42 protein-coding genes, 4 tRNA genes, 1 other RNA gene and 1 pseudogene are annotated in these 41,668 nt (G+C 68.3%); 18 read left to right on the top strand and 30 right to left on the bottom strand.

From position 1 onward, the window contains the following. Positions 1-173: 173 nt before the first annotated feature. Positions 174-977, bottom strand: a complete 804-nt coding sequence (locus ABE488_RS15630; RefSeq protein ID WP_346445717.1) for an amidohydrolase — start codon at positions 975-977, stop codon at positions 174-176. Between the two features lie 94 nt (positions 978-1,071). Then, positions 1,072-2,922, bottom strand: coding sequence for a glycosyltransferase family 39 protein (locus ABE488_RS15625; RefSeq protein ID WP_346449325.1), 1,851 nt, complete (start codon positions 2,920-2,922; stop codon positions 1,072-1,074). Positions 2,923-3,000: 78 nt separating this feature from the next. Here ABE488_RS15625 and ABE488_RS15620 point away from each other — a divergent pair, with 78 nt between their 5' ends. Genes ABE488_RS15620 through ABE488_RS15605 form a run of 4 tightly spaced genes read left to right on the top strand, consistent with a single transcriptional unit; the run spans position 3,001 to position 7,322 of the window. Continuing rightward, entirely contained in the window at positions 3,001-3,924 is a 924-nt protein-coding gene (locus tag ABE488_RS15620) for an AAA family ATPase (RefSeq protein WP_346449324.1), read from the top strand. A 4-nt stretch (positions 3,925-3,928) separates the two neighbouring features. Next, on the top strand, positions 3,929-4,882 hold the full coding sequence (locus tag ABE488_RS15615; RefSeq protein WP_346445723.1) for a DUF58 domain-containing protein: 954 nt from the start codon (positions 3,929-3,931) through the stop codon (positions 4,880-4,882). Further along, a complete protein-coding gene (locus ABE488_RS15610; RefSeq protein ID WP_346449322.1) occupies positions 4,879-6,834 on the top strand; it encodes a DUF3488 and transglutaminase-like domain-containing protein in 1,956 nt (651 codons plus the stop codon). Before ABE488_RS15615 ends, ABE488_RS15610 begins: the two co-directional genes overlap by 4 nt. Beyond that, positions 6,831-7,322, top strand: coding sequence for a Slp family lipoprotein (locus ABE488_RS15605; RefSeq protein WP_346449320.1), 492 nt, complete (start codon positions 6,831-6,833; stop codon positions 7,320-7,322). The genes ABE488_RS15610 and ABE488_RS15605 overlap by 4 nt, the downstream gene beginning before the upstream one ends. A 16-nt stretch (positions 7,323-7,338) precedes the next feature. Here ABE488_RS15605 and ABE488_RS15600 read toward each other — a convergent pair whose 3' ends face one another. The 4 genes from ABE488_RS15600 to dnaX form a co-directional block, all read right to left on the bottom strand. Continuing rightward, positions 7,339-7,683, bottom strand: coding sequence for a histidine triad nucleotide-binding protein (locus ABE488_RS15600; RefSeq protein WP_346449318.1), 345 nt, complete (start codon positions 7,681-7,683; stop codon positions 7,339-7,341). Between the two features lie 85 nt (positions 7,684-7,768). Beyond that, positions 7,769-8,368 (bottom strand): recombination mediator RecR, encoded by a 600-nt coding sequence (recR, locus tag ABE488_RS15595; RefSeq protein WP_346445727.1) that lies wholly within the window; start codon positions 8,366-8,368, stop codon positions 7,769-7,771. A 109-nt stretch (positions 8,369-8,477) separates the two neighbouring features. Next, a complete protein-coding gene (locus tag ABE488_RS15590; RefSeq protein ID WP_047136330.1) occupies positions 8,478-8,798 on the bottom strand; it encodes a YbaB/EbfC family nucleoid-associated protein in 321 nt (106 codons plus the stop codon). 2 nt (positions 8,799-8,800) lie between these two features. Continuing rightward, complete coding sequence (dnaX, locus tag ABE488_RS15585) at positions 8,801-10,636, bottom strand: DNA polymerase III subunit gamma/tau (RefSeq protein WP_346449317.1); 1,836 nt, start codon at positions 10,634-10,636, stop codon at positions 8,801-8,803. 123 nt (positions 10,637-10,759) lie between these two features. On the opposite strand from dnaX, the gene ABE488_RS15580 reads away from it, so the two are divergent. Then, positions 10,760-10,852: transfer RNA gene (locus ABE488_RS15580), tRNA-Ser, on the top strand. A gap of 271 nt (positions 10,853-11,123) precedes the next feature. On the opposite strand, the gene ABE488_RS15575 is transcribed toward ABE488_RS15580, so the two are convergent. After that, positions 11,124-11,786, bottom strand: a complete 663-nt coding sequence (locus ABE488_RS15575) for a hypothetical protein (RefSeq protein WP_346449316.1) — start codon at positions 11,784-11,786, stop codon at positions 11,124-11,126. Between the two features lie 625 nt (positions 11,787-12,411). Between ABE488_RS15575 and ABE488_RS15570 the strand changes: the two genes are divergently transcribed. Both ABE488_RS15570 and ABE488_RS15565 read left to right on the top strand, forming a co-directional pair. After that, complete coding sequence (locus ABE488_RS15570) at positions 12,412-14,121, top strand: hypothetical protein (RefSeq protein ID WP_346449314.1); 1,710 nt, start codon at positions 12,412-12,414, stop codon at positions 14,119-14,121. Positions 14,122-14,708: 587 nt separating this feature from the next. After that, the gene (locus tag ABE488_RS15565) at positions 14,709-15,383 is read left to right on the top strand and encodes a hypothetical protein (RefSeq protein WP_346449313.1); all 675 of its coding nucleotides are present in this window, start codon (positions 14,709-14,711) and stop codon (positions 15,381-15,383) included. A gap of 758 nt (positions 15,384-16,141) precedes the next feature. Here the strand turns inward: ABE488_RS15565 and ABE488_RS15560 are convergent. Together ABE488_RS15560 and ABE488_RS15555 are read right to left on the bottom strand one after the other, a co-directional pair. After that, positions 16,142-16,759 carry a hypothetical protein gene (locus ABE488_RS15560; RefSeq protein WP_346449311.1) on the bottom strand — a complete coding sequence of 206 codons (618 nt, stop codon included), beginning with the start codon at positions 16,757-16,759 and terminating at the stop codon, positions 16,142-16,144. Between the two features lie 242 nt (positions 16,760-17,001). Continuing rightward, entirely contained in the window at positions 17,002-17,691 is a 690-nt protein-coding gene (locus tag ABE488_RS15555) for a hypothetical protein (RefSeq protein WP_346442387.1), read from the bottom strand. Between the two features lie 610 nt (positions 17,692-18,301). On the opposite strand from ABE488_RS15555, the pseudogene ABE488_RS15550 reads away from it, so the two are divergent. After that, positions 18,302-18,525: pseudogene (locus ABE488_RS15550) on the top strand (integrase core domain-containing protein); the annotation flags it as partial. Positions 18,526-18,573: 48 nt separating this feature from the next. On the opposite strand, the gene ABE488_RS15545 reads toward ABE488_RS15550, so the two are convergent. From ABE488_RS15545 to ABE488_RS15535, 3 genes are all read right to left on the bottom strand, one after another. Beyond that, on the bottom strand, positions 18,574-19,476 hold the full coding sequence (locus ABE488_RS15545; RefSeq protein WP_346449309.1) for a hypothetical protein: 903 nt from the start codon (positions 19,474-19,476) through the stop codon (positions 18,574-18,576). A 462-nt stretch (positions 19,477-19,938) separates the two neighbouring features. Continuing rightward, positions 19,939-20,172 (bottom strand): hypothetical protein, encoded by a 234-nt coding sequence (locus tag ABE488_RS15540; protein ID WP_346449307.1) that lies wholly within the window; start codon positions 20,170-20,172, stop codon positions 19,939-19,941. 318 nt (positions 20,173-20,490) lie between these two features. Next, positions 20,491-20,706 (bottom strand): hypothetical protein, encoded by a 216-nt coding sequence (locus ABE488_RS15535; RefSeq protein ID WP_346449305.1) that lies wholly within the window; start codon positions 20,704-20,706, stop codon positions 20,491-20,493. A gap of 178 nt (positions 20,707-20,884) precedes the next feature. On the opposite strand from ABE488_RS15535, the gene ABE488_RS15530 reads away from it, so the two are divergent. Next, positions 20,885-22,054, top strand: a complete 1,170-nt coding sequence (locus tag ABE488_RS15530; RefSeq protein ID WP_346449303.1) for a zinc-dependent alcohol dehydrogenase — start codon at positions 20,885-20,887, stop codon at positions 22,052-22,054. Between the two features lie 57 nt (positions 22,055-22,111). Here ABE488_RS15530 and ffs read toward each other — a convergent pair. The 9 genes from ffs to ABE488_RS15485 form a co-directional block, all read right to left on the bottom strand. Next, positions 22,112-22,208, bottom strand: an RNA gene (gene ffs / locus ABE488_RS15525) — signal recognition particle sRNA small type. A gap of 95 nt (positions 22,209-22,303) precedes the next feature. Further along, positions 22,304-22,861, bottom strand: a complete 558-nt coding sequence (locus ABE488_RS15520) for a hypothetical protein (RefSeq protein WP_346449301.1) — start codon at positions 22,859-22,861, stop codon at positions 22,304-22,306. After that, entirely contained in the window at positions 22,858-23,304 is a 447-nt protein-coding gene (locus tag ABE488_RS15515; protein ID WP_346449299.1) for a molybdenum cofactor biosynthesis protein MoaE, read from the bottom strand. Before ABE488_RS15515 ends, ABE488_RS15520 begins: the two co-directional genes overlap by 4 nt. Before the next feature lie 2 nt (positions 23,305-23,306). Then, on the bottom strand, positions 23,307-23,549 hold the full coding sequence (locus tag ABE488_RS15510) for a MoaD/ThiS family protein (protein ID WP_346449297.1): 243 nt from the start codon (positions 23,547-23,549) through the stop codon (positions 23,307-23,309). Beyond that, entirely contained in the window at positions 23,546-24,064 is a 519-nt protein-coding gene (gene moaC / locus ABE488_RS15505; protein ID WP_346449296.1) for a cyclic pyranopterin monophosphate synthase MoaC, read from the bottom strand. Before moaC ends, ABE488_RS15510 begins: the two co-directional genes overlap by 4 nt. A 25-nt stretch (positions 24,065-24,089) precedes the next feature. Continuing rightward, a complete protein-coding gene (locus tag ABE488_RS15500; protein WP_346449295.1) occupies positions 24,090-24,467 on the bottom strand; it encodes a DUF4440 domain-containing protein in 378 nt (125 codons plus the stop codon). 2 nt (positions 24,468-24,469) lie between these two features. Next, complete coding sequence (gene moaA, locus ABE488_RS15495) at positions 24,470-25,492, bottom strand: GTP 3',8-cyclase MoaA (RefSeq protein WP_346449293.1); 1,023 nt, start codon at positions 25,490-25,492, stop codon at positions 24,470-24,472. Next, a complete protein-coding gene (locus ABE488_RS15490; protein WP_346442376.1) occupies positions 25,489-26,247 on the bottom strand; it encodes an MBL fold metallo-hydrolase in 759 nt (252 codons plus the stop codon). The genes moaA and ABE488_RS15490 overlap by 4 nt, the downstream gene beginning before the upstream one ends. Next, entirely contained in the window at positions 26,247-27,005 is a 759-nt protein-coding gene (locus ABE488_RS15485; RefSeq protein ID WP_346442375.1) for a 3-deoxy-D-manno-octulosonic acid kinase, read from the bottom strand. Before ABE488_RS15485 ends, ABE488_RS15490 begins: the two co-directional genes overlap by 1 nt. Positions 27,006-27,054: 49 nt before the next feature. Between ABE488_RS15485 and ABE488_RS15480 the strand changes: the two genes are divergently transcribed. Then, positions 27,055-28,137 carry a glycosyltransferase family 9 protein gene (locus ABE488_RS15480; protein WP_346449291.1) on the top strand — a complete coding sequence of 361 codons (1,083 nt, stop codon included), beginning with the start codon at positions 27,055-27,057 and terminating at the stop codon, positions 28,135-28,137. A gap of 12 nt (positions 28,138-28,149) precedes the next feature. Here the strand turns inward: ABE488_RS15480 and ABE488_RS15475 are convergent, their stop codons facing one another. After that, a complete protein-coding gene (locus ABE488_RS15475) occupies positions 28,150-28,560 on the bottom strand; it encodes a DUF6165 family protein (RefSeq protein WP_346449289.1) in 411 nt (136 codons plus the stop codon). Between the two features lie 441 nt (positions 28,561-29,001). Further along, positions 29,002-29,092: transfer RNA gene (locus tag ABE488_RS15470), tRNA-Ser, on the bottom strand. A gap of 314 nt (positions 29,093-29,406) precedes the next feature. Between ABE488_RS15470 and ABE488_RS15465 the strand changes: the two genes are divergently transcribed. After that, positions 29,407-30,705 carry a sigma 54-interacting transcriptional regulator gene (locus tag ABE488_RS15465; RefSeq protein WP_346449287.1) on the top strand — a complete coding sequence of 433 codons (1,299 nt, stop codon included), beginning with the start codon at positions 29,407-29,409 and terminating at the stop codon, positions 30,703-30,705. Beyond that, complete coding sequence (locus tag ABE488_RS15460) at positions 30,702-30,914, top strand: hypothetical protein (protein ID WP_346449286.1); 213 nt, start codon at positions 30,702-30,704, stop codon at positions 30,912-30,914. The genes ABE488_RS15465 and ABE488_RS15460 overlap by 4 nt, the downstream gene beginning before the upstream one ends. 27 nt (positions 30,915-30,941) lie before the next feature. Here ABE488_RS15460 and ABE488_RS15455 read toward each other — a convergent pair whose 3' ends face one another. Both ABE488_RS15455 and ABE488_RS15450 read right to left on the bottom strand, forming a co-directional pair. Then, positions 30,942-31,289, bottom strand: a complete 348-nt coding sequence (locus tag ABE488_RS15455; protein WP_346449284.1) for a response regulator — start codon at positions 31,287-31,289, stop codon at positions 30,942-30,944. After that, positions 31,286-33,652: a PAS domain S-box protein gene (locus ABE488_RS15450; protein ID WP_346449282.1), complete on the bottom strand. Its 2,367-nt coding sequence runs from the start codon at positions 33,650-33,652 to the stop codon at positions 31,286-31,288. Before ABE488_RS15450 ends, ABE488_RS15455 begins: the two co-directional genes overlap by 4 nt. 213 nt (positions 33,653-33,865) lie before the next feature. Between ABE488_RS15450 and ABE488_RS15445 the strand changes: the two genes are divergently transcribed. Continuing rightward, positions 33,866-34,570 carry a protein phosphatase 2C domain-containing protein gene (locus ABE488_RS15445; RefSeq protein WP_346449280.1) on the top strand — a complete coding sequence of 235 codons (705 nt, stop codon included), beginning with the start codon at positions 33,866-33,868 and terminating at the stop codon, positions 34,568-34,570. A gap of 21 nt (positions 34,571-34,591) precedes the next feature. Here ABE488_RS15445 and dnaQ read toward each other — a convergent pair whose 3' ends face one another. From dnaQ to ABE488_RS15430, 3 genes are read right to left on the bottom strand one after another with little or no spacing between them, the layout of a single operon-like run. Next, entirely contained in the window at positions 34,592-35,305 is a 714-nt protein-coding gene (gene dnaQ / locus ABE488_RS15440) for a DNA polymerase III subunit epsilon (RefSeq protein WP_346449279.1), read from the bottom strand. A 28-nt stretch (positions 35,306-35,333) separates the two neighbouring features. Continuing rightward, positions 35,334-35,780: a ribonuclease HI gene (rnhA, locus tag ABE488_RS15435; RefSeq protein WP_346449277.1), complete on the bottom strand. Its 447-nt coding sequence runs from the start codon at positions 35,778-35,780 to the stop codon at positions 35,334-35,336. A 21-nt stretch (positions 35,781-35,801) separates the two neighbouring features. Continuing rightward, positions 35,802-36,464, bottom strand: a complete 663-nt coding sequence (locus ABE488_RS15430; protein ID WP_346449275.1) for a methyltransferase domain-containing protein — start codon at positions 36,462-36,464, stop codon at positions 35,802-35,804. A gap of 36 nt (positions 36,465-36,500) precedes the next feature. Between ABE488_RS15430 and gloB the strand changes: the two genes are divergently transcribed. Then, positions 36,501-37,268, top strand: a complete 768-nt coding sequence (gene gloB, locus ABE488_RS15425) for a hydroxyacylglutathione hydrolase (protein WP_346449273.1) — start codon at positions 36,501-36,503, stop codon at positions 37,266-37,268. Further along, entirely contained in the window at positions 37,265-38,488 is a 1,224-nt protein-coding gene (locus ABE488_RS15420; protein WP_346449271.1) for a transglycosylase SLT domain-containing protein, read from the top strand. The genes gloB and ABE488_RS15420 overlap by 4 nt, the downstream gene beginning before the upstream one ends. A gap of 340 nt (positions 38,489-38,828) precedes the next feature. Here ABE488_RS15420 and ABE488_RS15415 read toward each other — a convergent pair whose 3' ends face one another. Then, on the bottom strand, positions 38,829-40,808 hold the full coding sequence (locus ABE488_RS15415; RefSeq protein WP_346442400.1) for a SurA N-terminal domain-containing protein: 1,980 nt from the start codon (positions 40,806-40,808) through the stop codon (positions 38,829-38,831). Between the two features lie 247 nt (positions 40,809-41,055). Here ABE488_RS15415 and ABE488_RS15410 point away from each other — a divergent pair, with 247 nt between their 5' ends. The 3 genes from ABE488_RS15410 to ABE488_RS15400 all read left to right on the top strand — a co-directional run bounded on the left by ABE488_RS15410 (position 41,056) and on the right by ABE488_RS15400 (position 41,525). Beyond that, entirely contained in the window at positions 41,056-41,334 is a 279-nt protein-coding gene (locus tag ABE488_RS15410; RefSeq protein ID WP_047136197.1) for an HU family DNA-binding protein, read from the top strand. A gap of 20 nt (positions 41,335-41,354) precedes the next feature. Beyond that, positions 41,355-41,429, top strand: a tRNA-Val gene (locus ABE488_RS15405). 19 nt (positions 41,430-41,448) lie between these two features. Then, positions 41,449-41,525: transfer RNA gene (locus ABE488_RS15400), tRNA-Asp, on the top strand. Positions 41,526-41,567: 42 nt separating this feature from the next. Here the strand turns inward: ABE488_RS15400 and ABE488_RS15395 are convergent. After that, the coding region (locus tag ABE488_RS15395; protein WP_346449327.1) for a transposase at positions 41,568-41,668 on the bottom strand (101 nt) is incomplete at its 5' end.

The following is a 41,668-nucleotide window of genomic DNA, read 5'->3' as shown; positions in this document are numbered from 1 at the left end:
GTTGGGGTGGGGGCAGCTTTCCAGGCAAAGCCCCCGCCCCCTCCCGACGCGCGTTGCGCGTCGGCCTCCCCCGCGTACGGGGGAGGCGAAGAGCGCCGGGCATTCACGCTAGAAGCCTCCTGCCATCTCCTCAACTTGCGTGGCATCGCCTTCTTAACGGGCGCTCGCGAAGGTCAGGCGTCGAGAATCTCGAAGCGGTCGGCGTCGAGCATCGCCGGGAAGCGTTCGCGATGCGCGGCCAGTTCCGAGGCCAGCAGCGTCGTGGTCGAAACGACTTCGGCGTCCGTGCATTCGCTCAGCGGGGTGCCAAGGAAATCGAGCACGGCGCTGTTGCCGCTGTAGTCCAGACCGTTGCCGTCGCGGCCGACGCGGTTGACGCCCACCACGTAGCACAGGTTCTCGATCGCACGTGCACGCAGCAGCGTCTTCCACGCATAAGCACGCGCCGCCGGCCAGTTCGCCACGAACAACTGCAGGTCGAAGTCCAGTTGTCCCGGGCGCTCGACATCGAAGCGGTTACGGCAGAACACCGGAAAGCGCAGGTCGTAGCAAACCTGCGGATTGATCCGCCAACCTTTGAGTTCGACCGTCAGCCGCGCCCGGCCCGGCGCGTAGCGCTTGTGCTCGTTGGCGTAGCGGAACAGGTGCCGCTTGTCGTACCACTGCAGTTCGCCATCGGGCGTGGCCCAGAGCATGCGGTTGTAGACGCCATCGCCGTCGCGCAGCTGCACGCTGCCAGTCACGGCCGCATCGAGCGCGACCGCCTGCGCGCGCATCCAGGCCACGGTGGGCCCGTCCATGTCCTCGGCCCGTTCGATCGCGTCGTTGCTGAAGCCGCTGGTGAAGGTCTCGGGCAGCACCACCAGATCGCTGATACCGCGCAATGGCGCGATCAGGCCGCCGTAGTAATCGCGATTGGCCTCCGGATCGTGCCAGATCGTGGCGCCCTGGACGATGGAAACGCGGAGGTTGTGCATGATGCGGCCTTGTCGACGACCGCGACGCGGCCGGACTCCCGATTCTCGTCCGCGACGCCCGCCGACTCAAGCCAGGCGCTGCCGGCGCCTGCGATCACTCAGGCGCGGCGACGCGCAGTGGCTGCTCGGCCCAGCGCTCGACCGAGCCGTCGCGACCGACGATCTCCAGCCCCAGCCAGTACAGGCCCGGCGGCCGGTCGCGCAGATCGAGCGTCGCGGTGAAGGCGATGTCCGGCTGCCCGGGATCGCGCGACCGGCCCCGCAGGAAGCCGCCGACGAACGCGTTGCGCAGCCCATAGCGGGCGGTGGCGACGGGCGCCCCATCCAGGGTCACGACGACCGATTCGACACCGGTCACGTCCTTGATCGCCCAGCCGGATACCTCGACCTGCCCCGCCACGCGCGCGCCCGGTGTCGGTGCATCGACATGCGCCACGACCGGCGACACGCACGCGGCATCCGGCACGGCGTCGCGATCGAGACGCAGCAGCAGGAACCGCTGCCCACCGCGATCGACGTTGACCACGCGCGATACCGGCAGGCTGCCCAGCCGCGCGCACAGCTGCTGGTAGCGCTCGAGCAGCGCGCTGAACTTCACGTCGGTCGCGCCGACCACCACCAGCGCCGGCCGCCCCCCCAAATCGGCGCGATCGTCGAGCTGCAGCCCCCACAGCTGCAGCTGCGGCGCGCGGCCGTGATGGCGGTTGAGCGGATGATCGAGCACGCGGATGTCCGGATCGCCCAGCGCGAAGCCGAGTTCGGCACCAATCTTGAAGTTATCGGCGATCAGCACCGTGTCGTCGGGCATGTCGGCGCGCATCTCGCGCACCGCATCGGCCAGCTGGTCCCAGCCGGCGAAGTTCGACGGATACCACTTCAGCGCGGTGGCGCGCTCGCGCACCTGTGGCGACGACACCGCGACGTAGTAGCCATTGACCAGCAAGAAGCCGGCGACCAGCGTGACCCAGGTCAGCGTCCGCAACCAGCGCGGCCAGCCGACCAGCACGAAGCCGGCCAGCGGCAGCAATGCCAGATAGCCCGGCAGCGGCCAGTGGAAGCTGACGCGCTCGGTATCGGCGACGAAGCCCAGCGCGAAGAACCCCACGACGATCAACACGCCGCACAGCGCAAGAAACCGCGCGGCGTCGTCTGGCATGCGGCGCATGCGCCAGGCCGCGAGTGCGAGCACCGCGAACACCAGCGGCGTCACCAACCCCGCCTGGATCACCAGAAACTGCCAGCCGTCGAGGTGGAACGCCCACGGGTGACGGTCGACCATCTGGAAGCGCAGCCCGGCCTCGGCGTTGGCCAGATTCCAGGCCAGCAACGGCCCCCAGGCCGCGGCGCCGAACGCGATCGCGATCCACACCCGCGGGTCGCGCAGGGCCAGACGGCCGGACGGGAGCGATGCCAGCGCGACGATGCCCACGGCGATCACCGCGATGAAGCGGTAATGGCTCAACGCGCCCAGCGCCAGGCCGAGTGCAAGCAACAGCGACGCGCCGTAGGTCACCCCCCGCAGCAGCCGCGTGCCGGCGTCCAGACACAACACCGTCGCCAGCGCCAGCACCGCATCGGGCAACGCCATCACGCCCAGCGAGCCCAGCAGCGGCAGCAGCAATGCCAGACAGCCAGTGGTCCAGGCCACATCGGCGTCGAACTCACGCGCGGTCAGGCGCACCAGCAGCCACGGCACCAACGCCGAGATCGCGACAAACGGCAGGCGCACCGCCAGCAGTCCATCACCGAAGAGCTCGGTGCCCAGCCGGATCAGCCAGGCGGTCAGCCCCGGCAGATCCGAGTACGCCCAGGCCAGCCGCTGCCCCTCGAGCCAGTAGAAGGCCTCATCGACGAACAGCGGCAAGCGCATCGCGATCGCCAGCTTCAGCGCGACGACCAGCACCCACAGCGCAATGAACACCGTGCGCATTTCGATCCGCCGCATTGAACCCGACCTCGCTACACTCGGAGAAGAACGTCGCAGGGAAGACCGCGCATGCCCGATCCGTCCACGACCCGCGCCATGCTAACCGACGCACAGCGCAACGCCCTGTCGTCGGCACGCGCCCAGGTCAATCGTCTGGTGCTCGGCAAAGAGACCGCGGTCACCATGACCTTCGTCGCATTGCTCGCCGATGGCCACCTGCTGATCGAGGACCTGCCCGGCCTGGGCAAGACCACGCTCGCGCACGCGATCGCCGCGACCGTCGGGCTGGGATTCCAGCGCGTGCAGTTCACCTCCGACCTGTTGCCATCCGATGTCGTCGGCGTCTCGGTCTACGACGGCGCCGCGCGGCGCTTCGAGTTCCACGGCGGCCCGGTGTTCACGAACGTGCTGCTGGCCGATGAGATCAACCGCGCGCCACCGCGCACACAGAGCGCGCTGCTCGAGGCGATGGCCGAGCACCAGGTCACCGTCGACGGCACCACGCACGCCCTGCCCGACCCGTTCTTCGTCATCGCCACGCAGAATCCAGTGGACCTGTCGGGCACCTATCCCTTGCCCGACTCGCAGCTCGACCGGTTCTTGATGCGGCTCAACCTCGGCTATCCCGACCGCGACGCCGAGCGCGCGCTACTCGCCGGCGAGGACCGGCGCGTCCTGATCGCCGGCACGCTGCCGCAACTGGGGGAAGCCGACCTGCATCAGATGCGTGCCGCCGCCACCGCCGTCCACGCCAGCCCTGCGCTGATCGACTACGTGCAGGCGCTGCTCGCGCGCAGCCGCCACCACCCCGGCGTCCGTGTCGGCCTGTCGCCGCGCGCCGGGCTGGCCCTGCTGCGCGCGGCACGCGCACTGGCCTTGCTGGAAGACCGCACGCACGCCTTGCCCGACGATGTGCAGCGGCTGTTTCCGTTGATCGCCGCGCACCGGCTGGTCGCCGACGACGCCGGCGACGGCGATGCGCTGGCGACCGGCATCCTGCAGGCCGTGCCGGTCGACTGACGCGATGGCCGCCACCGGTCTGCGCCGCCGCCTCGAACGCTGGATGCGCCCGCGCCACGCCGAAGCGCTACCGGTCCGCATCGACCGCAGGCGCATCTACGTGCTGCCCACCCCATTCGGCGGCTTCGTCATCGCGCTGCTGGCGACGATGGCGGCCGGCGCGCTGAACTACAACAACAACCCGGCGCTGCTGCTGTGCCTGCTGCTCGGCGGCGCGACGCTGTCCAGCCTGTTGTGGACGCAACTGCAACTCAGCGGCCTGGAGGTGCGCGCCGTGCGCGGCGAGCCGGTCCCGGCCGGTCGGCCGATGTCGCTGCACGTGCACGTGGGCGCAGCGCCAGGGCGCGAGCGCCGCGGCCTGCGGGTCGATTGCGAGGACGCCGTCGCCGCGCCGCTGTCGCTGGACGAGACCGGCGGCGAGGCCACGCTGACACTGCCGACACAGCGCCGCGGCTGGATGGCCTCGCCGCGCATCCGCATCTCCAGCACCCGGCCGCTGGGTCTGGCCCGCGCCTGGGCCTGGGTGCGCCCCGATGTGCGGCTGCTGGTGCATCCCACACCCGAGCCGCACGGCCCGCCGCTGCCGCGGGGCGCCGGCGAGGATGCACAGGCGCGCCTGCACCCGGCCGGCGACGACCTGCATCACCTGCGCGACTGGCGCCAGGGCGATGCGCGGCGCGCGATCGCCTGGAAATCCTCGGCCCGGCGCGATGCCCTGGTTGTGCGCGAGTTCGAGCGGCCGCAGGGGACCGACGTCGTGCTCGACTGGGCGACGCTGGGCGGCCTCGCTCACGAGGCACGCATCGGCCGGCTCGCGCGCTGGGTCGACGCCGCCGAGCGCGACGGCGTGCGCTCGCTGCTGCGCGTGCCCGGCCATCCGCCGCTCGGCCCCGACCGCGGTGCGCACCACCGCCAGGCCTGCCTGCGCGCGCTCGCATTGATGCCCGAGCGCCCATGACCCGCGCCACGGGCCAACTGTTGGACGACCGCGGACGCCGCCGCACCCTGCTCGCCGCGGCGGTCTGCCTGCTGCCGCTGCTGTTGCAGCTTGCGCTGCCGGTGGCGATCGTCGTCGCCGCGGTGGGCGTGCTGGTCACGTCGGTCTCCGGCCGCCGCCAACTGCCGGCCTGGCTGCGCGGCGCCGCCGCCCTCGCTCTGTTGGGCTGGGTGCTCGCCCAGGCCGGCGGCACGGTGGGACGCGAGACCGGATGCGCGTTGCTCGCGGCGATGCTGGCGGTCAAGCCGTCCGAGCTGCGCACGCTGCGCGATGCCCGCAGCCTGCTCGGCTTCGCGCTGTTCGCGCCGTTCGCCACCTTCTTGCTGGATCAGGGCCCGCTGTCGCTGCTGCTGGGCCTGGCCGGCACGCTGCTGGTGGTGGTCGCCCTGCTCGCGCTGTCGGATGCGGAGTCGGGCCTGGCGCCGGACAGCGACCGCCGCCGATGGACGACCGCGCTGCGGCTGATCGCGCTCGGCCTGCCGCTGGCGCTCGCGGTGTTCTGGTTGTTCCCGCGCCTGTCCACGCCCCTGTGGGGCGTGCCGGACCGCGCCTCGGCCACACCGGGGCTGTCGGACGAGATGGGCGCAGGCCAATGGCTCGACCTGCTGGCCGACGACTCACCGGCCCTGCGCGCGGCCTTCACCGGCCCGGAGCCTGCGGTCTCGCAGATGTACTGGCGCGGGCCGACGCTGACCGACTACGACGGCCGGACCTGGACGCGCTCACGCCGGCAGCCGCCGCCCACGCCGGACCTGGTCGCCCACGGCACGCCGACCTGGGACTACGAGGTCGTGATCGAACCGACCGGCCGCGACCTGCTGGTCGCGCTGGATCTGCCCACGGCATTGCCCGACGGCGTGCGCGGGACGCGCGACTACACCCTGCGCAGCCCGCGCCGGCTCGACAGCGTCAGCCGCTGGCGCCTGCGCTCGGCGCCGCCGCTGCAGTTTGAGGCCGAGCTATCCGCACTCGCACGCACCGAGGCGCTGCGCGTGCCGGCCGGCCTGAACCCGCGCACCCGCGCGCTCGCCCGGCAATGGCGCGCCGACACCCCCGACGACGCGGCGCTGGTCGCGCGCGCGCTGGCCTGGATCGAGCGCGATTTCGCCTACACCCTGGACACCCCGCTGCCCGGCCGGCACGCGATCGACGACTTCCTGTTCGACCAGCAGGCCGGCTTCTGCGAGCACTTCAGCTCGGCCCTCACCGTGCTGATGCGCGAGGCCGGCATCCCCGCGCGCGTGGTCACCGGCTACGTCGGCGGCCGCCGCAACGCCTACGGCCACTACTGGCTGGTACGGCGCATGGACGCCCACGCCTGGAGCGAAGTCTGGCTCGCCGGCCGCGGCTGGGTGCGCGTCGACCCGACCGCCGCGGTCGCGCCCGAACGCATCTACGACACGCTCGAGGACCGCCTCGCGGCCGGACGCATCGGCGGCGCACGCTTCGCGCCGATCTTCGACCTCGGCGACTGGGCCCGACGCGGCTGGAACGACTTCGTGCTCGGTTTCGATGCCGACCGCCAGCAGACGATGCTGCAACGGCTCGGCCTCGGCGCCCTGGGCGCGAGCGGCCTGGTCGTGCTGCTCACCGTCGTCGCGCTGCTGGCGCTGGGCGCAATGGGGTGGCTGATCGCCCGCAGCGAACGCGAGCGCGACCCCGTGCTCCGCGCCTGGCACCGGCTGGGCCGGCGCTATGCCCGCCGGGGCCTGGGCCGCCTGCCGCACGAGCCCGCCTCGGCCTGGGCGGCGCGCATTGCGCCGGCCACCGGCGACGCCGTCGCATTGGCTGCACTCACCCGCCGTTTCGTCGCCGCACGCTACGCTGTGGGCCCGGCCGACACCACGCTGGCGCGCGACCTGCGCGAGCATCGCCCCACCGCAACGCCCGCTGCGAAGGAGACCTCCCGATGAGCCCCGCCCGTCTGTTGCCCATCAGCGCCGTGGCGCTGCTTCTGGGCGCCTGCGCCTCGCAGCCCAAGCCGCTGCAGGGCGGCTTCGCCGAATCGCCCACGCCGCATGCCGCCGTGCAGGGCGACTACACCGGCACCGCGGTGCGCTGGGGCGGACGCATCGTCCAGGTCGAACCGCGGCCCGACGCCACGTGTTTCGAGATGATCGCCACCCGGCTCACCGCGACTGGCCGCCCGTACTGGGCCAGCGACGACACCAACGGCCGCTTCATCGCCTGCCGCGCCGGCTTCTACGACCCGGCGGTGTTCGAGAAAAACCGCGAAGTCACCTTCACCGGCCGCATCGCCGGCTACGACACCCGCCGGATCGGCGAGTACGACTACCGGTTCCCGCGCCTCGATGCCGACGTGGTCTACCTGTGGCCGGTACGCGAGACGGTCGACGTGCTGACCCGCCCCGCGCCCTGGCCGTGGTGGGGCTACTGGTAAGCCCGCGCCCGCGCGCTTACGCGGGCGTGCCGAAGCGCCCGAGCGGCGCGCCGGCGAGCAGGTGCAGATGGATCTGGTACACCGTCTGCCCGCCGTGCTCATTGCAATTCATGACGATGCGATAGCCGTCCTTGTCGAAGCCCTGCGCCTTGGCATAGCGCGCGGCGGCGAGCGCGAGCCGGCCGATGATCTCCGGCGCGTCCTCGGGCACATCGTTGAGCGTCGCGTAATCCTGCTTGGGCACGAACAGCACATGCACCGGCGCCTGCGGGCCGATGTCGCGGAACGCGATCAGGTGCTCGTCCTCATAGACGATGTCGGCCGGGATCTCGCGGCGGATGATCTTGTGGAAGATGGTCATGGAGCCGTCACTCGTGATTCGCGATGGCGCAGAGCATACCGCTGTCGCGCCTTCGGCTCAGACCGAACGCATCCCCGCGCGTGGATCACGAATCGCCGATTTCGCTGCGGCTGCCGAACGCATGCGACAACGTGCCGCGATCGACGAACTCCAGTTCGCCGCCCAGCGGCAGGCCATGCGCGGGGCGGCTGGGCCGCACGCCGTGCTGGCGCGCGATCTGCGCCAGGTAATGCGCGGTGGCCTCGCCCTCGACCGTGGGATTGGTGGCGATGATCAACTCGCGCACCTCGCCCTCGGCCAACCGCGCGGCCAGCAGATCCAGGCCCAGCTCGCGCGGACCGATGCCATCGAGCGGACTCAGCCGGCCCTGCAGCACGAAGTAGAACCCGCGGTAGCCGGTGGCCTGTTCGATCGCCAGCCGGTCGGCCGGCGTCTCGACCGCGCACAGCGTCTGCGCATCGCGCGACGCGCTGGCGCAAGTCGCACACACCGGCGTCTCGCTGAAGTCGCGGCACCGCGCGCAGTGGCCGATCTTCTCGACCGCCTCGGCCAACGCCGCGGCCAGCCGCGCGCCGCCCTCGCGCCCACGCTCGAGCACGTGATAGGCCATGCGCTGCGCCGACTTCTGCCCGACCCCGGGCAGCACGCGCAACGCATCGATCAGTTGTTCCAGCAATGCGGACATGCGCGATGAACGCTAGAAGGAAGGGCCACGATGCGCGTGCCGCAGTGAACCGCGGTGCGCCTCGGCGAACGGGGCGCACCCAGGCGCCCCGCCCTGGAGACCGCGGGTCTTAGAACGGCAGCTTCATGCCCGGCGGCAGCGGCATGCCGGCGGTGGCGCCGGCCATGCGCGCCTTCGATTCCTCATCGACCTTGTTCGACGCGTCGTTGAACGCCGCCGCGATCAGGTCTTCGGCCATCTCCGGGTCCGACAGCACCGACGGATCGATGCGCACCTTGCGGCAGGCCTTGGCGCCGGTCAGCGTGACACTGACCATGCCGCCGCCGGCACTGCCCTCGACCTCGAGGTTGGCCAGCTCTTCCTGCACGCGCTGCATGTTTTCCTGCATCTTCTGGGCCTGCTGCATCAGCTGGCCGATATTTCCACGCATCATCAAAGTCCTTGTTCGTCGTAGGGGCGAATGGAATCCGGCACCACGCGCGCGCCCTGTTGCGACATCAGGCGCTGCACGTCCGGATCGGAGAGGAAATTCTGCTCGGCCGCCGCCTGCAGCGCATCGCGCTGCTGCGCATTGCGCTCATGCAGCGTCGGCGCGGTGCGCGCGGCCGCCGTCTCGAAGCGGATCTGCGGCGTCGCGCCCAGCGGCCCGGCCAGCGCAGACGCCAACTGGTGGACCATGATCGGCGCCTTCAGGTGCTCGTCGGATTCGGGCAACGCCAGCTTGAGCACATCACCGTCGAGCGCCACGAAGGCCGCACTGGCCGCCAACTCACGCACCGGGCCGCGCAACGGCAGATCGGCCACGAGGTCCAGCCAGCCGTCGGCATCGAGCGTCATCGACGGCTTGGCCACCTGCGGCGCCGGTTCGGCGCGCGGCGCGGGCGCCGCAGGCGGCTCGGCACGCGGCCCAGGGCTAGGTTCGGGGGCAGGTGCAGCCGGAGCGGCCGGCGGCGCCTTGCGCGGCACGTCGATGCCCTGGCCGGCGGCTGCCATCGGCACCGCATCGACCGGCGCACGCGGCGTTGGACGCGCCAGCATTGCGGCCTCCGGCGCCGGTGCGGCCGCCCGCGGCGCCGCCGCGGACGCATCGCCCAGCGCGGCCCGCGCCGCAGCCGGCCCGGATACCCGGCCCTGCCCGGCCCCGCCGCCCGCCGGGGCACCGGCGTTGCCGCCTTCGGCCGGGCGAAACGCGAACATCCGCAGCACCGTCATCTCAAAGCCCGCACGCGGACTCGGCGCCAGGCCCAGGTCGCGGCGGCCATTGAGCGCCATCTGGTACCACAGCTGCACGACCTCCGGCCGCACCGACGCCGCCAGCGCATCGAGATCGAGACCATCGGTCTCAATGCCGACCTCCGGCACCAACTGCCGGACCTGGATGCGGTGCAACGCTTCGGACAGCGCATCGAGCACGCCCGACCAGTCCGGCGAGAACTCGGCCAGCGCCGCAACCTCGGCCATCAACCGCGCGCCATCGGCCTGCGCCAGCGCCGACAACAGGTTGCCCACGCGCGTGCGGTCGACACTGCCGAGCATCGTCGCCACAGCCGTATCGGCGAGCGTACCGCCCTCGCCGCCCGCACCGGTGTAGGCGATCGCCTGGTCGAGCAGCGACAGCCCGTCGCGCAGGCTGCCATCGGCCGCCTTGGAGAGCTGCCGAATCGCCGCCGCATCCGCCGCGATGCCCTCGGCCTCGAGGATCCGCGTCATCTGGCCCTGGATCTGGTCCTCGTCCAGCCGCTTGAGGTTGAACTGCAGGCAGCGCGAGAGCACGGTGACCGGCAGCTTCTGCGGGTCGGTCGTCGCCAGCAGGAACTTCACATGCCCCGGCGGCTCCTCGAGCGTCTTGAGCAGCGCGTTGAACGCCGACTTCGACAGCATGTGCACTTCGTCGATCAGGTAGACCTTCACCCGGCCGCGCGAGGGCATGTACTGCGCGTTGTCGATGAGCTCGCGGACATCGTCGACGCCGGTGTTGCTGGCCGCGTCGATCTCCAGCAAGTCGATGTAGCGCCCCGCGTCGATCGCCAGGCAGGTCTCGCACTCCCCGCAGGGGTCCGACGAGGTGCCCCGCTCGCAGTTCAGGCTCTTGGCAAAGATGCGCGCGATCGTCGTCTTGCCGACGCCGCGGGTGCCGGTGAACAGGAAGGCGTGATGGACGCGGCCGGTCTCCAGCGCGTTGGTCAGCGCACGCACGACGTGCTCCTGCCCGACCAGCTCGGCAAACCGCTTCGGACGCCACTTCCGGGCGAGGACGAGATAGGACATGCCGCTATTCTGCCACGGCCGTCCCCCTTCCTTGTGACCGGGCCCCGGCCCAGCTAGAATGGCCGGCCCGCGGCGGTCCAGCCGTCGCAGCGTGCCGCCCCGCGGCCCGCGCGGGACAGATCCGGAGAGGTGTCCGAGTGGTTGAAGGAGCACGCCTGGAAAGTGTGTAAGCGTCTAAACCGCGCTTCGGGGGTTCGAATCCCCCTCTCTCCGCCAGATAATTCTGTAACCGATTGAAAAATAAGCCGCCCTTCGGGGCGGCTTATTTCGTCCCGTACTTCGTACCCTCCGCGTGCGGCGAAGAAGTGCGAAGTGTTCCAGCGGCTGGGCGCGACGGTCGATGATCATCGGTACTACTCCAGTTCGAGACGCGCGCTGCACGTGCAGCGCGCGGTAGGCCTGACCACATGGGTAGTGCATGGTTCAAAAAGAGCTACTGCAGCCTGCCTGCCTGCCGCCCGAGCCTGTGCATGCAGCGACGTGCTAATCAACCCAAGGCGTTGAGGGCGATCCTCACAAGGCCCACCAGCACGGTCGCAATCGCGAAAATATGTGGAAGCGTGTAGTCGGTGAACGTTCGCTCATAGGCAGCCGCTCGCCACGGACCGGAGGCGAGAGCTTTCCAGAGAACCCAGCGATCTCTTCCGGAAATCTCAATGTCATCTGGTCCATAATGGGCCGACGTACCTGCGCCGCCGCCATTGGTCATCGAGAAAAGGCTCAGGCGAGGCACCATGCCAGCGAACTTGATCCGTGGTATCGGCCCGCGCGGCCGTTCAATACGAGCCCTTCGTTCTTCAGCGGTATGCCCCACGGTCTCCCAAGCGAAACGACCCGCAAGCCGCCTCACATCCCTGCGATCACCGACTTGCCAGAGAATGTCCTCGATGAAGGCACCGAGCGGCCGAACCTGCGAAACCAGCCAGAAGCGGAACCAGAAGTAGTAGAAACCAACCCAAGCCGCCGCGATGAGCACCCAAGGGTGACGCAGCTTAACCGGCAACATTCCGGAGAAGGACGTCTCTGTTCCTACCGTGCCACCGGCCAGGTTGAAAACCAGCAACCCGATCGCGAGCACATACATATCGCGCCTCTGCCTGAGCGCATCCGGTTCGATGTCACCGCGTCCGGCGATGTTACGGCGCGCCATCAGCGCCTCTCCTCTGAGCACATTCGGTTCATCACCACTCCCATGGTTCGGTGCCGAATATACTATCTTCGCGCGGGCAGATTTCTGACCCTCGCCCCCCCCCCAATAACGGCCGACTCTGCCGGCGACTGCCTGAGGTGAACAATGGGATTACAGCACGTGCGCGCGCCGCGGCCCTAGGCCGCCCCAGGATGCTCAGCCGCGCCGCCGGTCTACGTCCAGCGTACGGTGCTGTCCCGCTTGAGCCTTCTGTCTGCCCTACCGGCCGGCTAGCTCGCGTCTCGCCGTTCCAGCACTTCGCCGGCTACCTAGGCCGCCGGCTTCATCGACACGCGGACGGGGAAGTCAGGGCCGAGAAGCGAACACATGCCAAAGCCACCGCGAAGTATTGCGATTCCGCTAACTGCAGGAATACTTGGATGGGCTTTAGGCGGCCAGCCGCTGGCTTCATGAGAAGCTTCTCCGTTACCTCTCCAGCCGATTTTCTGATCGACGATCTCGGGAGGCTCACGGCAAATACGGAGTTGGTCAGTAAGCGCACAATCTTCAAGCAGAGTTGAGATAATCGCGACCCTGCGCCCCGTGCGCCTTAACAAAAGCGCCCTCTAAGCTAGGTACCGCCCCCATGAATGCAGTCGATTCGAACGCGCAGCGCCTTTTGATCGCTTGGTACGCGGCGCAAGACGGCAAGCTTCATGTGCCACCGCACATGGCCGAACACCTTGAAGAGCTCCGAGCTGCCGAGTTGACCGCCAGTGGCCTAGTGAATGAGGGCAGCTTGTCCGAGACGACCAGGCTACTTGCCCTCAGCGCTGGCGGAGCGATGATTTTGGGAAATCAGCAACGTCGCGAGGCCGAAGATGCTGCTCGCGGTGGTCAGATCAGCATACCGGAAGTCCAGGCACAGCTGTTTGCACATTTCGCCGCGCTCTTCGAGGCACTCACCGGTACCCAGGTGCAAGCGGTACGTGATGAGGATGAGATCAGAGCGCGCATGTTACGTCGTGCACAGCAGGACTACGACGCCCTTATGCGCACAGCGAATAGCGCGATCGATGCAATCGTAAATTTCTATAACAATTACGCGACGCTCATGTTCGGCTACGCCAAGAGCCTTGGCGGCATGCGGCTGGTGCTGGGCGGACAGCGCCAGTTCGGCCCCTCCGCTCTAGGCGGCGTTCGGCTCAGTGCGCTGTACGCCGACACCCAGCTTATTCCTGACCCGATCTACCCGTTCTTCTCGGGCGATTTGCGACTGAGCGCCCTGCATCTGCAGCTCGCAATCTCACTTTACCACCTCCTGCAAATCCGTCCGCTTATAGATGCGAGGCTGCCCGTGGCGCCAGTGTTCGTATTTCCCAGCTTCGAACAGGAGCTCTCCGAGCGCGACGCCCACACCGCACAAGGCCAAGCGGACCTGGCACTCAGACTTCTTGCGCCGATATGCGACGGCAGCATCGCATCTTTGGAGGAGTTGTTTGACTATGCGCAGAGGCAGGAAGATGCGTTTGGCCTTGCGCTGATGCGCTCAGGCCTCTTCGTCCCGCCAGGAGGTGATCCGGCAGAGAAAATCTTGCCGAACGAGGCCGCAGCGCGCTACCTCGGAGAACTGCGCGGAAGAAGAGAAGCGGCAATGATCGAACGCATGGAGCAGCTCCCACTAGGGGTGCTCCTCCTACAAGGGACGCTTGAGCGCATCACGCCCTACTACCATCTCCTCGACAACGCGGGCGAGCTCGGCGCCCAGCCGCTGCTAACACAGGCAGTCCACTGGCACTACTTTGAGAAAATCTCCGAGGCGAATGCCAAGGTTCTCCGCGCGCGTAGCGTCATTTCGGATCGAGCAGCTCAAACCCTCAGGTCAATCCAGGATACGAGCTTAACCTGGCTGACCGAAATACCGGTATCCACCTTAGTGTCGCTGATTGCCGATGACCAGCACCGCTGGCTGCGCCATGAGCTTGACGGGTTCACGGCGAGACTCGCCACCCTCGACAGCTCTAACGCGAGCGAGATGGTCAAAGAGATCAATTTCGGCCTCTCGTCTCTGGTACAGCGCCAGCAGAAACTCATGCGCGACATCGAGAAGAAGTACGCGCCTCAGCGTGCTACGCTTCTTTTGAAAGGGGCGGCAGGTGCTGGGCTCGCCGCCACCGCTGCGTTTCTTCCAAGTCTGTCACCGTTCCTCGGTCTCGCGGTGCCGGCCTCAGCCGCTGCTGGCGCTGTGGGTGGCATCATGCTCGGATACGGACAGGCCAAGCTCGGCGCCGCCGTTGAAAAAAGGCAGGCGGCACGCTCCATACTAGGAGTGCTTGCCGCGGTGCGCCCCAAGTAGGTGCGAGCCATGACCAGCGCGGCCGCTCCGCGCTCAGCGAAGGCGCGCTGCAATAACTAGCTCAAGCTCAGAAGTCCTTCCTGTGGCCGGCCCCAAGATGTCATTGAGCGCAGCAATGATCTCCCGAAGGCTGCGTGACGCCTGCTTCGATCACACCTCTTAGCGCCTGCTCGTACTGCGCACGACGTTCCCCGCAATTGAGTAGCATGCCGCTTTGGCGTCCAATCCCAACGAGCTTGTGCGGCTCCGCTACTTCAGCACCTCGGCTCAAGCGTGGGAACTTCGGCTCATAGACAAGACCTCTCCGCAGTGCCCATACCGCTTGACAACCGCATAATTCACGAGCAAGCTCGACCACGGAGCGTAGAAACTCCTCTCATAGCGGTACCCACCTCCGAAAAACTGGTGGGTTTTTTGTGCCCGGATCTTTTCTGGCACAACCGACGCGATACCTGCGTCGGGAGGGCGGCTAATACAACACCCTTCGGGGAAATACGCCCGCCGGCTATGAGCGGTTTCTAACCTCCCGACTTCCCGTCCGCCATCCGGTGGGCGGGTCACTTCGATGGAATGAAGGAGGCAACATCATGTCGAACCGCGAATCGAACGACGACAACGACACCCAACGGGCTGGCTACTTCCTGCCGGAAGACGACCGGACGCGGCTGACGAAGCTGCGCGACCACATGGAATTCCTGTCGCGCCTGGCGGAGCCGCGCACGTACGATGAGGAGCAGGACGATCCGCCCGAAGTCAGCCACGGCGAACTGGCCACATGCCTCGCCATGCTGGCCGAGCAGGCGGAACTGGTGCTGGAGGCGATGGCATGGCGGCCGTCGCCGAGCGCGCGACCTGAGACGCGGGCAGCCGCCGAAGCAGACGACCCGGCCATTGACCCCGACGAGACGCAACACGCGGGGCAGAAGGCAGCGGCCGCACAGCCGACGCCGGCAGCCAGCGTGCCGGAGGGCTACGTCTTCGGCGTCACGATAGACCAGGCCGACGCGCTTGACCGGCTGGTGCAGATGCTGATGGCGCACGGCGACGTCATTGCATCCGGCCATGAGGACGACCTTGCGGATGAGACCGTGCCGGCCCTGGGGCTGGCGATCTCGGAAGGTGCGGATGCGGTGCGGGAGATCCTGGATCAAGTGCAGGAACAGTTGATCCAGCCTGCAACGACATCGCGTTGCAGTGTGCGTGAGGAACGCTCGGCCTATGGCCCGGTGCCGAAGCAGGCACCGCGTCTTTCGCTGCACTGAGTCATGGGGTTGGGCTCGCCGTCTCGGCCTTTGCCGAGCGGCGAGCTCGGCTTTGCGAGAAAAGCGGCAGCCAATTGCGTCGTTCGCGATCCCTTGACAGCAATCTCTAATAGCCCCGCGATTCCCCGCGCAGGCGCAGCCTTTCCCGCTTGCCCGTGAGCGTGATAAGCCCCCGCTCAATAGCGCATCAGGTTTCGAGGCAGATTGCCAGCCCGCATCCGCGGCGAAACAAGGCAGCCCGCTCAGAAATCCCCTGACCGAGCGGCCAGCCCGATCCAGCCTTGCAGGCACAACTGGTCCTCAATCGAACGATCGCGCCGAATACCGACCAGAGCCAACACGAAGGTTGGCTTGTTAGAACGAGCCGGGAGAGGTAAATAATGACGCAGCCCGTTCGAGTCACACAGTGCGCGTGACTGCCTTCGCCCGGATGATCCTTCGCAATGCGAAGCTCATGGCCTCAAACGCCGTGTAGACAACGCCCAGCATCGCTAGATAAGCCCAGCCACTTGCAATGCCAGGACCGCAGTAGGTCTCGGTTAGGCACCTAAAAACACGTATCGTTATGTTTGCTTCGCACCAAAGTGCAACTGCGACCAACAGCACTGTGACAGCAGCCAATGCCTTTCTCGGCGCCTGCGATGAACTTCGAGCAAACACAATGCTTAGCATCTGCCAGGCTCGAAGCGGTAGCACACCAATCGACGCAAGGCCAACCAAGCCAAACAGATAAATCATTGCGCTAAACAGTGATGCGCTCACGACAGGCCCCACCGCCGTTCACGCGGACAGGGTGATTGATTCGCAAAGCCTCCCATCGCGCACCCAACCTCCCTACGACGCTCGCCCTTCAAGCGCAAGATCCTCGAGGAAAAGGAACAACCGCGCTTCTGATCCAGATCAAGGCGCCGCGCGCGCGGACGCGCGAGGATGCCTCGCAGACGAGGAGGCTTCCCATGCACGGTGATCAGGATCCCGCCGGCGACGACGTCATCACTCCAACTCGATAGTCGAAAGCGCAGGAGGCACTGCTCAATGCCTGCGTGCTTCGGTCGGGTCGGCTCAAAGAGCCAGCCAATCTCGACAGCGATATTGACGCCTGACGCTGAGTGTACGGCCGCTAGGAAGTCGGTGATGTTGCCGAAGGACATCAGCAGATCATCGTCGTCAGGCTGCACCCGGAACAGATCGACACCTGGCAGGTGCCCTCTAAGCATGGACTCGAATTCAGCGAATAAGTCGCTATCGCCCACGGTTGTTTCCCCACCGCTCTTCACTGACTGGGCCTTCACCCCTGTTCGTACGATTTTTCTGCTCGCCGATTTTTCCAGAGCATTTACGTCTTCCTGGCGCTCGATCCTCACGATCGACGTCAAGTTACGCACAAAGATGCAACAGAATAAACGAACCGCCCGCAAGGCGTGCAGCGGGCGGCCCGCAAAGCAAAGAGCGCGCGAATCGATACGCAATGAATGCCGCGTCCGGTACCGAATCGTGCACCGATACGACAGGCGCGACTTACTTTCCCGATACAGCACGCGTACGACCCTCTTATGCCGTCGGCGCATCCGCATCACTCTCAGATCCCTGCGTCGACGCGATTCAAGCGAATCTGTACCTACTCTTCAACGCTGAACTGCGTGCCCGGGGCAACCCGGTCCAGCTTCTCATTCTGACTCGCCTCCACCGGATTTTCCGGCGGAGGCGCATGCATCGTGAAGTGCTCCGCCACCACGAAAGCCGGCGGCTGTACCGGTGGCGGCTTCAGGGCGGCCGATGTTGCCACCACCATGGTCAACATCTCCTTGAGCGTGGCGTCGTCGATCGATTCATTCATCGCCATTTGGCACATGTAGAACAGTCCAAACGACAGGAAGGTCGTCCGTTCGGTCGCAACGAGTGCTGATGTTGCATCCGATCTGAAGTCGCCTGCGCCACCGCCGCCTGCGTTGACCTCACCCGGCACATTGATAGTCCCCGCGCCGCCCCCAGACGTGCCAAGGTTGACCAGTCGCGTCGGCAACTGCATGCACGCCTTGTCGCCCAGTACGACTGCGGCGGCTTTATCAGGACTCCAAGTCGTGACTGTGCCGATCGTCCGCTTACTCTTTCCTTCCCCCTGAACGATCGGCTCTCTTTTGAGGGTCGAGCATCCCGCACTCGCTATCGCAACAACAACCACAGCCGTGATCGCTTTCATGTTGCCCCTGACCGGCAGCGTCATGCCACCGCTGAAGCGTTTTACCACAGCCAAATACTGGTGTATGAGGAGCCCAAGTTCAGGCGGTGCGGGAGTCGGCAGACGCATCGCCTGCCATTCCGGAACACGTGCTTGTGGCCACCGCGTTGGCACAGGCGCGCAGCACGCGCATCAGGCGCGACCGCCCATAGGCACCGCGGCTGTGCCGGTGAGGAATGTGCACAGGCCAGCTCGCATCGCCGCATCGGGTCTAGGCGATCCCAATGGTGCCACCAGTCGTGGAAGCCGGACACCGATACCGCCAGCAGGCGGCACAGCATCTGCAGTGGATAGCGAGTCCATTCAGCAGCGACGAAGGCACACCTCACTTCGACCCTCTGGCGAAGAACGCACCGCCGCTACTTTTAGGATCTCGCGCTCCATCGTGAAAGTGGCGCTCGCGACCCACAGCCGGGCCAGTTCGCTCTCCATCTCACTGACCGGCGTGCGGCCGGGCGAGCTCAGCGGCTGGCTGGCCGGAGGCACCCAGCCAGTTGACCAGCGCCTTGGCCGACATGCCCCGTTGCCGGGCAGCCTTGGACGGCCTGACCAACTCAACTACGCCACACCCTGGGCCTTGAAGCCATCCGGGTAGCGACGACGGGTAATGCGCTGCATGGGAACCGCCAGTTGCGATCAAAGTATCGCTAGCTGGCGTCCGCTCCTGGGGGGATTCAGTCTGACATGCTTGATGACCGATGGTTGCGGCTGCTACCAGAACGCGTTGGCCGAACGCATCACCGGAATCCTCAGATGCGAACTCTTGTTCCATCGCCCGCAGGATCTGAGGCAGGCCCGTCAGATGGTGCCTGAGACGGCGGCGATCCATAATGCGGAGCGCCCTCCCCTGTTTCTAGAATGCAAACGCCCGATGCGATGCATCGGGCTTCCTTGGCCGCCTGACGGCGGCCGAACCATTCTCCCAAAGGTGTCAACCTATGGCAGGAAGGGTCACCAGATAACCCGGACCACCCTGCAAGTCCTGTTCTGTCCAGCGCCGGTGCAAGAAATCGTGTTAGCACTCCCTGTCTGAGGACCTAGGTTGACGATTTGCGCTCCCAAGTCGCGAAAGTGCTGGGCCATCCGATCAAGGTTGCCCCCCCCATGACTGGACCAAGTTCCTTCGACTTCTGCAATATCGCTTGGAACATACTGATCCCCAGCCGTGCGCGGACTGTCGGCTTGGTACTCCCCATTCGGATTGTTAACAGTCGCCTTGAAGTACGCGTAGCTACCATCCTTAAACACGACCTTGATGATTGCAGCAGTCTGCTCCTTTAGCTTGAGATAGGAGACAGCCACCTGCCCCATTTCTACCAAGCGCTCCAGGAAGTTCGGATCAACAGCAGCGGCCAGGGTTGCGGTATCCCCGGTCGCTGTCTCCAACATCCTCTGCATGTTCTTGTCGCGTACCAAGTCATGCACCGTGCTATCCCGAACATGCGGATACTGAGTCAGCCGCTCGACCGGCACCACATAGATGGGTCGTAGGGTGTTCTTCCCGTATGAGTAAGCCTGTGTCGCTATGCGAAGCTCTTGAGTCGCCTCTGCGGGTGGTATGCGTTTCGTACCACTTTGGCCGCTCAGTACGCCGATAGACATCGGACGATCAGGCCTCCCAGGATTGCCTGGGGTGGGATCAGAGGGAATATGCCAGTACTGCATCGTTCCGGCGGGCAAGTTGTACACCAAAAAATGGCCATTGCCTGCGTTGATGGCCTGGGCGTAGAAGTCATTTTCCGTGACGCATGTGTCGCATCGAATTGGCTTGTAGAAGCCATTTGATGCGTCAACATTCCCGGCCGAGAAAAAGGCCAAGACGCCTGCCAGCGCTCCGACTGCTGAATATTTCAAGATCAACTTTCCATGTAATAATCATTGATTAATTTTCAATATTAACATAATCTACGATATGGCGTCAAGATCGCGCTTGAATTCTGAAGTTGTAAATAATAGCTGCGGAAATAATTATAATTTCTCACTTAATATCGTTTGACATTCCAATGCGCGACTCTTTGCCTCACGCGCCTAGCGCCTCTGACCGCACCCGGGAAGATATCCGCCTAGATAAGGAAGTGGTGCTAGCTACCGCCTGTCAACAACCACAGCCGTGATCGCTTTCATGTTGCCCCCTGACCGGCAACGTCATGCCACCGCTGAGGCGTTTTACCACAGCCGGATACCGAGGTATGAGAGGCCGAATTCAGGGGAAGTGAGGCTCAACAGACGCGCCACCGGCTATTCCCCCTAATGAACAACGAACCGCCCGCGACCTTCGCGAGCGGTCCGCGGATTGCCGAATGGCGAATTGATGACTCAGTGGATGATGCAGTTCCCGCTGGGATCGAACGTGCACTCATACAAGAAGCGCCATTCGCCGTCCTGACACATGAAGACGCGCTGTCCGTTCAGCAGGTCAACAGATCCGATCACGCCATTGGCGGTGCATTCGCTCGCGGGCGGCGTCTCGAATGACTGGGCCGATGCGGCTCCGATCGTGAGCGACAGCCCGATGGCGAGGGTGCCCAGCGTCTTCGTGAATAACTTCATCTGCGTTCTCCATACGTTGGCGTGATGCGGCATCGGCACGCGTGTGATTCCATCAGCGTGCACGCAGGCCGCACGACCCAATCTCGTAGGTCGATTGGAGAAATAGAATCGGAGAACTCCTCACGCACCCGTAGGAATAGTCCTACGCGCATACGTGTCACGATCGATACGGGATTTTTGCTTCGACGTTTGCGTGTGGACGCTGTGCACCAACGAAGCGCAGCATTCCATGCTCGCGGCTGTCCTGGTGGGCGTCTCCATCCTGAGGCCTGCCCGCCCCCGAACGCCCCTCCCTGGGCGTTCGAGCAAGCTTGGCGCTTACTCTTCTTCTTCGCTCTGCTCCGGCCGGCCGGGCTCACGCTGGTTGTCGTCCTGGCGCTGCTCGCGGCCACCCTGCTGCGGGTTCTGGTGTTGGCCTTCGCGCGGGTTCTGGTTGCTCGGACTCATGTTGGTGATCTCCTTGCGGCGGACATTCGCCACGTGGGCGACGCTGCGCCGCAGGGTGTTATCCGGGTGCGATGGCGCTGCATTCATCCGTCGCGCCTTTTGCCGGCTTTATGAACCAGTGTGGTTGCGCCCCAACGCGAGATCGTTCCGATGCTTGGAACAAAGGTGGCGATCTTGCCGGCTGCGCCGCATACACGCCGCACCCGCTCACACCGCATTGCGGCTGCGATTGGTTGCATCCGGGCTTTGCCCACGAGGAGATGCAATGAAAGCCCTGACCTATCACGGCACGCGGGACGTCCGGGTCGAGACGGTGCCCGATCCCGTCCTGCGCGAGCGCGACGACATCCTGCTGCGCGTCACCGCGACGGCGATCTGCGGCTCGGACCTGCATCTGTACCGCGGCAAGATTCCCGAGCTGCACGACGGCGACATCCTGGGCCATGAGTTCATGGGCGTGGTCGAGGACGTCGGCGCCGATGTGACCTCGGTGCGCAAGGGCGATCGGGTGGTAATCCCGTTCGTCATCGCCTGCGGCGATTGTTTCCATTGCCGGCTCTCGGAGTTCGCGGCCTGCGAGACCACCAACACCGGCCAGGGCGCGGCGCTCAACCGCAAGGGCATCCGGCCGCCGGCGGCGTTGTTCGGCTACAGCCATCTGTACGGCGGCATCGCCGGCGGCCAGGCGGAGTTCGTGCGCGTGCCCAAGGCCAATGTCGGCCCGCTGGTGGTGCCGGAGGTGCTCAGCGACGAGCAGGTGCTGTTCCTGTCCGACATCCTGCCCACCGGCTACCAGGCGGTGATCGATGCCAAGGTCACCAAGGGCTCGACAGTCGCGATCTTCGGCGCCGGCCCGGTCGGGCTGATGGCGGCCGCGTGCTGCCGGATGCTGGGCGCCGAGCGCATCTTCATGGTCGATCGTTATCAGTATCGGCTCGACTTCGCGCAGGCGACCTACGGCGTAATCCCGCTGAACTTCGAGGAGATCGACGATCCGGCCGATGCGATCGTCTCGCAGACCGACGGGCGCGGCGTGGATGCGTCGATCGATGCGGTCGGTTTCGAGGCCAAGGGCAGCAAGGCCGACAGCGTGCTGACCGGGCTCAAGCTCGAGACCAGCAGCGGGGCTGCGATCCGGCAGTGCATCGCGGCGACGCGGCGCGCGGGTACGGTCAGCATTCCAGGCGTGTACGCGGGCTTCATCCACGCGTTCATGCTGGGCGATGCGTTCGACAAGGGCCTGACCTTCAAGATGGGCCAGACCGATGTGCAGCGCTACATGCCCGAACTGCTGACCCGCATCGGCAATGGCGACCTGCAGCCGGACGTCATCATCTCGCACCGGATGAAGCTCGAAGACGCGGCGCGCGGGTACGAGATCTTCGACGGCAAGGACGAACGCGATGCCTGCCGCAAGGTGGTGCTGACGCCTTGAGCCGGCTGTGGCGCCGGTCCGCCGACGCCGCAATGCGCGGACCCGGACAAGGCGATGGCCCCGCCGACTGACCTCGGCGCCCGCATCGACCGATACCGTTGCTGCCTTCCGGCCCTGGCGGGATTTTCGATCTAGCGTCGCGAGGGGCCGACGGGGCCACCATGGAGACACGCGCCGGCCGAGCCGGCCCCGCAGCAGCGGGACGGGGATTCTAACAGGGCGGGCGCACTTGCGCCTATCCGCGGAGCGTCATTCGCGGCGCTCGACCATCGGCACGCCGTTGTGCTGGCGGAATCGGATCGCATACGAGAGCCGGACCGGGGTCGGCGTTTCGGTCGCGCCCGGCGCGGCGCAGGGGTCACCGTCGTCGAAGCCGTCCGGCGCAGTGCACAGCGCCGCCGGCCAGTAGGTCCAGGTGCGCACGGCGGCCAACGTGGGCGCCACGAACGCGGCGCGATCGGTCACGCCGTCCGGTGTGGCGCAGCGCGTGTCCGGACGCTCGGCGGCGGCGACGACCTGCCCGTCCGTGCCGACGACGACATCCACGCAGACCTCGACCGGCGGCAGGCGCAGCGGCAGCAACGCGGCTGGATAGTCGGGCAATGCGGCGGGCTGTTCGAGCGTGGGATAGACGAAGCGCTGGTGGCGGCCAAGCGCCATCCGGTTGCTGTCGCCGTCGGGTGCCAGCAATGCCGCACCGACTTCGCCGTGCGCAGCCGGCGCGGGTGCCGGTTCGGGCGGGACAGGTGCGCTGGCGCACGCGGCCAGCAGCAGCGCGAGCATGCCGGCCGCGACGCTGCGGCTCATCGCGGCACCCCGCCCTCCCCCGGCTCGGGGTGCAGCCAGGTGGCATCGCCATCGGCGTAGCGCTCATGCTTCCAGATCGGCACGCGGTCCTTGATCTCGTCGATGATGTAGCGGCAGGCATCGAACGCCGCGCCCCGGTGCGGGGCGGAGACACCCACCCACACCGCCATGTCGCCGATCGCCAGGTCGCCGATGCGATGCACGCACACCGCCGCGCACAGCGCGAATCGCTCGCGGGCCTCGGCGATCACCTTCGCGCCTTCGGCCTGCGCCAGTGCGACGTAGGACTCGTAACGCAGGCCGAGCACCGGACGGCCGTCGTTGTGGTTGCGCACCCAGCCTTCGAAGCTGGCAAAGGCGCCAGCGCGGTCGTGCTGCAGGCGCGCGCGCAGCGGCGCCAGGTCGAGCGGCGCGTCGGCCAGCCAGAAGTCGCGGTCGTCCATCTTCAGCCTCCGCTGACCGGGGGAATGAAGGCGACCTCGCTGTCGCCGCGGACCGCATCGTCCCAGCGTGCGAAGGCACCGTCGACCGCGACCCGCAGCCGCTCGGCCGGCAGCGTGAAGCCGTGCTGCGCGCGCACTTCGGCGTAGAGCGCGCGCAGGTCGGGCGCGGTGGTCTGCCAGCTCTCCTCGCTGCGGCCGGCGGCATCGCGCAGGCTGGCGAAGTACAGCAGTCGGACATCGGTCATGGCGTGGCGCCTCCTTCGATGGTGCCGACGTCGCGCTTGCCGCCGCGCTTGCCGACCAGTTTCGCCGGGCCAAGCACGATGGCGTGCGAGAGCGCCTTGCACATGTCGTAGACGGTCAGCGCGGCGACGGTGGCGCCGGTCAGCGCTTCCATCTCCACGCCGGTGCGGTGGGTGGTCTTGACGGTGCAGTCGATGCGCAGCTCGCGCTCGCCGCTCCAGTCGATCGCGATCCGCACGCCGTCGATCGGCAGCGGATGACAGAACGGAATCAGCTCGTGAGTGCGCTTGACCGCCATCGTGCCGGCGACGATTGCGGTGTCGACGATCCCGCCCTTGGCGCTGCGCAGGCCGCTGGCGCGCAGCTGCGCGGCCACCGGCGCGGGGAAGCGGACGCGGCATTCGGCGCTCGCGGCGCGGGCGGTCACGGCCTTGGCCGAGACGTCGACCATGGTCGGGCGGCCGTCGGGATCGATGTGGGTCAGCGTCGGGGACGCCGGGGATGTGCTGCGGGCCATGGCGCCTGCGGGGTGACTGCGGACCTCAGATGGTACCGGCCCCGGTGTCCGGCGTCCCCTGATGGAAGACCATCCGCCAGGCGCCACCGGCATCGCGACGCCACCACGAGGCGCGCAGCGAGCGGCGCACATCGGTGCCCGCGCGGCGCGTGATGCCGTACGCCACGCGGGCGACATCGTCGGTCACCGCGTGCACGCGCATCGGCCCGGTCTCGAAGGCGATACCGCCTTGTTCGGGCAGTTCAGCGAGCACCTCGGCCTTGCCGAAGACCGCTCCGGAGGCGCCGATCTCGGTGAAGTCGTCGGCAATCAGAGCGTCGAGGCGGACGCGATCGGCGCGCACGACCGGGTCGAGCAATGCGCGCTCCAGCGATTCGAGCAGCGCTGCGGTCTCCGGCGCCACGCTCAGCCGCCGACCAGGAACATTTCGACGTGTCGGCGCGGCGCGCGCGTGCTGCCGCGCAGCTCGCTGTAGCGATCGGCGCGGCGCGACCACAGGTCGGTCAGGCGCGAGGCGAACGCGGCTTCGCCCTCGGCCAGCCAGCCGCGCAGCGGCTGCCCCTGGCCGGCGAACAGGCAGGTGTAGAGGCTGCCGTCGGCCGAGACGCGAGCGCGGTGGCAGTCGCCGCAGAACGGCGCGGTCACCGAACTGATGAAGCCGATCTCGCCGGCACCATCGGCGTAGGCGTGGCGCTCGGCCACCTCGCCGCGGTAGTCGGCATCGAGCGCGCGCAGCGGCCAGTGCGCGGCGATGCGCGCATGCAGCTCGCGCGAAGGCACCACCCGCGCGCGGTCCCAGCCGTTGCAGGTGCCCACGTCCATGTATTCGATGAAGCGCAGGACGTGGCCGGTGCCGCGAAAGTGCGCGGCCATGCGTTCGACTTCGTGGTCGTTGACGCCGCGCTGCACGACGCAGTTGAACTTGATCGACGAGAACCCCGCGCGCTCGGCCGCGGCCACGCCTTCGAGCACCGCAGCGATGTCACCGCGCCCTCCGGACAGCTGATGGAACAGCGCAGGGTCGAGCGCATCCAGGCTGATCGTCAGCCGCCGCAGGCCGGCATCGCGCAGGGCCTGGGCCTGGCGGGCGAGCAGCGCGCCGTTGGTGGTCATCGCCAGGTCGTCGATGCCGGGGATCTTGGCCAGGCGCGCGATCAGGGTGGGCAGTTGCTTGCGCAGCAGCGGCTCGCCGCCGGTGATGCGCAGCTTGCGCATGCCCAGCTGTGCGAAGCCACGCACCAGGGTCTCGATCTCGTCGAACGACAGCCGCCCCGCCTGGTCGAACCCGTAGTCGTCGGGCACGCGATCGGCGGGCATGCAATAGCCGCAGCGGAAGTTGCAGGCCTCGATCACCGACAGCCGCAGGTCGTGCAGCGGGCGGCCGAGACGGTCCAGCGGGGCCTGGGGCAATTGCGGCAAGGCGCTCATGCGCCGGCATCCTGCGCGGGCGCCGGTGCACGCAATGCGAACCGCTCGCCCGGGCGGGCCACGCGCTGGCCGCGCGCGCGCAGCGCCTCGCCGTCGGCGTCGCAGGCGTAGTGGTAGAGCACGCAGCGCGCGAGCAGTGCCGGCGGGTACTCGCGCTCCAGATCGTCGATGCCGCTGTGCGAGGGGTTGCCGTGCAGCCCGCAGTCGTGGGCGATCAGCTCGTCGCGATCGGCATACCGGGCCAGCATCTCGGGAATCGGCCGGGTGTCGCCGCTCCACACCAGGCTGCCCGGCAGGCGCAGGCCGTAGGCGGTCTCCGGCCAGTGGTGGCGCACGGGGAACACCTCCAGGCGCACGCCGTCGTGCCAGAACGCATCGCCGACCGGGATCAGCCGGAACGCGTCCCAGAAATTCGCACCGCCCTCGGCCAGCACGTTGGGATAATCGGCCACGCGCCGGTGCAACAGCGGCACCACCGGCGCCGGGACGTACAGCGGCATCGCGCCGCGGCGCGCGGGATCGAAGTAACGGTCGACGAACAGGCGCTCGAAGCCGCCGACATGGTCGAGGTGCACATGGGTGACGAACAGCGCGCGCGGCGCCTCGCCATAGCGGTCCAGGTGCGCGGTCAGGCCTTCGTTGCCGCAGTCGATCGTCAGCCACGGCGCGCCATCGCGCTCGATCGTCGCCATCGGCGAGCCCAGCGCCACCGCCGAGGCATTGCCAACACCCAGAAACCGCAGCGCCCAGTCCATCAGATGCCCCGGCTCCACAGCACATCGTAGGAGCGGCGCAGGCGTGCGAAGTCCGCCGCCACCGCGTCCTCGCTGCGGGCCCCGCGCAGTTTCTGCAGCGAGCGTTCCAGGCGCGCCAGATTGCGTGCGCGCCAGCGGGTCTCGGGAATCCGCAGACGGCCGCGGTCGAGATCGATCATCCAGCCCTTGCCCAGGCTGTCGAACAGGATGTTGTGGGCATTGAGGTCGGCGTGGTCCAGCCCGGCGCGGTGGAAGCGCGCGATCAGGCGGCCGGTCTGCTCCCATGGCGCGTCTTCCGGCGCCTGCGCGGCCAGGTCGGCCAGCGAGCGCACGTCCACCAGCCGCTCCATCAGGATCCAGGCGCGGTAGGTGAGCCCCCGGCGCAGGTAGCTCGCGGCGATGGGCTGCGGCACCGGGAGATCGCGCCGCATCAGCTCGCGCAGCAAGCGGAACTCGACGAAGCTGCGCACGCGCGGCCCGCCGCGCCACAGGTGCAGATCGTGATTGACGCGGCCGACCATGCCGCCGCGCAGGTACTGCCGCAACACGCAAGGGCCGTGGGAGGCGTCGATGAACCATGCGCCGCCGCGCCCGCTGCCCGACACCCGCTGCGCGCGCTCGCCCCACTTCGCCGGGTCGAACCAGCGCGGGTCGGCTTGCCGCAGTTGCGTGCCGTCGAACAGAATGGCGCCGTACTCGCCCGTGCGACCGTCCGCCGGAATCGGCGTCAGGCTTTCGCTGGGGTCGAATCTGCTCATCCAGCGAGTCTATCAAGCCTTGGCCCCTGCCCCGACCGTCGTTTCCCCCGTGCCCGCCGGCCAGGCGCCTGCTTTCAGGCCCCGTTCGGTGTGTCTGTTGCGCCTGTCGGCGCTCGGCGACGTGACCCATGTGCTGCCGTTGATCGCCACGTTGCGACGGGCTTGGCCCGACGTCGCGCTGAGTTGGGTCATCGGCAAGGGCGAGCATCGCTTGCTCGAGGGCCTGCCCGGCGTCGACTTCATCGTCTACGACAAGAAGAGCGGATGGGCCGGCATGCGCGCGATGCGAGGCGACTTGCGTGCGCACCTGGGCGATGCGCGCCGGTTCGACGCGCTGCTGCAGATGCAGGTCGCCGCGCGCGCCAATCTGCTCTCGGGCTTCGTGCCGGCGCGCCGCCGCGTCGGCTACGACCGCGCCCGCTCCAAGGACCTGCACGGCCTGTTCGTCAACGAGCGCATTCCCGACAGGCCCGGCATCCACGTGCTCGACGCGATCGGCAGCTTCTGCGAACCGCTGGGGCTGCGCCAGGACGCCGTGACCTGGGATATGCCGGTGCCCGACGACGCGCACGCCTGGGCGCGGGCGCAGTGGGACGACGACGGCCGGCCGGTGCTGATGATCTCGCCGTGCTCGAGCCACGTGCGCCGCAACTGGTATCCCGATCGCCATGCCTCGCTGGCCGACCATGCCGCCGACGCCGGCTGGCGGGTGGTGCTGTGCGGCGGGCGCAGCGAGTTGGAGCGCAGCACCGCCGACGCGATTTTGGCGGCGATGCGGCACGAGGCGCTGGACCTGGTCGGCAAGGACACGCTCAAGCAGTTGCCGGCATTGCTGGCGCGCGCGCAATTGCTGGTCACGCCCGATTCGGGGCCGATGCACATCGCCAATGCCATGGGCACCAAAGTGCTGGGCCTGCACGCGGCCAGCAATCCGGTGCGCAGCGGTCCGTACTCGGACCGACGGTTCTGCGTGGACCGCTACGACGACGCCGCGCGCCGGTTCCTCGGCAAGCCGGCGGACGCGCTCAAGTGGGGCACCAAGATCGAGTTCGACGATGTGATGGCGCTGGTGACGGTGGACGACGCGATCGCCGCGTTCGAGCGGCGGCGCGCCGACCTCGGGCAAGCCTGAGCGGCGAGAAGATCAGGGGGCGGCGTCGTCGGTGCGGTAGTCGGCGTAGGACTTTTCTTCGACGTAGGCCGAACCCAGCGCCAGATTGATCGCCTTCTTGATGCGCGCGCGCTCGTCGTTCTCGATGTAGACGCTGCGCGCCAGCCGCACGAAGTCGGCGTCGAACGCCTGGGCCTTCTCCTTGAGCCGGATCTCGTCCTCGATGTCCCACAGCCGCTCGTTGACCGCCTTGAGGTCGGCGCGCAGGCGCACAATGTCGTGGCCGGCGCCGGGATGCGCCATCCAGGTCTGCTCGAGCGCGGTCAGTTCGCGGCGCACATTGGCGAGCTTGGCGGCATCGGTCATGCGCTCGGACTTGATCTGCAGGATCGAGATCTTGTCGAGCAGCTCGCCGAAGGACACGGGCACGGAAATCTCGGACATGGGGACTGCCGGAACGGACGGGCCGGCCAGTGTACCGCTGCCGCAGATGGGCCGCGTCGGGCGACGCCGTTGTTGCCTGCGACCTGCGAGGAAAAATCCACATGGCATCGGCCTGCTGCCCCCACCCAACCCTCCCCCGCACGCGGGGGAGGGCTTTTCCGCGGCGCCGATCGGAGCGATGCGCGCGGCGGATGGCGCAACCCCTCCCCCGCATCGCGGGGAGAGCTTTCTCGGCGTCGAGCAGATCGATGCCCGCATTGGATGGCGCAACACCTCCCCCGCTTGCGGGCGGAGGTCGACGCCGTAGGCGTCGGGTGGGGGCACGGGCTGGGCTGACCAACGCCAATGACAGCGCATCGGCCTGGGCCCCACCCTCCTCACACGCAGGGGAAGGCTTCAACGAAAAAGGGCTGCGTCCTGGACGCAGCCCCTTGTCGATTCTGGCGGAGAGGGGGGGATTCGAACCCCCGAGGCGCTATAAACGCCTGCCTGATTTCGAGTCAGGTACATTCAACCACTCTGCCACCTCTCCGGCGGCCCCGGACCTGCATGCAGAACCCGGGGGCGCAATCATACGGGGGCGGTGCGTGGCCGACAAGCGGGCGACGCTTATCGGGGCGATCGTCTGCGTCGACGTGAGGCGATGCGGTAGTCCGATCGCGGGGCCACCCCGCTTTGTGCGCCAGCCGGACCTGCGCAACTTGCGCGCGGCCATGCCGGTCGGCCGCGCCGCTGTCGTGCACGCATATGGCGCATTCATGCTCGGCGCCAGTCGAGCCTGCCCCTTCTACGTCCCATTGACCGCCGGCCGACTACAGTCGGGGTTTTCCAGTACGGACCCCTGCCATGTCGCAACCCACCGTGCTGATCCTCGACGACGACGGCACGTTCTCCCGGGCCGCCGGCCAACTCGCGTTCGCCGCGGGGCTGCGCGTTCAACTGGCCGAAACGCTCGCCGAAGCCCGCGGTTATCTGTCACGCGCACGCGCTGATTTGATGCTGCTCGATCTGCAGTTGCCCGACGGTTCGGGACTGGACCTGCTCGACGACATCGACCTGGCCGAGCACGGTCAGATCGCGATCGTGACCGGACGGCCGACGGTGGAATCGGCCGCACGTGCGGTTGCTTCACCGGTGATCGAGTACCTGGTCAAGCCCCTGGATGCGATGCAGTTGCGCCGGCTGATGGAACGCGTCGTCGCGCGCTATCAGCCGACCCCGTCTCCGGACGTACCGGGCGCGATTGGCGACATCCTGGGCAACTCGCCGCAGATCCGACGGGTCGTGGATCAGGTGCTGCGCATCGGGGCCACCGACGCGCCGGTGCTGGTGTGGGGCGAGCGCGGAACAGGCAAGACGCTCGTGGCGCGTGCGCTGCATAGCGCGAGCGGGCGACAAGGGCCGTTTGTGACGCTGGACTGCAGTGCGACCGATCCGGACCGACTCGCCACCGAGCTGTTCGACGCGACGGGCAGTCTGGGCGAGGCGTTCGTCCGCGCGCGAGGCGGAACCTTGCTGTTGGCCGACCTCACTGCGATCCCGATGGCGCTGCAGGCCCGGTTGCTGCGCGCACTTGAAGCCGGTCCGGCGCTGGCCAGTCCGGATGCACGGCTGATCGCCAGCACTCACCGCGACCCGCACGAGGCGATGCGCGAGGGCACACTGCGCGACGATCTCTATCACGTGTTGACGCCGCTGCCGCTGCCGCCGCTGCGCGAACGCGGCGAGGACGTGGCGGTGCTCGCCCAGGTGTTTCTCGACAAGCTCAACGCGCACTACGGCCGCAGCAGACGGCTGGCCTCGGGCGCCGAGTCCGCGCTGTTGCGCCATGACTGGCCAGGCAACGTGCGCGAGTTGCGCAGCGCGGTGCAGGGCGCCTATCTGCTGCAGCAGGACGACGACCTGTACATCCGCCCCACCCTGCCCAGCGAAACCGTACTCAAGGAGTCGGAGACCTCGATCATGTTCTCGGTCGGTACGACGCTGGCCGAACTCGAGCGGCGCGCGTTGCTCAAGACGCTGGCGCATTTCAACAACGACAAGACCGCCACGGCCCGTGCGCTGGGCATCAGCGTACGCACCGTCCACAACCAGCTGGCGCGACTGGCCGGGCCGGACGCGCCCCAGCGCAAGGCCGCACCGTGACCCCGGCGATGCCCGAACCGGGGACGGTCGATCCGGAGTGGCTGCACGCGCTACGCAATGCCGCCAATGCCGCGACGATCGCCGCCGCCGCAGTGCGCAGCGCGCTGGATGCGGGCGACCGGGCACGCGCGTCCCAGTTCCTCGACGAGTCCGACGCGGCCTGCCGACGCCTGCGCACGCTGCTGACTCCGTCCGCACACGGCGGCTAAGCCCACGCCGCGCGCACACCGCACCGCTCAGAAGCCCAACTGCTGGAGCGCCTGGTCGAGATCCACCGGCTTGAGGCAATGCGGGCAGGCGGCGAACTCGCTCGGCAGCATGGCCAGGTCGTAGCCGGAGGCGAACACGAACGGGATACCCGCGCGCTGCAGGCGTTGCGCCAGCGGGTAGCTCTTCTCGCCGTCGAGGTTGACGTCGAGGATGGCCGCGTCGAAGTCGGGTTCGGGCTCGAGCAGCGCCAGCGCCGCGCCGAGCGTGGGCACCGGACCGACGACCTCGATCCCGCGCGCACACAGGCCATCGTGCAGGTGCATCGCCAGCATGTACTCGTCCTCGACCACCAGGATCCGCGACGGCGGCGTCACGCCGCGCGCTCCCGCAGCACCGCGCGCGTGCCGTCGAGCGGAACATCGATGCGGCACAGGATGCCGTCCGCAAGCAGCCGGTGGCTCGTCCGTGCACCGAGCTGGTAGGGCAACGCATGCTCGATCAGCTCGCGGCCGTAGCCGGCAACGCCGTCGGCAGCCGCCATGCCGGCCACGCCGTGCTCGTGCCATGTCAGCCGCAGCTCGGTCGATTGCTGGGCCTCACCGGGGACGATTTCCCAGCGGATATCCAGTTGCCCGCCCGCGTCCGACAGCGCGCCGTGCTTGAACGCGTTGGTCGTGAGTTCGTGCAACGCGAGCGCGAGTGTCTGCACCACGCGCGAGCGCAGCGGCACCCCTGTCGGTCCGTCGAGTCTGACCCGGGCATCGTCCTCACCCACGCCGTGGGCCTCGAGCTCCTGGCGCAGCAAGGCATCGAACGTGACACGGTCTAGGGCGGCGCCCTGGGACAACAGGCCCTGGACCCGGCCGAGCGCATCGAGCCGGGCGCGGAACCGGCTCGCGAACGCGGCCAGATCAGGACTGCCCTGCAACGTGCGGCGCGCCAGCGACTGCACGACCGCGATCAGGTTGCGGGTGCGGTGCTGGAGCTCGGCGACAAGCGTTTCGAGTAGCACCGCGTGCTCGCGCTCGGCGGTGATGTCGCGGCCGATGCCCGCAATCCGCTGCACGCGGCCAGCATCGTCGAACAGCGGGAAGGCGGTGTTGCGCACCCAGATCGTGCGGCCGTCGCAAGGGCGCTGCACGCGGAACTCGAAGTCGGCGCGACTGCCGTGGCGCACCTTGCGCATCCGCGCGCGCACGTCGGCCGCATCGGCGGCATGCACGGTCGACATCCACAGCCCCGGATCGCGGATGGCGGCCTCGCGCGCAACACCGTAGATGGCCTCGAACGCCGGGCTCAAGTACTCCAGCGCGAGCGTCTGGGCATTGCGGATCCACAACACGTCCGACGAGGCATCGCCGAATTGGCGGAACCGCGCTTCGCTTTCGCGCAGCGACAGTTCGGCCTGGCGCCGGCCGGTGATGTCCATGCTGACCGCCAGGCTGCCGACGATCTCGCCGTCGGCGTCGCGCCAGGGCACCACCGACAGCCGCAGCCAGTACCGCTCGCCATCGACGAGGATGCGCTTTTCCACGGTGTTCGCCACGCCCTCGTCCAGCACGCGCTGCAGCAGCGTGGCGCTCTCGGACCAGTCCTCGGGGTGCGTGAGCTCCTCGATCCGCTTGCCGACCAGCGCATCGCGCGGGGCGCCGACGGTCCGGCAGTACTGTTCGTTGACGTAGACCAGGCGGGTGTCGCGGTCGGCGATCGCCACGCCGATGCCGGCCTGCTCGACGACCGCGCGGTAGCGCTGCTCGCTGGAGATCAGCGCGATCTCGGCAGCGGCCCGTTCGGACGCCGCGCCCGCTCGCTCGCCGACTTCGCGCAGCAGGTTCAGTTCCGCGGTGGTCCAGTGCCGCGGCATGCGCGCGGCCGCAACGAACACCGACGCTGCCTGTTGCCCGCGCCCGGCGCGCACCGTCATCGCGAGCGCGGCGACATCCTGCATCCGCAACGCCGAGCGCGACGCCGCATCGAACGCGGTGTCGCGTTCGAGGTCGTCGCTGGCCACATCGCCGTGCCTGGCCTCCCAGTCGGGCAGCTGCAGCGCCGGGGCACGGGGGTCGCGGCTCCAACCCTCGCGCACGCGCAGACCGTCCCCTGGATCGTGGGCGGCCAGGCCCACGCGATCGAGACCGAGATGTTCGCCGATCCTGCGCGAAGCCACCCGCAGGATCTCGGCCGGCGCAGACAGGCCGCGCAGCTCGTCGCCCAACGCCAGCAGAAATGCCTCGTGCCGGCCCGCCTCGCGCGCGGCGGCCAGCATCGACTCGCGGGTCAACTCGCGAATGATCGCCAACATGCCGACCGGCCGGCCCTGCTCGTCGCGCAGCGGCGAGTAGTCGGCGTCGAACAACGCACGCTCGGGCACGCCGTTGCGCATGAGGTCCAGCGGGTGGCCGCGCAGTTGCAGCGAGCGTCCGGCCAGCGTCTCGACCAGGATGTGATCCACGAACGCCTCGGCCTCCGGCCAGGCCTCGATCAGCGGCAGGCCGAGCTGGCGCGGATGGCGCGTGCCGGCCACGTCGCGATGGGCGTCGTTGTAGAGCAGCAGGCCGCTCGGGCCCCAGGCGATCGCCATCGGCGCCGGCGAATCGAGCATCGTGGCGACCACCTGGCGCAGCGCCGCGGGCCAGCGCTCGATGCTCCCGATCGGCGTCGACCGCCAGTCGAACGCGCGGATGCGCGATGCCATCTCGCCATCGTTCCAGTGCCACGGGACATCGAGTGCTTGCATTGCGGGTCGCGGGGCAGACAAGGCCATCACGATACGGCAGCCGGCTGCGCCCGCAAGCCCGCCTACACGGCCTGGGTACAGCGGGCGGCCTATGCTCGCGGGCCGACCGGCGCCACAATGCCCCATGCGCGTCCCCATCCCGCCCCAGAGCCCCGCCGCCCGAGCCCCTTCCTGCCCCGGTCCACGCCTGGCCCGTCGGCGCGGAGACCCCGCATGATCGAATTTGGACATCTGACCCACGCCGGCCTGCGCCGCGAGCTCAACGAAGACACGTACTACGGCGACAGCGAGCTCGGGCTCTGGCTGGTCGCCGACGGCATGGGGGGGCACGAGTACGGCGAGGTCGCCAGCGCGCTGGCGCGCGAGGCGATCGTGCGCGAGATCCGCCAGGGGCGCTCGCTGCCGCAGGCGATCCGACTGGCGGACGAGGAGATCATCCGCGCGTCGCGGCGGCGCAGCGACACCCTGCCCATGGGCACCACCGTGGTCGCGGCGCGCATCACCGGCAGCCGCTTCGAGGTCGCCTGGGTCGGCGACAGCCGGGTGTATCTATGGCGCGACGGCCAGTTGGCCCAGCTGTCGCAAGATCACAGCTACGTGCAGGCGCTGATCGCCCACGGCGCACTGAGCGTGGACCAGGCGCGCACCCATCCACAGCGCAACGTCGTGACCCAGGCGCTGGGGGTCACCGACCCGCAGGCGCTCAACGTCGAGACACTGGCCGGCGAACTCGCGCCGGGCAACCAGCTGCTGCTGTGCAGCGACGGCCTGACCGAGGAGGTCGACGACCGCGCGATCGCGCAGGTGCTGGCGCATGCCGAATGCAGCGCGCAGGAATGCGTCGACGGCCTGGTGGCCGCCGCGCTCGACGGCGGCGGCTCGGACAACATCACCGCGATCCTGATCCGCCGCCACTGATCCGGCGGCGCAGTCGAAGCGCTAGACGGCCTCGGCCACGGCGGCCGCGTCCCACAGGCACTGGCCGGCCTTGCGGCGGATCGCCTCCACCCGCGCTGCGTGCAGCACCTGGTCGGCCTCCGGCACCACGAGCGCAGGCCGCGCCCCCGTGGGCTGCACCGCGGTCACCTGCACCGTGGTCCGGGCCTCGACCGGCGCCGCGAAGCCAATCTCGTGCTGGCCGGCGGTCAGCGCCAGGTAGACCTCGGCCAGCAGCTGCGCGTCGAGCAGCGCGCCGTGAAGCTGGCGATGGGCGTTGTCCACGCCCAGACGCTTGCACAGTGCATCGAGCGAGTTGCGCTGGCCGGGATAGCGCTGGCGCGCGAGCAGCAGCGAGTCCTCGACCGTCACCCGGCTGCGGATATCGCCGTAATGAGGCCCCAGCCGGGACAGCTCGTAGTCCAGGAAGCCGATATCGAACGCGGCGTTGTGGATGACCAGTTCAGCGCCGTCGATGAAGGCCAGGAAGGCGTCGGCGATCGCCTCGAACGGCGGCTTGTCGGCCAGGAACTCCAGGCTCAGGCCGGTGACCTCGGCGGCGCCCTGCTCGAAATCGACATCGGGCCGGATGTACTGGTGATAGGTGCGGCCGGTCGGACGGCGCTCGACCAGTTCCACACAACCGATCTCGACGACCCGGTTGCCCTTCTTCCATTCGAGGCCCGTGGTCTCGGTGTCGAGCACGATCTGTCGCATCGGGTCGGAATTCCTTCTTGTCGTCGGGTCAGGCGATCGCGGCGCGCTGGGCGCGCGCGGCGGCGGTGGCGAGCGCGTCGGCGCGCTCGTTCTCCGGATGGCCGGCATGGCCCTTCACCCAGTGCCAGGCGATCTCGTGGCGCTGGCAGGCCTGCTGCAGGCGCTGCCACAGGTCCTGGTTCTTGACCGCGCCGCCGCCGGCGGTCTTCCAGCCACGCCGCACCCAGTTGGCCAGCCATTCGGTGATGCCCTGGCGCACGTACTGCGAATCGGTGTGCAGGTCGACCCGGCACGGTTCGGTCAGCGCCTCGAGCGCGGCGATGGCGGCCATCAGTTCCATTCGGTTGTTGGTGGTTTGCGGCTCGCCGCCGCTCAGTTCACGTTCGGTGCTGCGGTAGCGCAACAGCGCCCCCCAGCCACCGGGGCCGGGATTGCCGAGGCAGGCGCCATCGGTATAGATCTCGATCGACTTCATCAATGTCCTGTTGCGAAAGGGTCAGGCGGCGGGCGCGGCGGCCGGCAGGGCCAGGGTGCGCGGCTGGCGGACCGGGGTCAGCGGCAGATGCCGCTTCTGGCACCGCATCGCGTAGGCGGCACGAAAGCCTGGCCCGTGTTGGACGATCGGCGACGGCACCGGCCGCCAACTGGGGCCGACGCCGCGCGAGACCGCATCGGGCGCCAGTCCGGCCTCGCGCAGCCGCCGGCGCCAGGCCAGCGGCTCGGCGCTGGCGATGCCGCTACCGCGCCAGCGCCAGCGATAGGGCGTCAGCGGGTTGAGCAGCAACAGCCACAGGTGGCCGCCCGGGGCGAGCACGCGCGCGGCCTCTTCGAGCAGGCCGCGATCCTCACCGTGGGGGCCGACCACGTGCTGCAGCAGCACCGCGCCGAAGGCCTCGCTGGGCAGCGGCAACGGCCAGCCGCAGCGCACCGGGCCGTGCAGGCCGCGGCCGCCGCGCACCAGGCACAGGCCGCGCCCATCGACCGCGATCTCGGGCGCGACCGGCGTCAGCCACAGCCAGGGCAGCCCGGGATGCCCGCCCAGCGCTTCGGCCACCAGGGCATGTTCGCTGTCGAGCACCGCGCGTCCGGCCGGGGTCTGGAACCAGTCGCCGACGCGGTCGGGTTGACCGGATGGAGAAATCGCGGGCATGGTCCGCATTGTAAGGCCTCCGGCCGCCACCGACCTTCCCGACCGATGCGACTGCAGGCGCTGCGTGCGTTCGAGGACAACTACATCTGGACGCTCGAAGCCGACGATGGCGCTGCGCTGGTCGTGGACCCCGGCGAGGCCGGGCCGGTGCTGGCGGCCGCGCAACACGGCCTGCGCCCGGCACTGGTGCTGCTGACCCATCATCACGACGACCACATCGGCGGTGTCGCCGCCCTGCGCGACCGCTGGCCTGCGCTGGAGGTGGTCGCACCGGACGACGCCCGCATCCCTCAGGCGACCCGCCGGGTGAACGACGGCGATCGGCTCCAGATCGGCCCCTGGGCCTTCGACGTGTTGGCCGTCCCGGGCCATACCCGCAGCCATATCGCGTTTGTTGGCCACGGCCACCTGTTCTGCGGCGACACGCTGTTCAGCCTCGGCTGTGGGCGGATGTTCGAAGGTAGCGCGGTCCAGATGCTGGCCTCACTCGACCGCCTGGCGGCCCTGCCCGTCGATACGCTGGTCTGTTGCGGCCATGAATACACCCGGTCCAACGCGGCGTTCGCCCGTGTTGTCGATCCGGACAACGCGGCGCTGCGGCGCCGCGAACAGGAGATCGTCTCGATGCGCAGTGCCCACCGGCCCACGCTTCCCGTTCCCCTGCAGGCCGAGCTGGCCTGCAATCCGTTCCTGCGCGTCGACGCCCCGGCCGTCCGGGCCGCGGCCTGCGCGCATGCCGGCCTCGCCCCTGGCGCTAGCCGCGCCGACGTGTTCGCCGCGCTGCGGCACTGGAAGGACGGCTTCCGCGCATGAGCGCGGGTCCTCGTTTGCGGCTCGTGGCGGGCCTGCTGGCCGCCGCGGTGTCGGCGCTGTGCCAGGCCGGCAACGCCTCGGGCCCGGCCCAACCGCCGCCCACCGCGTCCGCCGGCCAGCGCGCGCATCTCGCACCGCCGGCCACCTCGCCGGCTCCGGCGCTGGATCTGGCGCCGCCCACCACCCGCACCGGACGGGAGATCTACCTGCGCTTTCGCGACGGGCTGGCCGAGCAGGACTGCAGCGACGATGCCAGCGAACGCTGGCGCTCGCATTTTGCGCATGTCCCGCGCCAGCTCGTCTCGCGCAATACCGATGTCCTGCCGCTGTTCGGCTATGTGGTCGATGCGGTGCGCCAGGCGCACCTGCCGACCGAGTACGCGCTGATCCCGTTCGTCGAGAGCGGCTACCGCCCCGGCGCCCGCAGCGCGTCGGGACCAGCCGGGCTGTGGCAGTTCATCGCGGTCACCGCACGCAACCACAAGATCCCGATCCGCGCCGGCTACGACGGCCGGCTGTCGCCCGCCGACTCCACGCGCGCGGCGGTGCGCTATCTCAAGACCCTGCACGGCATGTTCGCCGGCGACTGGCGGCTGGCGGTGATGGCCTACAACGCCGGCGAGTACCGTGTCTTCGGTGCGCTGGAACGTGCCGGCCAGGTCGCCGCGAACGCCGATCCGCAGGCGCTGCCGATGCCTGCGCTCACCCATGCCTACGTGCGCAAGCTCCATGCGCTGTCGTGCCTGATCAAGGAAGCCGAGACGCGCGAGGACTGGATGGCCGCGCTCGATCGCGAGGTGCCGATCCTGCAGGCGATCCCCGTGCCCGACGGCATCCGCGACCTCGACGGTCTCGCATCGCGGCATGAGACCGACGCCGCCCAGCTCAAGCGCCTCAACCCGGCGCACACCGACGGCCGCATCGCGCGCATCGGACAGCCGACCCAGGTCCTGGTGCCGCAGGCCGCAGCGACACCGCCGGTGTTCCTGGCCGAAGCGCCGCCGGAATTCGAACCCCTGCCGCCGGCCGGGGGCGCGTCGCGCGCGGCCCCGACACGCGGCGCCACGCCGTCGGTGCATACCGTGACGCGCGGCGAATCGGTCTGGTCGATCGCACGCCGCTATGGCCTGAGCAGTCAGGAACTGCTCCGCCGCAATGGGCTCGATCCCCGCAGCATCCTGCGGCCGGGGATGGAACTGCACATCGGCGACGCGCACTAGGCGCGAAGGCGCGGCCGGCGCGCAGCTGCCGCCGGCTCGGATGCGCGCGCAGCACGGCGTCGATGCGCATGCGCGCCTGCGTGCGGCTCCGCGGTCGAGGCGTGCGGCGGGATACAACGCTCCCACGTTTCCGCGGCTGCGCGAACGGGCTCCACTCCGTATCGAGCAGCCGCCTGCCCGCCGGACGCCGTCTGCACTGTGCACTGACGGCATCGCAATGCACAGGCGCGCCCGCGTGAGCTTGCGACGCGCATACCAAAACGCCCGGCATCGCCGGGCGTTTTTCGCTGGATCCAGGAGGCCTCGGCGGCGCACGCGCCGCCGGCCCCGAAGGACGGCGTCAGAGCCGCTCTTCGTTGACCGTGATCTTCATCTGCCGGCGCAGGGCGCGCTGCAGCACGTCGGCATCCTCGTTGCCGAGCAATGCGCCGAGCTGCTGCTTGAGCATCGCCTGCTGCTGCGGCGGCGCCTGTGTCGGATCGCCCGGCACCACGCGCTCGACCACGAACACCACGGCGCTACCGTCAGGCCGCAGCGTGCGACCGGGCGCAGTCTTGCCTTCGGCAGGCGGCATCGTCTGGAAGTACGCCGTGTTCGACGCCGGGTCGGGCACCGGCGCGCCGCGCGGGATACCCGGCACCGACTCCGGCTCCAGTCCGTGCGCCTGCGCCACCGCCTGCAGGGTCTTGCCGGCCTTCAGCTCGGCGACCATCGCATCGGCGGCCTGCTCGGCGCGCTGGCGCGTGCGATCGGCGCGGACTTCGGCGGTCACGCGCTCGCGGACCTCGTCGAGCGTCAACGCGCGCTCGGGGGTGTGTGCGGTCACGCGAATGAAGACGGTGTGGTTGGGCGCGATCTCGATCGGGTCGCTGACCGTGCCGTCCTGGGTCAGTGCTTCGGAGAACGCCGCCTGCTCCACCGCTCGGTTCGCGGCGATGCCGGTGCCGGCACCACGCGCGAACGGCGCGAGCGTGCGCACCTCGACCTGCCCCGCGGCCGCAGCCTGCTCGAGCGACATCGGGTGGCGGTTGATCTCGTCGACGATCCGGCCGATCTGCTCGTTGTAGGCACGCGCGCCTTCGCCGTCGCGCACTTCGCGCTCCATCTCCTCGCGCACATCCTCAAACGCAACCGGCTTGCCGGCCTCGATCTCGCGCAACTGCAACACGTGCCAACCGAAGTCGGTCTTCACCGGCTGGCTGACCGCGCCGGCCTGCATGCCGAACAGCGCGTCCTCGAACGGACCGGTCATCATGCCCTTCTCGACCCAGCCCAGATCGCCGCCGTTGTCGCGCGAGCCCGGGTCGTCGGAATGCGCACGTGCCAGCGCGGCGAAGTCGGCGCCCGGCTGAGCCGCCTTCGCGGCGAGGTCCGCGGCTTCTTTCTGCGCCGCCTGCTGCGTGGCCGCATCGGCATCGGCCGGCACTTCGACCAGAATATGCGAGGCGAGGCGACGCTCGGTGGTCGCGAACCGCGACTTGACCTGCTCGAAATGCGCGCGCGCCTCGGCTTCGTCGACGTCGCCGCCACCGGCCTGCGGCTGGGCCACGACTTCGATGTATTCCAGCGCGACCTTTTCCGGATCGCGGTAGCGGCCGGCGTTCTTCTCGAACCACGCCTGCAGATCCGCATCGGCGACCGGCGCCGCATCGGCCGCCGGCGGCGGCACGACCACGAAGGCGACGTCGCGACGCTCGTCGAGCAGACGCATCATGCGTTCGGCTTCCGACGGCGTCACGAACGCCGATTCGGCGATCGCCTGCGGCACCAGCGCACGCTGCAGGTCGAGGCGGATCGAGGCTTGGAACTCGGCCGGGGTGCGCGGCGGCTGCCCGGACTGCAACGTCATCTGGTAGCGCTGCGCATCGAAACGGCCATCGACCTGGAATGCGGGGATCGACGCGATGATCTCGCGCACCTGCGCATCGCCGACGACGATGTCGGCGCGCTCGGCGGCCAGGCCCAGCACCGCGCGGTCGATCAACTGCTCGAGCACTTCGCGCTTGCTGTCCAAGGTCTCGAACGCGCGCGCGTCGAAGTTCTCGCCTTCGGCCTGACGGCGCTGCTCACGGACCGAGTCGAACGTCTGGCGGAACTCCTCGGGCGTGACCTCGGTCGAGGTCCATACCAGCTTGCGCACCAGCCACATATCGGGCGCCGAGCGCCACCAGGTCGGCGGCGCCTCGACCTTGGCCGCATAGTCGGCATTGTTCTGGAACAGGTAGTGCTCCATCCCGAAGAACGCGAACGGCACCGCCAGCAATGCGACGATGGCGATGGCGATCCAACCACTGGTCTTTTCTCGAAGCGCTTGCAGCATGAGTCGGGGCACGGGATGGGCGAGCCGGGCAGTTTACCCGCAAGCACGGACCCGCGCAGGACCGCGCCGCCAAGCGCTCGCGGCAGCCTCGTCGGGCAGCCATTCAGGCCCGGACCCGCAAGGTCGTAATCGACCGGGGGATGGCGTACCATGCGCGTCCGACCGGCGCCGCCCGGCCGGCGGCGCCGTGCATGCCGGCTCAGCGTCCAGACGCTCAACGTCGAATAATTAAAAGAGGAATTCACTGATGGCCCTTAGCAAGAACGATGTCCTGGCTTCCGTCGCCGAGAAGGCCGGTCTGTCCCGCGCCGACGCTGGCCGTGCGGTCGACGCGCTGCTCGACACCATCACCGAAGCGCTGAAGAACGGCGACGCGGTGAACTTCGTCGGCTTCGGTTCGTTCGTCGCCCGTCCGCGCGCCGCGCGCACCGGCCTGAACCCGCAGACCAAGGAAACGATCCAGATCCCCGCCTCGACCGTCCCGGCATTCAAGGCTGGCAAGGCGCTCAAGGATGCGGTAAAGTAAGCGGCTCGGCTGTTCCGCATGGGTGCTTAGCTCAGCGGTAGAGCGTCTCCCTTACAAGGAGAGGGTCGGGGGTTCGAAACCCTCAGCACCCACCAAGCAACAGGTTTCCAATGTGGAGCGGTAGTTCAGCTGGTTAGAATGCTGGCCTGTCACGCCGGAGGTCGCGGGTTCGAGTCCCGTCCGCTCCGCCACTGGTTGAAAAAAACCCCGCTCTGGCGGGGTTTTTTTTTGGTTCATCGCTGAATTCCGGGGAAGGCTGCGCGGATCTTCAGGAAGAAGTACTCCTGATCGCGGTATCCGTAGGCGCGGCGTTTGATGACCTTGATGGTGTTGT

The sequence above is a fragment of the Luteimonas sp. TWI662 genome (assembly GCF_039673825.1).
GTDB lineage: Bacteria > Pseudomonadota > Gammaproteobacteria > Xanthomonadales > Xanthomonadaceae > Luteimonas.
Note: the sequence above shows the minus strand (reverse complement) of the source record. Positions and strands in the feature narration are given on the sequence as shown.

Bases quoted from the DNA above. Each gene is read 5' to 3' on its own strand.
- ABE488_RS15630 (WP_346445717.1), bottom strand. From the start codon at position 977: ATGCACAACCTCCGCGTTTCCATCGTCCAGGGCGCCACGATCTGGCAC.
- ABE488_RS15625 (WP_346449325.1), bottom strand. From the start codon at position 2,922: ATGCGGCGGATCGAAATGCGCACGGTGTTCATTGCGCTGTGGGTGCTG.
- ABE488_RS15620 (WP_346449324.1), top strand. From the start codon at position 3,001: ATGCTAACCGACGCACAGCGCAACGCCCTGTCGTCGGCACGCGCCCAG.
- ABE488_RS15615 (WP_346445723.1), top strand. From the start codon at position 3,929: ATGGCCGCCACCGGTCTGCGCCGCCGCCTCGAACGCTGGATGCGCCCG.
- ABE488_RS15610 (WP_346449322.1), top strand. From the start codon at position 4,879: ATGACCCGCGCCACGGGCCAACTGTTGGACGACCGCGGACGCCGCCGC.
- ABE488_RS15605 (WP_346449320.1), top strand. From the start codon at position 6,831: ATGAGCCCCGCCCGTCTGTTGCCCATCAGCGCCGTGGCGCTGCTTCTG.
- ABE488_RS15600 (WP_346449318.1), bottom strand. From the start codon at position 7,683: ATGACCATCTTCCACAAGATCATCCGCCGCGAGATCCCGGCCGACATC.
- recR (WP_346445727.1), bottom strand. From the start codon at position 8,368: ATGTCCGCATTGCTGGAACAACTGATCGATGCGTTGCGCGTGCTGCCC.
- ABE488_RS15590 (WP_047136330.1), bottom strand. From the start codon at position 8,798: ATGCGTGGAAATATCGGCCAGCTGATGCAGCAGGCCCAGAAGATGCAG.
- dnaX (WP_346449317.1), bottom strand. From the start codon at position 10,636: ATGTCCTATCTCGTCCTCGCCCGGAAGTGGCGTCCGAAGCGGTTTGCC.
- ABE488_RS15575 (WP_346449316.1), bottom strand. From the start codon at position 11,786: ATGGCGCGCCGTAACATCGCCGGACGCGGTGACATCGAACCGGATGCG.
- ABE488_RS15570 (WP_346449314.1), top strand. From the start codon at position 12,412: ATGAATGCAGTCGATTCGAACGCGCAGCGCCTTTTGATCGCTTGGTAC.
- ABE488_RS15565 (WP_346449313.1), top strand. From the start codon at position 14,709: ATGTCGAACCGCGAATCGAACGACGACAACGACACCCAACGGGCTGGC.
- ABE488_RS15555 (WP_346442387.1), bottom strand. From the start codon at position 17,691: ATGCGTCTGCCGACTCCCGCACCGCCTGAACTTGGGCTCCTCATACAC.
- ABE488_RS15540 (WP_346449307.1), bottom strand. From the start codon at position 20,172: ATGAAGTTATTCACGAAGACGCTGGGCACCCTCGCCATCGGGCTGTCG.
- ABE488_RS15535 (WP_346449305.1), bottom strand. From the start codon at position 20,706: ATGAATGCAGCGCCATCGCACCCGGATAACACCCTGCGGCGCAGCGTC.
- ABE488_RS15530 (WP_346449303.1), top strand. From the start codon at position 20,885: ATGAAAGCCCTGACCTATCACGGCACGCGGGACGTCCGGGTCGAGACG.
- ABE488_RS15520 (WP_346449301.1), bottom strand. From the start codon at position 22,861: ATGAGCCGCAGCGTCGCGGCCGGCATGCTCGCGCTGCTGCTGGCCGCG.
- ABE488_RS15515 (WP_346449299.1), bottom strand. From the start codon at position 23,304: ATGGACGACCGCGACTTCTGGCTGGCCGACGCGCCGCTCGACCTGGCG.
- ABE488_RS15510 (WP_346449297.1), bottom strand. From the start codon at position 23,549: ATGACCGATGTCCGACTGCTGTACTTCGCCAGCCTGCGCGATGCCGCC.
- moaC (WP_346449296.1), bottom strand. From the start codon at position 24,064: ATGGCCCGCAGCACATCCCCGGCGTCCCCGACGCTGACCCACATCGAT.
- moaA (WP_346449293.1), bottom strand. From the start codon at position 25,492: ATGAGCGCCTTGCCGCAATTGCCCCAGGCCCCGCTGGACCGTCTCGGC.
- ABE488_RS15490 (WP_346442376.1), bottom strand. From the start codon at position 26,247: ATGGACTGGGCGCTGCGGTTTCTGGGTGTTGGCAATGCCTCGGCGGTG.
- ABE488_RS15485 (WP_346442375.1), bottom strand. From the start codon at position 27,005: ATGAGCAGATTCGACCCCAGCGAAAGCCTGACGCCGATTCCGGCGGAC.
- ABE488_RS15475 (WP_346449289.1), bottom strand. From the start codon at position 28,560: ATGTCCGAGATTTCCGTGCCCGTGTCCTTCGGCGAGCTGCTCGACAAG.
- ABE488_RS15465 (WP_346449287.1), top strand. From the start codon at position 29,407: ATGTCGCAACCCACCGTGCTGATCCTCGACGACGACGGCACGTTCTCC.
- ABE488_RS15450 (WP_346449282.1), bottom strand. From the start codon at position 33,652: ATGCAAGCACTCGATGTCCCGTGGCACTGGAACGATGGCGAGATGGCA.
- ABE488_RS15445 (WP_346449280.1), top strand. From the start codon at position 33,866: ATGATCGAATTTGGACATCTGACCCACGCCGGCCTGCGCCGCGAGCTC.
- dnaQ (WP_346449279.1), bottom strand. From the start codon at position 35,305: ATGCGACAGATCGTGCTCGACACCGAGACCACGGGCCTCGAATGGAAG.
- rnhA (WP_346449277.1), bottom strand. From the start codon at position 35,780: ATGAAGTCGATCGAGATCTATACCGATGGCGCCTGCCTCGGCAATCCC.
- ABE488_RS15430 (WP_346449275.1), bottom strand. From the start codon at position 36,464: ATGCGGACCATGCCCGCGATTTCTCCATCCGGTCAACCCGACCGCGTC.
- gloB (WP_346449273.1), top strand. From the start codon at position 36,501: ATGCGACTGCAGGCGCTGCGTGCGTTCGAGGACAACTACATCTGGACG.
- ABE488_RS15420 (WP_346449271.1), top strand. From the start codon at position 37,265: ATGAGCGCGGGTCCTCGTTTGCGGCTCGTGGCGGGCCTGCTGGCCGCC.
- ABE488_RS15415 (WP_346442400.1), bottom strand. From the start codon at position 40,808: ATGCTGCAAGCGCTTCGAGAAAAGACCAGTGGTTGGATCGCCATCGCC.
- ABE488_RS15410 (WP_047136197.1), top strand. From the start codon at position 41,056: ATGGCCCTTAGCAAGAACGATGTCCTGGCTTCCGTCGCCGAGAAGGCC.